The organism is Clostridium sp. TJA020 (genome assembly GCF_058310295.1).
The window spans coordinates 1-57,671 of record NZ_JBZEFC010000009.1 but is presented as its reverse complement, the minus strand read 5'-3'; the positions used below and the strand labels follow the sequence as shown (position 1 = coordinate 57,671).

60 protein-coding genes and 8 tRNA genes (1 of these 68 running past the window's edge) are annotated in these 57,671 nt (G+C 28.3%); 19 read left to right on the top strand and 49 right to left on the bottom strand.

Annotated features, from left to right (window positions below):
* On the top strand, positions 1 to 56 hold the end of the coding sequence (locus AC4FQ1_RS12180; protein WP_491149492.1) for a hypothetical protein. The gene continues 100 nt to the left of window position 1, outside the view; only the last 56 of its 156 coding nucleotides appear in the window; the start codon falls outside the window, past its left edge; the stop codon is at positions 54 to 56.
* A 43-nt stretch (positions 57 to 99) separates the two neighbouring features.
* On the opposite strand, the gene AC4FQ1_RS12175 is transcribed toward AC4FQ1_RS12180, so the two are convergent.
* From AC4FQ1_RS12175 to AC4FQ1_RS12130, 10 genes are all read right to left on the bottom strand, one after another.
* Positions 100 to 696 (bottom strand): FMN-dependent NADH-azoreductase, encoded by a 597-nt coding sequence (locus tag AC4FQ1_RS12175; RefSeq protein ID WP_491149490.1) that lies wholly within the window; start codon positions 694 to 696, stop codon positions 100 to 102.
* Between the two features lie 402 nt (positions 697 to 1,098).
* The gene (gene yfdV, locus AC4FQ1_RS12170; RefSeq protein WP_491169780.1) at positions 1,099 to 2,109 is read right to left on the bottom strand and encodes a transporter YfdV; all 1,011 of its coding nucleotides are present in this window, start codon (positions 2,107 to 2,109) and stop codon (positions 1,099 to 1,101) included.
* Positions 2,110 to 2,150: 41 nt separating this feature from the next.
* Positions 2,151 to 3,854: an oxalyl-CoA decarboxylase gene (oxc, locus tag AC4FQ1_RS12165; protein WP_491169779.1), complete on the bottom strand. Its 1,704-nt coding sequence runs from the start codon at positions 3,852 to 3,854 to the stop codon at positions 2,151 to 2,153.
* Between the two features lie 84 nt (positions 3,855 to 3,938).
* A complete protein-coding gene (gene frc, locus AC4FQ1_RS12160; protein ID WP_491169778.1) occupies positions 3,939 to 5,210 on the bottom strand; it encodes a formyl-CoA transferase in 1,272 nt (423 codons plus the stop codon).
* Positions 5,211 to 5,424: 214 nt separating this feature from the next.
* Positions 5,425 to 5,904: a 23S rRNA (pseudouridine(1915)-N(3))-methyltransferase RlmH gene (gene rlmH / locus AC4FQ1_RS12155; RefSeq protein ID WP_491169777.1), complete on the bottom strand. Its 480-nt coding sequence runs from the start codon at positions 5,902 to 5,904 to the stop codon at positions 5,425 to 5,427.
* Between the two features lie 169 nt (positions 5,905 to 6,073).
* Positions 6,074 to 6,715, bottom strand: coding sequence for a lactate utilization protein (locus AC4FQ1_RS12150; RefSeq protein WP_491169776.1), 642 nt, complete (start codon positions 6,713 to 6,715; stop codon positions 6,074 to 6,076).
* Positions 6,716 to 6,828: 113 nt separating this feature from the next.
* Entirely contained in the window at positions 6,829 to 7,326 is a 498-nt protein-coding gene (locus AC4FQ1_RS12145) for an SEC-C metal-binding domain-containing protein (RefSeq protein WP_303130626.1), read from the bottom strand.
* A 24-nt stretch (positions 7,327 to 7,350) separates the two neighbouring features.
* The gene (locus AC4FQ1_RS12140) at positions 7,351 to 8,142 is read right to left on the bottom strand and encodes an MBL fold metallo-hydrolase (protein ID WP_491169775.1); all 792 of its coding nucleotides are present in this window, start codon (positions 8,140 to 8,142) and stop codon (positions 7,351 to 7,353) included.
* 19 nt (positions 8,143 to 8,161) lie between these two features.
* On the bottom strand, positions 8,162 to 9,427 hold the full coding sequence (gene murA, locus AC4FQ1_RS12135) for a UDP-N-acetylglucosamine 1-carboxyvinyltransferase (protein WP_303130624.1): 1,266 nt from the start codon (positions 9,425 to 9,427) through the stop codon (positions 8,162 to 8,164).
* A gap of 218 nt (positions 9,428 to 9,645) precedes the next feature.
* Positions 9,646 to 9,804: a DUF1540 domain-containing protein gene (locus tag AC4FQ1_RS12130; protein ID WP_303130623.1), complete on the bottom strand. Its 159-nt coding sequence runs from the start codon at positions 9,802 to 9,804 to the stop codon at positions 9,646 to 9,648.
* Positions 9,805 to 9,953: 149 nt separating this feature from the next.
* Between AC4FQ1_RS12130 and AC4FQ1_RS12125 the strand changes: the two genes are divergently transcribed.
* The 5 genes from AC4FQ1_RS12125 (at position 9,954) to AC4FQ1_RS12105 (ending at position 13,817) form a co-directional block, all read left to right on the top strand.
* Complete coding sequence (locus AC4FQ1_RS12125) at positions 9,954 to 10,496, top strand: hypothetical protein (protein ID WP_303130622.1); 543 nt, start codon at positions 9,954 to 9,956, stop codon at positions 10,494 to 10,496.
* Positions 10,497 to 10,686: 190 nt separating this feature from the next.
* Complete coding sequence (locus AC4FQ1_RS12120; RefSeq protein WP_303130621.1) at positions 10,687 to 11,145, top strand: dUTP diphosphatase; 459 nt, start codon at positions 10,687 to 10,689, stop codon at positions 11,143 to 11,145.
* 83 nt (positions 11,146 to 11,228) lie between these two features.
* Positions 11,229 to 11,660 (top strand): DMT family transporter, encoded by a 432-nt coding sequence (locus tag AC4FQ1_RS12115; protein WP_303130619.1) that lies wholly within the window; start codon positions 11,229 to 11,231, stop codon positions 11,658 to 11,660.
* A 24-nt stretch (positions 11,661 to 11,684) separates the two neighbouring features.
* Positions 11,685 to 12,509 carry an MBL fold metallo-hydrolase gene (locus AC4FQ1_RS12110; protein ID WP_491169774.1) on the top strand — a complete coding sequence of 275 codons (825 nt, stop codon included), beginning with the start codon at positions 11,685 to 11,687 and terminating at the stop codon, positions 12,507 to 12,509.
* 108 nt (positions 12,510 to 12,617) lie between these two features.
* Positions 12,618 to 13,817, top strand: a complete 1,200-nt coding sequence (locus AC4FQ1_RS12105; RefSeq protein ID WP_491149461.1) for a S8 family serine peptidase — start codon at positions 12,618 to 12,620, stop codon at positions 13,815 to 13,817.
* Here AC4FQ1_RS12105 and AC4FQ1_RS12100 read toward each other — a convergent pair whose 3' ends face one another.
* Entirely contained in the window at positions 13,818 to 15,017 is a 1,200-nt protein-coding gene (locus tag AC4FQ1_RS12100; RefSeq protein ID WP_491169773.1) for a peptidoglycan DD-metalloendopeptidase family protein, read from the bottom strand.
* A gap of 182 nt (positions 15,018 to 15,199) precedes the next feature.
* Here AC4FQ1_RS12100 and AC4FQ1_RS12095 point away from each other — a divergent pair, with 182 nt between their 5' ends.
* Both AC4FQ1_RS12095 and AC4FQ1_RS12090 read left to right on the top strand, forming a co-directional pair.
* A complete protein-coding gene (locus AC4FQ1_RS12095) occupies positions 15,200 to 16,207 on the top strand; it encodes a DnaD domain protein (RefSeq protein ID WP_303130614.1) in 1,008 nt (335 codons plus the stop codon).
* Positions 16,200 to 17,177 (top strand): ATP-binding protein, encoded by a 978-nt coding sequence (locus AC4FQ1_RS12090; protein WP_303130612.1) that lies wholly within the window; start codon positions 16,200 to 16,202, stop codon positions 17,175 to 17,177. The genes AC4FQ1_RS12095 and AC4FQ1_RS12090 overlap by 8 nt, the downstream gene beginning before the upstream one ends.
* Positions 17,178 to 17,207: 30 nt before the next feature.
* Here AC4FQ1_RS12090 and feoB read toward each other — a convergent pair whose 3' ends face one another.
* The 11 genes from feoB to AC4FQ1_RS12035 all read right to left on the bottom strand — a co-directional run bounded on the left by feoB (position 17,208) and on the right by AC4FQ1_RS12035 (position 21,278).
* The gene (feoB, locus tag AC4FQ1_RS12085; RefSeq protein WP_491149459.1) at positions 17,208 to 19,334 is read right to left on the bottom strand and encodes a ferrous iron transport protein B; all 2,127 of its coding nucleotides are present in this window, start codon (positions 19,332 to 19,334) and stop codon (positions 17,208 to 17,210) included.
* A gap of 12 nt (positions 19,335 to 19,346) precedes the next feature.
* Positions 19,347 to 19,574 carry a FeoA family protein gene (locus AC4FQ1_RS12080; protein ID WP_303130610.1) on the bottom strand — a complete coding sequence of 76 codons (228 nt, stop codon included), beginning with the start codon at positions 19,572 to 19,574 and terminating at the stop codon, positions 19,347 to 19,349.
* A 134-nt stretch (positions 19,575 to 19,708) separates the two neighbouring features.
* A tRNA-Asp gene (locus tag AC4FQ1_RS12075) sits at positions 19,709 to 19,785 on the bottom strand.
* An 11-nt stretch (positions 19,786 to 19,796) separates the two neighbouring features.
* A tRNA-Val gene (locus AC4FQ1_RS12070) sits at positions 19,797 to 19,872 on the bottom strand.
* A 23-nt stretch (positions 19,873 to 19,895) separates the two neighbouring features.
* A tRNA-Glu gene (locus tag AC4FQ1_RS12065) sits at positions 19,896 to 19,970 on the bottom strand.
* A 44-nt stretch (positions 19,971 to 20,014) separates the two neighbouring features.
* Positions 20,015 to 20,091 (bottom strand) — tRNA-Asp (locus AC4FQ1_RS12060).
* Positions 20,092 to 20,174: 83 nt separating this feature from the next.
* Positions 20,175 to 20,250: transfer RNA gene (locus AC4FQ1_RS12055), tRNA-Thr, on the bottom strand.
* A gap of 29 nt (positions 20,251 to 20,279) precedes the next feature.
* A tRNA-Asp gene (locus AC4FQ1_RS12050) sits at positions 20,280 to 20,356 on the bottom strand.
* Positions 20,357 to 20,370: 14 nt separating this feature from the next.
* Positions 20,371 to 20,446: transfer RNA gene (locus AC4FQ1_RS12045), tRNA-Val, on the bottom strand.
* Between the two features lie 9 nt (positions 20,447 to 20,455).
* Positions 20,456 to 20,530, bottom strand: a tRNA-Glu gene (locus AC4FQ1_RS12040).
* Positions 20,531 to 20,669: 139 nt separating this feature from the next.
* Positions 20,670 to 21,278 (bottom strand): hypothetical protein, encoded by a 609-nt coding sequence (locus AC4FQ1_RS12035; protein WP_491169772.1) that lies wholly within the window; start codon positions 21,276 to 21,278, stop codon positions 20,670 to 20,672.
* A gap of 92 nt (positions 21,279 to 21,370) precedes the next feature.
* Here AC4FQ1_RS12035 and AC4FQ1_RS12030 point away from each other — a divergent pair, with 92 nt between their 5' ends.
* Positions 21,371 to 22,615, top strand: a complete 1,245-nt coding sequence (locus AC4FQ1_RS12030; protein ID WP_491169771.1) for a BaiN/RdsA family NAD(P)/FAD-dependent oxidoreductase — start codon at positions 21,371 to 21,373, stop codon at positions 22,613 to 22,615.
* A 28-nt stretch (positions 22,616 to 22,643) separates the two neighbouring features.
* Here the strand turns inward: AC4FQ1_RS12030 and AC4FQ1_RS12025 are convergent, their stop codons facing one another.
* The 15 genes from AC4FQ1_RS12025 to AC4FQ1_RS11955 form a co-directional block, all read right to left on the bottom strand.
* Entirely contained in the window at positions 22,644 to 23,405 is a 762-nt protein-coding gene (locus AC4FQ1_RS12025) for an acyl-[acyl-carrier-protein] thioesterase (protein WP_303129430.1), read from the bottom strand.
* Between the two features lie 224 nt (positions 23,406 to 23,629).
* Complete coding sequence (locus tag AC4FQ1_RS12020; protein WP_303129429.1) at positions 23,630 to 23,824, bottom strand: DUF1858 domain-containing protein; 195 nt, start codon at positions 23,822 to 23,824, stop codon at positions 23,630 to 23,632.
* 92 nt (positions 23,825 to 23,916) lie between these two features.
* The gene (locus AC4FQ1_RS12015; RefSeq protein WP_491169770.1) at positions 23,917 to 25,203 is read right to left on the bottom strand and encodes an adenylosuccinate synthase; all 1,287 of its coding nucleotides are present in this window, start codon (positions 25,201 to 25,203) and stop codon (positions 23,917 to 23,919) included.
* Between the two features lie 418 nt (positions 25,204 to 25,621).
* On the bottom strand, positions 25,622 to 26,422 hold the full coding sequence (proC, locus tag AC4FQ1_RS12010; protein ID WP_303129427.1) for a pyrroline-5-carboxylate reductase: 801 nt from the start codon (positions 26,420 to 26,422) through the stop codon (positions 25,622 to 25,624).
* Between the two features lie 77 nt (positions 26,423 to 26,499).
* Positions 26,500 to 27,834 (bottom strand): replicative DNA helicase, encoded by a 1,335-nt coding sequence (locus AC4FQ1_RS12005; protein WP_303129426.1) that lies wholly within the window; start codon positions 27,832 to 27,834, stop codon positions 26,500 to 26,502.
* Positions 27,835 to 27,929: 95 nt separating this feature from the next.
* On the bottom strand, positions 27,930 to 29,825 hold the full coding sequence (lonC, locus tag AC4FQ1_RS12000) for a Lon family ATP-dependent protease (protein ID WP_303129425.1): 1,896 nt from the start codon (positions 29,823 to 29,825) through the stop codon (positions 27,930 to 27,932).
* A 14-nt stretch (positions 29,826 to 29,839) separates the two neighbouring features.
* Positions 29,840 to 30,286: a 50S ribosomal protein L9 gene (gene rplI, locus AC4FQ1_RS11995; protein ID WP_303129424.1), complete on the bottom strand. Its 447-nt coding sequence runs from the start codon at positions 30,284 to 30,286 to the stop codon at positions 29,840 to 29,842.
* A 1-nt stretch (position 30,287) separates the two neighbouring features.
* Positions 30,288 to 32,231: a DHH family phosphoesterase gene (locus tag AC4FQ1_RS11990; RefSeq protein ID WP_303129423.1), complete on the bottom strand. Its 1,944-nt coding sequence runs from the start codon at positions 32,229 to 32,231 to the stop codon at positions 30,288 to 30,290.
* A 21-nt stretch (positions 32,232 to 32,252) separates the two neighbouring features.
* On the bottom strand, positions 32,253 to 32,573 hold the full coding sequence (locus tag AC4FQ1_RS11985; protein WP_303129422.1) for a MazG-like family protein: 321 nt from the start codon (positions 32,571 to 32,573) through the stop codon (positions 32,253 to 32,255).
* Positions 32,574 to 32,706: 133 nt separating this feature from the next.
* The gene (gene rpsR / locus AC4FQ1_RS11980) at positions 32,707 to 32,952 is read right to left on the bottom strand and encodes a 30S ribosomal protein S18 (RefSeq protein ID WP_024614038.1); all 246 of its coding nucleotides are present in this window, start codon (positions 32,950 to 32,952) and stop codon (positions 32,707 to 32,709) included.
* Positions 32,953 to 32,980: 28 nt separating this feature from the next.
* On the bottom strand, positions 32,981 to 33,421 hold the full coding sequence (locus AC4FQ1_RS11975; RefSeq protein WP_491149449.1) for a single-stranded DNA-binding protein: 441 nt from the start codon (positions 33,419 to 33,421) through the stop codon (positions 32,981 to 32,983).
* A 16-nt stretch (positions 33,422 to 33,437) separates the two neighbouring features.
* Positions 33,438 to 33,725 carry a 30S ribosomal protein S6 gene (rpsF, locus tag AC4FQ1_RS11970; RefSeq protein WP_024614036.1) on the bottom strand — a complete coding sequence of 96 codons (288 nt, stop codon included), beginning with the start codon at positions 33,723 to 33,725 and terminating at the stop codon, positions 33,438 to 33,440.
* A 101-nt stretch (positions 33,726 to 33,826) separates the two neighbouring features.
* On the bottom strand, positions 33,827 to 34,021 hold the full coding sequence (locus AC4FQ1_RS11965) for a DUF951 domain-containing protein (protein WP_303129420.1): 195 nt from the start codon (positions 34,019 to 34,021) through the stop codon (positions 33,827 to 33,829).
* 37 nt (positions 34,022 to 34,058) lie between these two features.
* A complete protein-coding gene (locus tag AC4FQ1_RS11960) occupies positions 34,059 to 34,931 on the bottom strand; it encodes a mechanosensitive ion channel family protein (RefSeq protein ID WP_303129419.1) in 873 nt (290 codons plus the stop codon).
* 25 nt (positions 34,932 to 34,956) lie between these two features.
* A complete protein-coding gene (locus tag AC4FQ1_RS11955; RefSeq protein WP_303129418.1) occupies positions 34,957 to 35,190 on the bottom strand; it encodes a putative Se/S carrier protein in 234 nt (77 codons plus the stop codon).
* Between the two features lie 154 nt (positions 35,191 to 35,344).
* On the opposite strand from AC4FQ1_RS11955, the gene AC4FQ1_RS11950 reads away from it, so the two are divergent.
* Genes AC4FQ1_RS11950 through yyaC form a run of 3 tightly spaced genes read left to right on the top strand, consistent with a single transcriptional unit; the run spans position 35,345 to position 37,795 of the window.
* Positions 35,345 to 35,983, top strand: a complete 639-nt coding sequence (locus AC4FQ1_RS11950) for a LysE family translocator (protein ID WP_303129417.1) — start codon at positions 35,345 to 35,347, stop codon at positions 35,981 to 35,983.
* A 16-nt stretch (positions 35,984 to 35,999) separates the two neighbouring features.
* Positions 36,000 to 37,151, top strand: coding sequence for an aminotransferase class V-fold PLP-dependent enzyme (locus AC4FQ1_RS11945; RefSeq protein WP_303129416.1), 1,152 nt, complete (start codon positions 36,000 to 36,002; stop codon positions 37,149 to 37,151).
* A 56-nt stretch (positions 37,152 to 37,207) separates the two neighbouring features.
* Complete coding sequence (yyaC, locus tag AC4FQ1_RS11940) at positions 37,208 to 37,795, top strand: spore protease YyaC (RefSeq protein WP_491149446.1); 588 nt, start codon at positions 37,208 to 37,210, stop codon at positions 37,793 to 37,795.
* Positions 37,796 to 37,839: 44 nt separating this feature from the next.
* On the opposite strand, the gene AC4FQ1_RS11935 is transcribed toward yyaC, so the two are convergent.
* From AC4FQ1_RS11935 to rpmH, 12 genes are all read right to left on the bottom strand, one after another.
* Complete coding sequence (locus tag AC4FQ1_RS11935; RefSeq protein ID WP_303129414.1) at positions 37,840 to 38,340, bottom strand: DUF4446 family protein; 501 nt, start codon at positions 38,338 to 38,340, stop codon at positions 37,840 to 37,842.
* A 58-nt stretch (positions 38,341 to 38,398) separates the two neighbouring features.
* On the bottom strand, positions 38,399 to 39,259 hold the full coding sequence (locus tag AC4FQ1_RS11930; protein WP_491149444.1) for a ParB/RepB/Spo0J family partition protein: 861 nt from the start codon (positions 39,257 to 39,259) through the stop codon (positions 38,399 to 38,401).
* Complete coding sequence (locus AC4FQ1_RS11925; RefSeq protein ID WP_491169769.1) at positions 39,260 to 40,042, bottom strand: ParA family protein; 783 nt, start codon at positions 40,040 to 40,042, stop codon at positions 39,260 to 39,262.
* Between the two features lie 204 nt (positions 40,043 to 40,246).
* Positions 40,247 to 41,029, bottom strand: a complete 783-nt coding sequence (gene noc / locus AC4FQ1_RS11920) for a nucleoid occlusion protein (RefSeq protein ID WP_491169768.1) — start codon at positions 41,027 to 41,029, stop codon at positions 40,247 to 40,249.
* A gap of 136 nt (positions 41,030 to 41,165) precedes the next feature.
* A complete protein-coding gene (rsmG, locus tag AC4FQ1_RS11915; protein WP_303129410.1) occupies positions 41,166 to 41,885 on the bottom strand; it encodes a 16S rRNA (guanine(527)-N(7))-methyltransferase RsmG in 720 nt (239 codons plus the stop codon).
* 19 nt (positions 41,886 to 41,904) lie between these two features.
* Positions 41,905 to 43,797, bottom strand: a complete 1,893-nt coding sequence (gene mnmG, locus AC4FQ1_RS11910) for a tRNA uridine-5-carboxymethylaminomethyl(34) synthesis enzyme MnmG (protein ID WP_491169767.1) — start codon at positions 43,795 to 43,797, stop codon at positions 41,905 to 41,907.
* A gap of 10 nt (positions 43,798 to 43,807) precedes the next feature.
* Entirely contained in the window at positions 43,808 to 45,187 is a 1,380-nt protein-coding gene (gene mnmE, locus AC4FQ1_RS11905; RefSeq protein ID WP_491169766.1) for a tRNA uridine-5-carboxymethylaminomethyl(34) synthesis GTPase MnmE, read from the bottom strand.
* A 256-nt stretch (positions 45,188 to 45,443) separates the two neighbouring features.
* Positions 45,444 to 46,073: an RNA-binding cell elongation regulator Jag/EloR gene (jag, locus tag AC4FQ1_RS11900; RefSeq protein WP_303129402.1), complete on the bottom strand. Its 630-nt coding sequence runs from the start codon at positions 46,071 to 46,073 to the stop codon at positions 45,444 to 45,446.
* Between the two features lie 49 nt (positions 46,074 to 46,122).
* Positions 46,123 to 46,893, bottom strand: a complete 771-nt coding sequence (gene yidC, locus AC4FQ1_RS11895) for a membrane protein insertase YidC (RefSeq protein WP_491149435.1) — start codon at positions 46,891 to 46,893, stop codon at positions 46,123 to 46,125.
* Between the two features lie 20 nt (positions 46,894 to 46,913).
* A complete protein-coding gene (gene yidD / locus AC4FQ1_RS11890; RefSeq protein ID WP_303129400.1) occupies positions 46,914 to 47,123 on the bottom strand; it encodes a membrane protein insertion efficiency factor YidD in 210 nt (69 codons plus the stop codon).
* Positions 47,095 to 47,469 carry a ribonuclease P protein component gene (rnpA, locus tag AC4FQ1_RS11885; RefSeq protein ID WP_303129398.1) on the bottom strand — a complete coding sequence of 125 codons (375 nt, stop codon included), beginning with the start codon at positions 47,467 to 47,469 and terminating at the stop codon, positions 47,095 to 47,097. Before rnpA ends, yidD begins: the two co-directional genes overlap by 29 nt.
* A 60-nt stretch (positions 47,470 to 47,529) precedes the next feature.
* Positions 47,530 to 47,664 carry a 50S ribosomal protein L34 gene (gene rpmH / locus AC4FQ1_RS11880; protein ID WP_024614019.1) on the bottom strand — a complete coding sequence of 45 codons (135 nt, stop codon included), beginning with the start codon at positions 47,662 to 47,664 and terminating at the stop codon, positions 47,530 to 47,532.
* A 536-nt stretch (positions 47,665 to 48,200) separates the two neighbouring features.
* On the opposite strand from rpmH, the gene dnaA reads away from it, so the two are divergent.
* From dnaA to gyrA, 7 genes are all read left to right on the top strand, one after another.
* A complete protein-coding gene (gene dnaA / locus AC4FQ1_RS11875; protein ID WP_303129395.1) occupies positions 48,201 to 49,559 on the top strand; it encodes a chromosomal replication initiator protein DnaA in 1,359 nt (452 codons plus the stop codon).
* 274 nt (positions 49,560 to 49,833) lie between these two features.
* Positions 49,834 to 50,934, top strand: a complete 1,101-nt coding sequence (gene dnaN / locus AC4FQ1_RS11870; RefSeq protein WP_491169765.1) for a DNA polymerase III subunit beta — start codon at positions 49,834 to 49,836, stop codon at positions 50,932 to 50,934.
* Positions 50,935 to 50,992: 58 nt separating this feature from the next.
* On the top strand, positions 50,993 to 51,199 hold the full coding sequence (yaaA, locus tag AC4FQ1_RS11865) for a S4 domain-containing protein YaaA (RefSeq protein ID WP_491169764.1): 207 nt from the start codon (positions 50,993 to 50,995) through the stop codon (positions 51,197 to 51,199).
* Positions 51,200 to 51,287: 88 nt separating this feature from the next.
* A complete protein-coding gene (gene recF, locus AC4FQ1_RS11860; protein WP_303129391.1) occupies positions 51,288 to 52,373 on the top strand; it encodes a DNA replication/repair protein RecF in 1,086 nt (361 codons plus the stop codon).
* Positions 52,374 to 52,388: 15 nt separating this feature from the next.
* Positions 52,389 to 52,649 (top strand): extracellular matrix regulator RemB, encoded by a 261-nt coding sequence (gene remB, locus AC4FQ1_RS11855; protein WP_024614014.1) that lies wholly within the window; start codon positions 52,389 to 52,391, stop codon positions 52,647 to 52,649.
* Positions 52,650 to 52,701: 52 nt separating this feature from the next.
* Positions 52,702 to 54,612, top strand: coding sequence for a DNA topoisomerase (ATP-hydrolyzing) subunit B (gene gyrB / locus AC4FQ1_RS11850; RefSeq protein WP_303129388.1), 1,911 nt, complete (start codon positions 52,702 to 52,704; stop codon positions 54,610 to 54,612).
* A 22-nt stretch (positions 54,613 to 54,634) separates the two neighbouring features.
* The gene (gene gyrA / locus AC4FQ1_RS11845) at positions 54,635 to 57,169 is read left to right on the top strand and encodes a DNA gyrase subunit A (protein ID WP_491169763.1); all 2,535 of its coding nucleotides are present in this window, start codon (positions 54,635 to 54,637) and stop codon (positions 57,167 to 57,169) included.
* Positions 57,170 to 57,671 lie beyond the last annotated feature (502 nt).

The following is a 57,671-nucleotide window of genomic DNA, read 5'->3' as shown; positions in this document are numbered from 1 at the left end:
CTAAAGAACCTGGCATAAACGAAAGTGGTATAGACGCTAAAAAGAATGGATTCTAAACAAAAAATAGTATCTCTAAAGAGATACTATTTTTATAATTAATTAAAAGCTTTTAGCTACCTCTCTTGCTTTATTTTTACCTTCTAATATTTTTTCTTCAATATCAATTCCTAAAACATCAAGATTTTCCATAGCTATTGTTTGAATATCTTTTATTCCAAGAAATCCAAGTATTGTTCTTAAATATCTATCTCCCATTTCATATGGTGAATTAAAATACTCCCCACCTCTTGAAACTATATGTATAGCCTTTTTATTTTTTAACAATCCTATTGGTCCCTCTTCAGTATACTTAAATGTAATTCCAGAAACACTAATATAGTCTATATACGCCTTTAATATAGCAGGTATACTTAAATTCCACATTGGAGCTGCAATTACATATTTATCAGCATCTTTAAATTGATAAGAATATTTTAATAAAGACTCTTTTTCTTTATTTTCATCCTTTACTCCAAATAATTTTTCTAAATCTTTTAATTGTAAGAATTCTATATTTTCTTTATACAAATCTAATGTGATTATTTCATCATTTGGATTGTTATTTTTATATTCTTCTATAAAATAATCAGATACTTTAAAGGTTCTTGATTCTCCCTCTGGTTTATTATTTGCTTTAATATATAAGACTTTACTCAATTTATTACCTCCCTTTTTATATAAATGTACTCATATATAAATATTCTCATTCTTTATAATTTTTATTATTACAAACTTTAATTACTATATAAAATTTCTTTAAAGTTGAAATAAATTCTTATCTAAATTTTTTATAAAGTAAAAGGATTTTAAATAATTTAAGATAAAATTATTTAAAATCCTTTCCTTAACACTTGTGTTAAATAATTATTACGCAAATTTAGTCATATAAACTAATTGCTTTTTCATAAAATCTTTATATTGCTATTTATTTATATAACTTAACTTTTGTAAAACTCATTCTACTTATAAGTACCCAGTAAAAATTAATACTTTATAAATCTTTTTTATTATATTATATTTCTCTTTTATAATATTTAATAGAAAAAGATTTTTGCTCATTTAAAAGCTCATTGTTGAAACCATATTTGTTATCCAAATCCAGAATGGTGCAGCAATTATAAACAATAGTACACTTACAGCTAATGAAGATGTACCAGTACGAACATATGTCTGATAACGGCTACTAATAATAATACCTGAAAATGCAGGTGGTAAAGCTCCAGCAAGTACAAGCATTTGAAGATGAGTTGGATCTAATTTTACAAGTAATCCTACAATTAATAAAAGCCCTGGCATAAGTATTAATTTAACAAAAGTATTATAAATAATCTCCTTATCAAACTCAAACTTTAATCCTGATAAAGTTAAACCTGCAGCAAATACAGCAACACCAGAGTTTGCCTTAGCTATAAGTTCAAAGTTAGGATAAAGTATTGGTGGAAATTCAATTCCTAGTAAAACAATAATAACAGCTAATATAGGTGCCCATGCAACTGGTTGCTTTAAAGCACTAATAATGGGATTTTTTTCAAGATTCTTTAAATCTCTCTCAAACACATCAAATTCTTTTTTTATTCCTGTTTCACAACTAATATCAGCAGTATCTTGTACAACTTCTTTATTTACGCCAGGATTAAGTAATGCTAAACCTATAGGTATAGTAATGGCATTAACTACAATTGATACAATTGCAACAACTAATCCTGTATCTGCTGTTGTTCCAAATATAGGTTCCAAAACAGCAAAGCCTAAGAATCCAATTGTTGGAGAACCAGCAATCAATGCACATATTGCAGCCTCTGCTTTAGTGTGTTTAAAAAATTTATAACACCCATAAAATGACCACATAAAAACTCCTACAATAACAACTATACTTACAATGGTTAATTTAATATCTACAAATAACATGTGTCTGTTTGCTTTTACTATTGATGCAAATAAAGCTGCAGGTAGTGCGTAATTAAGAACTAATTTATTAAATATTCTAGCATTTTCTGGAGTAAAAGCTTTTCTTTTTCCAGAATAGAATCCTAAAAACATAATTACAAAAATCGGAACTATGTCTTTCATAATAATGTCCCACATACTATCAACTCCCTTTAATTAAAATATTAATTTCCAACTTTATTTTTAGGATTTAAGGATGAAATATGACCACTCTCTGTTCCTACTTTTGGATCTATTACACAGTTAATTAAAGTTGGTTTTGATGAATTTATTCCATCTTTAATTGCATTTTTTAATTCTTCAGGTGTTGTAACATTGTGAGAAACTCCACCAAAAGCTTCTATTAATTTATCATATCTTGCTGAAGCCATTAGTGTTGTTGGAGAAGGATCTGATCCACCACTTAAATTAACATGATCTCCACGATATATTCCACCATTATTAAATACTACAATTGTAACAGGAAGCTTGTATTCACATATAGTACTAATTTCCATACCACTAAAACCAAAAGCACTATCTCCTTCTATTGCAAGTACTCTCTTACCACTTGTAACAGCAGCACCTATTGCAAAACCCATTCCAATTCCCATAACTCCCCAAGTTCCACAATCTAAACGTCTACGAGGATAATACATATTTACAACATTTCTTGTATCATCTAATGTATTTGCACCTTCATTAACAAGATATATGTCCTTATTATCATCAACAACTTCTTTAACAACTTTAAGAGCATTGAAGAAATTCATTGGATTTGTTTCTGTATTTAATTTAGTTGACATCTTTTCTACATTAACTTTCTTATGTTCTTCAATATCATTTACCCAGGATTGCTCAGCTTTAACTGTAGTATCTGATAACCCCTTCACCATAAGTTTCATACTAGAAACTATATCACCAACTACTGGTGCTTCAATTTTGCGATTACTATCTATTTCTTTTGGATCTATTTCAAGTTGTATAAACTTAACATCTGGATTCCAATGCTTTCCTTTACCATGCTGTAATAGCCAATTTAAACGAGCTCCTAATAATACAACAACATCAGCATTTTTTAGAACAAATGAACGAGCTGCTGCTGCACATTGTGAATGATCATCTGGAAGTAGTCCCTTTGCCATAGACATTGGTAAAAAAGGAATTCCTGTTTTTTCTATAAATTCTTTAATATCATTATCTGCCTGTGAATAAGCAGCACCTTTTCCTAAAATAATTAATGGTTTTTTTGCTTCAGAAAGTAATTTTAAAGCTTTATCAATTGAATCAATTGAAGGAATAACCTTAGGTGAAATATCCTCAACAGTAAAAAGTGTCTTATCAGCTTCGACCTTATCCATTACAGTTGATAATAATTTAGTTGTTACATCTAAATAAACTCCACCAGGTCTTCCTGATGTAGCAGCACGAATAGCTCTAGCCAAACCAATACCTATATCTTCAGGTTTATTAATTCTATATGCTTTTTTTACAAAAGGTTTTGCTATATTCATTTGATCTAATTCCTCATAATCTCCTTGTTGCAAATCAATAATAGACCTATCACTAGATCCACTAATTTGAATCATTGGAAATCCATTAACAGTTGCATTAGCAAGTGCGGTTAATCCATTTAAAAATCCTGGAGCTGAAACAGTTAAACAAATTCCAGGTTTTTTTGTTAAATATCCAGTTATAGCTGCAGCATTTCCTGCTGATTGCTCATGTCTAAAACCTATATAACGAATTCCTTCTTTTTGAGCATGTCTTGCAAGGTCAGTTACAGGTATACCTACTACTCCATATATAGTATTAATTCCATTCTTTTTAAAAGCTTCAACAAGAATATGCATTCCATCTGTTAAATTATTATTTTGATTAATATCCATAATTACCTCCTAAATATGAAATTTAATACTTACGATAAATAATTTTGCGGTAATTGTATACAATTACCACAAAACTAAAATTATCTATTTACATATAACGTGTTTATCACGTAACATAGATATCTCTTGTTCAGAGTATCCAATATCTTTTAAAATTTCATCTGTATGTTCTCCAAGAAGAGGAGCTTTTTTAATTTCAGGAGTATAGCTTGAGAATTTTGGTGGACAACCTATTGTCAAGAATTTTCCACGTCCAGGTTGTTCTACCTCTACAAGTGTTCCACATTTACGAAGTGATTCATCTTTTTCTATTTCAGCCATACTTAATACTGGACCACATGGAACACCAAATTTACTTAACTCTTTTATAACTTCAAATTTATCTTTATTTATTGTATATTTTTCAATTTCTTTATAGATTTCTTGTTTAACCAAATTACGAGCTGCAGGAGTATTAAATTTTGGATCTGTAATCCATTCTGGTTTTCCAAGACCTTCGCAAGCCTTAGCAAATGCCTTGTCCTCATTTTGTAAAACAATATAAACATATGCATTGGAATCTTTTTCCCAACCTTTACACTTATAACACCAACCAAGCACTTGTCCACCTTCTGCATTACCATAACGAGGTACTGTATCTCCTATTTTATCTTCAGGATATCCAGGGAAGTGTTTTAGTGTTCCTGTATGTTCTAAAATTAATTGATCACGAAGTTTTACTCTACATAAGTTTAACACGGCTTCTTGCATTGATTGGTATACAAAACAGCCTTCACCTGTTTTTTCTCTTTGCATCAATGCTGCAAGCAGCCCTATTACCAAATGCATTCCTGTATTACTATCTCCAAGTGCAGCTCCTGATTGAGTTGGAATATTACATTCTCCATTCCACCATCCAGTTGTAGCTGCAGCTCCACCGGCACATTGTGCAACTGGTTCAAAAGCCTTAACGTTTGCATAAGGTGAATCAGGATTAAATCCTTTTATAGAACCATATATAAGACGAGGATTTAATTTATGGACTTCTTCCCAAGAGAAGCCTAATTTATCTGCAGCTCCTGGATGTAAATTCTCAACAAAAATATCTGCATCTTTTAAAAGTTTTTTTAAAATCTCTTTCCCTTCTGGAGTTTTAATATCTAGTTCTATTGAACGCTTGTTACTATTAAGTTGTAAAAAATATAATCCGTCTAAATCAGGTAAATCAAGCAACTCACTACGCGTTGGATCTCCAGTTCCAGGACGTTCAATTTTAATTACATCAGCTCCTAACCAAGCTAATAACTGAGTACAAGCTGGACCTGATTGTACTTGAGTCCAGTCAATAACCTTAATACCATTTAATGGTGCTATCATAATAATTTCCTCCTTTTTATTCTTTAAGTTAAAAAGTATTTAATTATTTAGATAAAAAAAAGTTTAATGACTTTCTTTTACTTATAAGTTAATCTTACATCAAAAATTCAAGTATTTAGCATATAAAAGGGAAAGTTTAGAGTTATTTAAACTTTATCATAAAATAAAAATATTATTTACTAAAAATATATATTTATGAACTAAAAAACCGCACCTATTTATGGTACGGTTCATTGTTCATTATTCTAAAAGCTCTATATACTTGTTCTAAAAGCATAACTCTAAATAGCTGATGTGGGAAAGTCATCTTAGAGAAACATAACTTATAATCTGCTCTTCTTCTCACTTCATCAGAAAGACCAAGGCTTCCACCAACTATAAATACTATATTTGAATTACCAGTAACTCCACACTTTTCTATAAAACTCGAAAACTGCTCTGATGTAATTTCTTTACCTTGTAAATCCATAGCTACAACGTAGGAATTATCCTTTATTTTTGCAAGTATTAATCTACCTTCTTTCTCCTTTATTTGAATTTCCTCTTTCTCTGATGCATTATCAGGAGTTTTTTCATCCGGAAGTTCTATTATATCAAGTCTGCAGTATCTTCCTAACCTTTTTGAATATTCATCAATAGCTTGTTTTAAATATTTTTCTTTTAATTTACCTACGGTAACTAATGTTATGTTCATTTTTCCTCCTAAACTAGACATTTTTGAAATTATGTAATAATGTTTTAACCAAAATCATATATTTATAATAGTTAAATGCACTAGTTATTTTAATTTTATTTTGAAAGTATCTCCTTGCGTTCAAAAAATTAAGTATAGTTATACTTTATTAACTAGTGCATATGTTTTTTTAATATCCTAAGTTTTCATTTAAAAATATTATGTGTATTCTCTCTTTTCTATTTTGTCTTTTTATTAAAGTATACTCATTGCATATTCTATCTTTACTTTTACAATCCATGCAATATCCAACCTTTGAACATGGTGTTTCTTTATTTAATCTTTTTGCATTTATTGGTGCAGCACATTCTCTATTTCTTTTTATTGCTTCTTCAACATTCTTTACTATTTTATTTACTCCACAAATAACTATAACCTTTTCTGGTCCATAAAGCATTGCTGCAACTCTATTTCCATTTCCATCTACATTATAAAGTTCCCCATTTTCAGTAACAGCATTACTACTTGTAAAATATGCATCAGCAAAAAATGATTCCTTAAACATATTTACAACTTCTTCTCTTGTAATATCTTCTTTATACCTATCTAAAAACTTATATCTTCCGCTCCTTAAATATTCCATTACACCAGTTTCAAAAAGAGTCATAGAACCTCCACATGAAACTAAGGAATTTTCACTTACTATATCTTCTATAATTCTTATAAGTTCTTCTCTATCTTTTGCATAGTATCCGTTCATATTATTTTTATTTATAGCTTGTACAGTTCTGGTTATCTTTTGTTCATTTGCCCATATAACATTTTTATCCATAATACAAAACCTCCTAAATATTTATATAAAAATAAAAAAAAATAAATTTAATATAACTTGTTCTAAATATTAAGAAAAGCTCATAAAATCTTATGAGCTTTTAAATGTCTAAATTATTTTCCACAACATTTCTTATATTTTTTTCCGCTTCCACATGGACATGGATCGTTTCTGCCTATCTTTTCTTCATTTCTTACTGTCTTTGAATCATTATATGCTTTTTTAATTTCTTTTCTCTTTTCTTCTGAAAAAATTCCATCCCATTGTGGTAAATTAAATAAATAATCAGCTTTTGCATCTAACATATTAAAATATAATTTCTCAAAATCTATATCTAATACTAATTCAGTGTTTCCATCTATAGTTTCTAAATCATATGGAACTTTTAAACTATCATTTATTCCATCAACAAATCCCATTACGAATTCTTCAGTTGTATTTTGTTCTTTAGCTAAATTATTTATTGTTGTTTTTTTAACTTCTTTGTGGTTTGATAATAAATCTTTATAAATATTTGTTTCTATCTTACCATACTCTTCCCAAAAAGCTTTTTCACCTTTTGTTTTTACATATTCAACAACCATGTCAGTCCAATTTTTGTATAAACTCATCTCATTCTCCCTCTTTCCTTCTTATTATAAGTTAATTAATGAGCTAGGTTCATGTCTACTAGCCATTGAAATTTTAACATCCAAACCTTCTTCAATACCTTTTTCGGCTAAAGAAGTTAAAACTGTCTGATAAGCTAAGTCTGGATGATTATTTGTACCACTTAAGTGACCTAATATTATTTTTTTATCATTACCATGCTTTATAATTTCAGCAATGGCTTCTCCACAATCATCATTTGATAAATGTCCTATTTCACTTAATATCCTTCTCTTAAGATTGTAAGGATAAGGACCAAATTTAAGCATACTAACATCATGATTGCATTCTAAAAGTATAATATTAGAATCTTTTATATTATCTCTTATTTCTTCAGTAAATGTACCAAAATCAGTTGCAATACTTATTAAATTATCTTTTGACTTTATTGTATATCCAACTGGAGAAATAGCATCATGAGGTATTACAAATGATTTAATCTCTAAATCATTTATAATTACCATACTTCTTCTGTCCATTATTTTTATATTGTGTTCTTTTATTTTGCCAATAGATCCTTTCATGGCTTCCCATGTTTTATCATTTGCATATATAGGTATATCATATTTCCTTGATAAAACTCCCACACCTTTAATATGATCTGAATGTTCATGTGTCACAAAAATACCATTTATATCTTTTGGATTTTGATCTATCCTTGCTAGTGCTTCATCAATCTTCTTGCCTGGCATTCCAGCATCAACTAATATTCTAGTATTATCGTTACCTACAAAAATACTATTTCCACTACTCCCACTATAAAGCGAACAAAATTTCATTATATATCTTCGCCCCCAATTATTCTGCTACATCAACTCTTACTATTTCAGCACCTAAACTTCTGAACTTATCTTCAATGTGAGGGTATCCTCTATCTATATGCTCTATACTTGTTATTTCAGTTGAACCATCTGCTATAAGACCAGCTATAACCATTGCGGCTCCAGCCCTTAAGTCAGTTGCCTTAACAACCGCTCCAGTAAGTTTTTCAACTCCATCTATTATAGCAACTCTTCCTTCAACCTTTATATTAGCACCCATTTTCTTAAGTTCATCAATATGTTTATGTCTACTTTCCCATATTGATTCAGTTATTAAACTTCTTCCTGGCACTATACTTAATAAAGTTGACATTGGTTGTTGTATATCTGTTGGGAAACCTGGATATGGAGCTGTCTTAACATTTACTCCTTTTAACTTTCCAGAACATGTAACTCTTACAGAATCATCACCTTCTTCAACTTTAGCACCCATTTCATTAAGTTTAGCTGTTATTGATTCTAAGTGTTTTGGTATAACATTTTTTATAGTTACATCTCCTTTAGTAGCAGCTGCAGCTATCATAAATGTACCAGCTTCTATCTGATCTGGTATTACGCTATATGCACAACCTTTGAACTTTTCTACACCTTGAATTCTTATAATATCAGTACCAGCACCCTTAATATTTGCTCCCATTGAGTTTAAGAAGTTAGCAACATCAACTACATGTGGTTCCTTAGCAACATTTTCTAAAGTAGTAACTCCTTCTGCTCCTGTAGCAGCTATCATAACATTTATAGTTGCTCCAACAGAAACAACATCAAAGAAAATATTTGTTCCTACTAATCTATCAGCTTTAACCTTTACAGCACCATGTTCTATAGTAACATCTGCACCTAGAGCTTCAAAGCCTTTAATATGTTGATCTATAGGTCTAACACCTATAGGACATCCCCCTGGAAGTTCAACTCTTGCTTCTTTAAATCTTGCTAAAAGTGCTCCAATAAAATAATATGATGCTCTCATTCTTCTTACATCTTCAGTACAAGCATCATAATTATTAACCTCTGTGCTATCTATTTCTAATGTATTATTATCAATTTTTCTAACTTTACAACCTAAGCTTACAAGTATTCTTTCTAAACAATGTACGTCCTCAATATCTGGTATGTTATCTATAACACACTTTGATTCACTAGCAATTACTGCTGCTGGTAATATTGCGACTGCTGCATTTTTAGCTCCATTTATATCAACTGACCCTACTAAAGGTCTTCCTCCATTTATAACTAACTTTTCCATCCAATTCACCCTTATTTTTAGATTCTATATACTTAAAATTCCCAAAATTATATTATTTATCAAAAAAATATCTATTAGACATTATAATCCTATTATCAATTTTTATAGTTCGTTTATCATTATAACACAAAGTTGCATTATTGAAATATTTTTTTGACAAAAAATAAGATAGATAAAAGCTTTGTGGGCTTTTATCTATCTCTAAATGGTTATTTTTGTTATTTAACTTCAAAAGAGTTACAATCTGTACATTCAGTTGTAGTTGCTTTATGAGAATGTTTTCCTACCATAATTGTGTCTAATGTACAATAATTATCTTCTTTGCAATGATATTTACATTCATTAACTACACATTTAATACTTGAATTGTGATCCATAAAAAATCCCTCCTAAACTTAAGTTACATAAGTAGTATGTGATAAAACCTTTTATTTATTCCTTTTAGTTTTTTTCTTTAAAGTATTATGTTATAATTTATAGAAAAGTTTGGTTATTAAATCAAAGAGTATATTAGGCGAGGTAAAATATGAGATACTATATTGTTGCATTATTTGATGATTCTTCATATGAATTTATAAACCCTATTCAAAAAACCTTATCAAAAAAGTTTAGAGCAAACAGAAATTCACCTGCTCCATATATAGCACTAGAAATATTAGATAATCCTAATATTGAAAAATTAACACCAGTAATAGAAAAGGTTTTAAAACCTTACAAGAAATTTAAAATAGAACTTTCTGATGAATTTGCTATAAATGAAAATTTAAAGACTATAAATATAAATTTAAATGGAGTTGGATATATCAAAAAAATCGAAAGATGTCTAAAAGATACATTAAAACTTCATGGATTTAATGTTAGAGAAGAAAATATAGATAAATTATCTGTTTCCTTAGCTAACTTAAATTATCTTCCAAAAGATAATAAGAAAAATTCTTTTGATTTAAAATCTACCATAAATAAAAATTTAGAAAATCAAACACTAAAAATAGATAAATTTGAATTATGGAAAGTTCCACATAATAAAAAAGAATTAAAAATAAAAGATTTTGATTTAAAAACATTTTAAATTATTTTTTAATTAAGACTTCATTTAAAATAAATGAAGTTTATTTTTTTAATTTTATTTCTAAATTTTATGAAATTTTATAAATTTTCAAAAAAGTTTTATTTGTATTCGTTTACTGACCTTTTCATCTACTGAAAGTTTTTGTAAAATAAATAAAGATAATTGCTTTAAGAGCAGGGAGGATTCGTTGATGTTTGTTTCCAATTTATTTAAAATTCAAAAAAAACTTGATAATAAAATAACTATTAATCCAGATTTAGATGATTATAAAATTAAATCTCGTAAAAATTTAGAGTTACATATTAAGATTAGTGACCTTGCAAATGAAACTGATTGCTTTAACTATTCTAAAAATATAAACTCTCATCTTGATAAGAAAAAGATTTTTAATAAGTATTTAATTTGTTTACAACAAGTATTATCAATAGGAATTACTAATGAATATGACAACGTAACTGAAATTTCTATGCAACCTACAGAATATTGTTTAAGTGATCAATTTCTTAATCTCTATATAGATATAAATGATTTAATCATATCACGTTCAGAAGATCATTTTGAAACTTTATTCGAAGATTTACTAAGTCTTGGAAATTCTCTTGGATTTTCAGAAGATGAAATAACAGAAGGATTTAAACAATTTAATTAATCATTTGGCTATAAGATTTTCTTATAGCTTTTTTTTATTATAATTTTTACTTAATTGGTAAAACTAACTTTGAGGTGATTCAATTGTTAGGAATAATTTATGCAATAGTATCTGGAATTTCAATGAGCCTTCAAGGAGTTTTTAATACAAAGCTTGGAGAGAAGATAGGTACTTGGGAAACTAATGTATTAGTTCAATTAATAGGTTTAATACTTACAGTCATTATAACTGCATTTGCTGGTAAAGGTAATTTTAAAGAACTTAATAACGCAAACAAACTATATCTTTTAGGTGGAGTCCTTGGAGTAGTAATAATATTTACTGTTATGATGAGTATAGGTTCTCTTGGAACTACTTATGCTATAGGAGTAATATTAATATCTCAAATTATTGCTGCTGCAATAATTGATTACTTTGGATTATTTGGTACTGAAAAACTTAATTTTACCTTAAAAGATTTTTTAGGTGTTGCAATTATGATTATAGGTATTATAGTATTTAAGTGGAAAAGATAACTAACACTTAAGGAGATAATACTTATGAATTTATTTAAAAACATTCATTTTTTATCTAAGTTAACTTACACAAATATGAGAGAATATTTTAATGATAGAGATAAATCTGCAAATGATCCAATCCATGAAGATTCAATACACTGGTACGGTCATGCTACAACAATACTAAATTTAGGTGGAAAATTAATTTTAACAGATCCTGTTATTTCAAATAGATTAGGATATTTTAAAAGAGTTATAGAAAAACCATTTGATATTACTGAATTAAAATTTGATTATATTCTTTTATCACATGGTCATATGGATCATATGCATTTTCCATCATTAAGGCAACTTAAAAAGTTAAATAAAGATGCAACTGTTATAGTTCCTAAAGGCTATAAAAGGATTTTATCAAAGCTAGGATATAAAAATGTTCACTTATTAAGATCTGGTAATACATTTGAAGATGATTTTATTAAAGTGAAATCTATTCAAGCTAATCATGATGGTCGTAGATTTTATATTGGCATAGACGATGAGAGTAACTCCTATATTATTGAAGGTAACAATAAGAAAGTTTTCTTTGCAGGAGATACAGCTTACACCGAAGCATTTAAAGATATAGAATGTGATGTTGCACTTATGCCAGTAGGTTGTTATAAACCCGCTAGATTTGAATATATGCATTGTAATCCTGAGCAAAGTTATAAAATGTTTAAAATGATGAAAAGTAAAATAATGATTCCTATTCATTATAAAACATTTAAAATATCATTAGAAGACTTTGATGAAACTCATGATACATTAGTTAACTTTAAAGATAACACCGTCAAAATTATAAATGTCGGAGAAACATATAAGCTATAGTCTTACTATAGCTTATTTTTTATAATTTTTATATTAAATAAAATATTATTAACAATTATTGTATCAAATTTATACTATGATATTGTAATAATATTTTAGGAGAACTCTATGTTTAGTTTTAAAAATAAACTTGATTATAATCTAAACATCGCATTAAAAAATAATTCTTATAAAAAATATAGAGTCCTTGTAAAGTGTAAAAACTTATTTTCATCTATAGTAAAGAAAATATCTCACTTTAAAGGTGCTTTAATTTATTCACTAGATTATTGTAATATAGTTGTTGCTAATTTAAATAAATACGAAATAAAAAAATTAATTGAATATCCAGAAGTAGAAAGTATATTTCTTGATGACTACTTATTTTTATGTGGAATAAGTGTCACTTCAGCAAATAACTGTAATTTATACGACACTAATAAATCAAAATATTCAGGAAAGAATATAAACATAGGCTTAGTAGATAGTGGTGTTTTTCCTCACCCTGATCTTCTAAGCCCTAATAATAAAATAGAATATTTTTTTGATCTTATAAATGAATTTAAATATCCTTATGATGATAACGGACATGGAACTGCAATAGCAGGATTAATGTGTTCTAGTGGTTTAAATTCTAATAATCTATATAAAGGCATATCACCATCAAGTAATATAATTTGTTATAAAGCCTTTGACAAATTAGGTAAAGGATATGCTTCTGACGTACTTTATAGTATCGAATGCTTAATAAAATTATCAGAAGAAAAAAATATAAGAATTCTTTGTTTACCTTTTGAACTTTTAAATTTAAATTATTATATAATTGATGCCTTTAAATGTGTATTTAATGTTGCAATAAAACATAATTTAATACCAATCGTTCCAAGTGGAAGTGTAAATTATGAAAAAGATATGATTAAAGGAATAGCAACATTAAATAATTGTATAACTGTAGGTGGGGTAAATAGTTCAAAACCAGTCACACCTTATTTATATTCATCAAAAGGTCCGTACAATAAAATTATTAAACCTAATTGTGTTGCATCCTGTACTAATATAGCATCATTAAATAGTAATACTTCATATGTTTCCGAAAGAAATGGTATTAAGGTATATCCAAGTAAGCTAAATTCTAACTATAAAACATTTAGTGGAACATCTTTAGCAGTTGCATTTGTTTGCTCTGTATGTGCATTAATATTAGAGAGTAATCCATCTTATACATTTAATGATGTTTTATCTATAATAAAGTTAGCTTGCGATAAAAAGGATTTACCTAAAGATATTGTTGGTAATGGAATTTTATCTTTTAATAATATATTAAAATAATTAATCTATATAATCTTCAGGATTTACAGGGTTTCCATTTGCTCTTAATTCAAAATGTAAGTGTGGCCCTGTACTTCTTCCAGTACTTCCAACCTTTCCAACAACATCACCTTTCTTAATTTTTTCTCCTTCCTTCACATCTATCTTACTCATATGCGCATATCTTGTCTCAAGTCCATTTTCATGTTCTAGAATAACAATGTTTCCATAACCATTCCTCTCAAAGAATGTATTTTTAACAACACCATCAAATGCAGCTACTACAGGTTCTCCAGTATTTCCTGCTATATCAATTCCATTATGATTTTTACCCCATCTCTTACCAAAGCTAGATGTTATGACATCTCCTCTAGTAGGTCTCATTAAAAATGGAGTATTACCATTTAAAGGATTTTTTGTCCCTTTGCATATAACTTTACTTTTACTTTCTACTATTGTATTTTCAGAAATAACTTCACTATTCTTCTTTTCATTATTTATATATATTGTTTCTATGTATTGTTCCTTTCTCCCTCCTTCCCCCTTGCTTTTTACATAACTTTCTCCTAAAAACAAATCATCAGTTCTTTCAATCTTAACTGATGGCTCTACATCTACTATTAATTTATCCCTTAACGTTAATTCAACTTTTAATAATTCTTTTTCATTTCTTTCTATAATAGAATTTGCTAAATCTTCACTTCTATCTAATTTTGATAAATTAACCTTTTCATCTTTTAAATTTATATTACCTTTTATATTTATGTTATTAATTTTTTTATTATCTATTTTATTTTTAGTAATATATATATTACTAACCTCTCTTAAAACATCTTCTAATTGATTTTCATCAATAACATATCCTAACTTTACACCATCTATACTTAATAACTTTAATGTTACTTCATTATTCAGTGAATTTATAATACTACTCATAAATTCATCATAGTTCGTAAGCTGAACATCTTCATAAATTCTTTTAAAAGATAATCTTTTCTTATCTATTTTTTCTTCTTTTGATAATTTATCATTTATACTCACTAATATTTTATTGTAATCTTCTTTAATTCTTTCTTTATTATTTCCATAACCAATTACAGCATTTCCTAAATATACTTCAAAGCCTTTTGCTCTATAATCTAAAAAGTTGTTTATTAATAATGCTCCTGATATTAATATAAATAGTAATAGTACAAATTTCTTAATATTTCTCGAGCTCATAAAAATCTCCTTTTCTATAGTTTTTTAACACATCAATTAACTTTCCCAATTGATAAAATTTTTATTCATATTAAAGATTTTCCTTAAGTTGTTATATAATGTTCCCTTTGTTATAATTAGTTTACGTAAATGAAATAATATAATTTAACTATTAAATTTAATTTGAAAGGTAGAGAATCTAAATGAGCACTTTTATGCTTAAAAATAAACCTTTAGATTTTACCCCTGTTAGCAATGTCTTTCTAGAAAAATACATGCCAAAAGCTCGTGGTGAATTTGTTAAGGTTTATTTGTTAATGTTAAAATATAACGTAAGTGGTGAACTTGGAGTTAATTCTTCAATTTTAGCTTCAACATTAAACTTACTAGAATCTGACATAATGAATGCATTAAACTACTGGAATGATGAAGGTGTTTTAAAACTTGTTCCAATAGATAAAATGAATAATTTTAATATAGAATTTATTGACCTTAAAGAAGAAGATGTAGAGTTCAATAAAGATAGTATAAATATATTAGAAGCCCTAAACAGTTCAGAAACACACGATATGCTTAAAGACATAGAAAAAATATTATCAAGACCTCTTTCAAGCAAAGAAATGGAAATATATCTTGGTTGGCAAAAGGATTTTTCATTCCCATCTGAATTAATACTATTACTAATAGAATATTGTTCTTCAAAAGGAAAAACTAATTTCAGATATATAGAGAAGGTTGCTGAAGCTTGGAATGATATGGGCATAAAGACGATAGAAGATGCTCAATCTCAAATTAAACAAACAGAAGATAAGTGGACTAAAATAAGAAGAATTTTATCTTATCTTGGGATGAAATCATCTGAAGTTATGAAACCACAAGAAGAAATGCTTGAAAAATGGATATTTACTTATAAATTTCAAATGCCTTTAATAGAAAAAGCTTGTGATATATGCTTTGAAAGGTTAAATAGGGCAGACTTTAAGTACATAGATGGAATATTAGGTAATTGGCATAAAAATGATATAAAAACTATAGAAGATGTTGCATTAAAAGATAAAAATCATAATAAGTCAAATAAGAACTTTAATAATAATTTCAATTCTAATAATCAAAACAAGCCAAAAGCTATCAGATTTAATGATTTTAAACAAAGAGAGTATGATTATGACTCCTTAGAGAAAAAACTGTTAGGATGGGATAAAGATGATTAAGGGATATCAATCTGAATTAATGGAAGTATATCAAAAAATTCGAAATGAAGAAACTCATAACTTAAAAAAACGTAGAGCTGAAATTAAAGCACTACATCCTGAAATAATTGACTTAGATAATGAAATTCATAAACTTTCATTAAAATTATCTATGACAATTTTAAAGAGTAACGCTACTGAAGATCAAATTCAAGAAATTAAAGATAATATTATTGATATAAGAGCTAAAAAATGTGAAAAGCTTGTTCAATATGGATATGATCCTGAATACTTAAATATGCATTATAGATGTAATAAATGTCAAGATACAGGTTATGTAGGAATAGAAAAATGTGATTGTTATAGAGAAAAACTAACTAAACTATATTACAAAGATTCAGAACTTGAAGAAATACTTAAAGATAACAACTTTAGTAACTTTAATATTGAGCTCTTTTCATCATCAAAAGATAGTTATGAAAAATTTTCTCCTAGAACTAATATGAGAAATAATCTAGAATTCATAATGAAAGACTTTATTCCAAACTTCAGTAATAGTTCTGATAACTTATTGTTTTATGGAACTCCAGGTAGCGGAAAAACCTTTCTTTCATATTGTATAGCTAAAGAACTTTTAGATCGAGGATTCTTAGTTATTTATAAAACTTCTGATGAATTAATAAAAGCATTAAAAGAAGTAAGATTTAATAATAATACTTATATGGAAAAACTTCTTATAGACTGTGATCTTCTTATTATAGATGATTTAGGTTCAGAACAACTTAATGATTTTGTTGCTACAGAATTATTTAATTTAATAAATAAAAAACTGCTTAAAAAGAAAAAGATGATTATATCAACTAACTTCACATTAGCTGAACTTTCAAGACATTATAGCGAAAGAATATCATCAAGACTTTTAGGAAACTTTAAATTACAAAAGTTTTATTCTGAAGATATAAGAATAAAATTAAATTTATCAAAGAGATAAAAAGTGGAGCATTTATAAATACTCCACTTTTTATACAATCAATCTCCAAATTTGTGTTGTACAAAAACATATAAATATACCAGCAACAGTTGGTATTAAAAAACTTATAATAGTCCACTTAATACTATTTGTTTCCTTTTTTATAGTTAAAAGCGTTGTTCCACATGGATAATGCATTAAACATAATATCATAACATTAATAGCCGTAAGTATTGTCCAGCCATTTGCTATTAACAAGTCTTTAAGCTCATATAAACTTTCTAGTTCAAGCATTGTTGTCGCTCTTAAATAACTCATTATTATAATTGGCATAACTATTTCATTAGCTGGTAAGCCTAGTATAAATGCCATTAAAATATATCCATCTACACCTATACTATTAGCAAAAGGTGCTAAAAAATCAGCACATACTGTTAAAAGCGAACTATCTCCAACATTAATATTAGAAAATACCCATATAACAACACCAGCTGGTGCTGCAACAACTACCGCTCTTCCTAGTACATATAATGTTCTATCCAATATTGATCTAACTATTATTTTACCTGCTTGAGGTTTTCTGTATGGAGGAAGTTCTAATATAAAGTTTGATGGAACTCCCTTAAGTATAGTCTTAGATAAAATTTTAGATACTAGAAAAGTCATAAGAACTCCAAAAATAATAACAACAGTAACAGTAATTGCTGATACTAAATTTCCACTAATTCCTACTGATATTCCTCCCATGAATATAGTAGCTATAGATATAAGCATTGGAAATCTGCCATTACAAGGCATAAATACATTAGTTAAAATTGCTATTAATCTTTCTCTAGGAGAATTTATTATTTTACATCCTATTACACCAGCTGCATTACATCCAAGACCCATGCACATAGTTAAAGCTTGTTTTCCGCATGAACAGCATTTTTTAAAGCACTTATCTAAATTAAAAGCAATTCTTGGTAAGTATCCTAAGTCTTCTAAAAGAGTAAACATAGGAAAAAATATAGCCATAGGTGGAAGCATTACCGAAACTACCCATGCTAATGTTACATATACACCATCTATTAAAATTCCAGAAATCCAATTTGGTACAGATGTATTTAAAAATAAATCTCTTAAATACTCTTCACCATATCCGAATAAATTTGCAAGCATAGAAGATGGATAATTAGCTAATGTTATTGTTATCCACAAAACAACAAGCAATGTAATTATCATTATAGGTATTCCAGTTATTTTAGAAACTAATACTTTATCAATTTTTCTTTGAAAATTATTATATTTATTCGTTACTTTTACAACTTTATTACAAAGATTTTCAGCCTTACCTATAAGAGTTTTTATTATTTTATCCCCTATAATCTTATCTCTATTTTCCTCTAGTATCTCATTAACTTTTAATGAAATTATATCCAAATTCTTTTCATTAAAGTTATATATATTGTATATAGAATTTTTTATACTGCTATCTCCCTCTAATAATCTTAAAGCTATCCATCTACCTTCTTTTTCTGTAATTTCATTATTAGCTTCCATTAGAACATTTTTTAAAACTTTAATATTTTTTTCTATATAATTATCATATTTTATTAAGCATTTTTCATTTTCTTCTCTTGACACTTCAATAAGTATAGCTTCCTTTAATTCTTCTATACCTACTCCTTTTGTTGCAGCTGTTTCTATGACTGATGTTTCTATTTCTTTTGATAATAATTTAGTATTTATATTTATACCCTTTTTCTTAGCCTCATCTATTAAATTAACACATAAAATTACTCTTTTACTTATTTCTGAGATCTGAAAAAATAAATTTAAGTTTCTCTCTAAAGAAGTTGCATCAGCTATTACAACAACTAAATCAGGTTTATTAAAACATATATAATCCCTTGCAATTTCCTCTTCTTCTGAATTAGATAATAGTGAATAAGTTCCTGGTAAATCAACTACCTTAATAATTTTATTTTTAAATTCATAATATCCTTCCGCATTACTTACTGTTTTTCCTGGCCAATTACCAGTATGCTGATTTAATCCAGTTAATGCATTAAAAACCGTACTTTTTCCCACATTTGGATTTCCAGCTAATGCAATTACAAAATTCTCTTTAGTATTATTTTTATAATTATTTAAAGATAATATATTTATTCCAGTTGAGTTTTTATTTAGTCCCAATTTAATCCTCTCCTAAAATTGATTAACTACACTAATCTTTTCACTATCCTCTTCTCTTATTGCAATTACAGTCCCTCTTATTAAATATGCTCTTGGATCTTTAAATGGACTCTCGTATAAAACTTCTATTAAAGTCCCTTCTACTATTCCCATATCAAAAAACCTTCTTCTAAGATCTCCATCTACTTCTATATCAATTACCTTCACAATAGACCCTAACTCAACTTCATTTAATTTCATTATTAACCTCCTTTTCGTGTTAATTTTTATAATTTCTTATTAATAGATTATGAAAATAATTATATGTCGTGATTGATAATATAAAGAATAAAAAAATAAAAAAAAGAAGTAAGATAAAATCTTACTTCTAACTTTGGCGACTCAGAAGGGGTTCGAACCCTCGACCTCTGGCGTGACAGGCCAGCACTCTAACCAGCTGAGCTACTGAGCCAAATAAAAAAATGGTGGGCACAACAGGGATCGAACCTGTGACCCCCTGCTTGTAAGGCAGGTGCTCTCCCGGCTGAGCTATGCGCCCATTTTTATATAAAAAAAAAGAAATGGTGACTCCTAGGGGAATCGAACCCCTGTTACCACCGTGAAAGGGTGGTGTCTTAACCGCTTGACCAAGGAGCCATATTAAATTTTAAAAAATAATTTTTCAAATAATAATTTTAAAGTGGCGACTCAGAAGGGGTTCGAACCCTCGACCTCTGGCGTGACAGGCCAGCACTCTAACCAGCTGAGCTACTGAGCCGCATTAAAATTATGTGGTGGGCACAACAGGGATCGAACCTGTGACCCCCTNCTTAACCGCTTGACCAAGGAGCCATATTAAATTGGAGCTGATGATCGGACTTGAACCGATAACCTGCTGATTACAAGTCAGCTGCTCTGCCAATTGAGCCACATCAGCATATTATAAAAAATTATTAATTTTAAAAATGGCGACTCAGAAGGGGTTCGAACCCTCGACCTCTGGCGTGACAGGCCAGCACTCTAACCAGCTGAGCTACTGAGCCGCATTAAAATTATGTGGTGGGCACAACAGGGATCGAACCTGTGACCCCCTGCTTGTAAGGCAGGTGCTCTCCCAGCTGAGCTATGCGCCCACATAAAAATGGTGACTCCTAGGGGAATCGAACCCCTGTTACCACCGTGAAAGGGTGGTGTCTTAACCGCTTGACCAAGGAGCCATGTTAAAACTTTTTATAATCTGCGCTTATTCGTTACTTGGCGCTAATCACATAGACTATATTACATAAAATCAATTTAAGTGTCAACACTTTTTTAAATAATTTTTTATTTTTTTTATTTTTTATATTTAATAATTCATTATTCTAGCAATTTAAATTCTTTTTTATTATTTGGTTTATTCTTTAAAACACCCGGATTTTCAAGGTTTTCCATAGCTAAAGTATATTTTGATATTAATTTTTCTCTTTCATCAACTTCTTTCTTTATTTTACTAATTTCTCTATTACATAATTCTTTAAATTCAGCTTTTTCTATAGTACTAATCTTTAAACTATAATCTTTTCTACTAAATTTTTTCCCAATTGCTTCAACTTTTATAGGAAATTTATTATTAACTAGCATAAGTAATTTTTTTTCCCAAACATTACGTTTATTTATTGAATAAGTATCTAATAATATTATTAGTTCATCTAATTTTTCCTTACACTCAATTTCTATTCCATCTAATAAAGCTTTATATAAAAATACTGAAATTCCCCTTTGAAGTCTTATTTTTAAAAGTTCCTTATTAGAAAATAAAAATTCATCTATTTTATTTTCAGTTAATATTTCTACATCTTTATTATAAAATTCTTTAATTCCTTCAGTATTTGGATATAATACTAAAACTTTATCATAATTTATTCTTCTTACACTAAATTGCTTATTATAATCCTCTGAATACTTATCTTTTACAATAACTTTCATAATACACACCTCTATTTTTAATATTCCATTCTTTAATCAAAATTATTACTATGGTAGAATTATTTAAAAGATTTATTAAGGAGCGTTTTAAAATGATATATCACGATTTAATAATTGTTGGCGGTGGTGCTTCAGGACTTATGTCTGCAATACTAGCTAAAGATCTTGGTTTAGATGTTGCTATAGTCGAAGGAACTGATAGAGTTGGTAAGAAAATTTTAACTACCGGAAATGGTAGATGTAATATTTCAAATTCTTCTATATGTTATCCATTTAAAAATTATCATAGTTCAAATGATAATTTCTTTATTGATGCATTAAATAGTTTTTCTATAGAAGATACTAAGAATTTCTTTTTATCTATAGGACTTCCAATCGTTCAACTTGAAAATAGCAAACTTTATCCACAATCCTTACAAGCATCTTCAGTTGTAGATATTTTTAGGTTAGCTCTTGAAGATAGAAACATACCTGTATACACAAATTGTAAAGTTAAAACTATCCACAAGAAAAAAACTTTTAAATTATCCACAAGTAATGATGAATTTCCTAATTTTAATTGTTCAAAACTTTTACTTTGCTGTGGTGGAAAATCTGCTGTTAAAACTGGTTCAGATGGATCAGGGCATAAACTATCTGAAATCCTAGGACACTCAATAACTCCTACAATGCCTGGCATAGTACAATTAAAACTTGATTATCCTCGACTTAAAGGATTGTCAGGAATAAAATTTGAAGGTAAAGTATCTTTAATATCTAACAATAAAATTATTAGAGAAGAATTCGGAGAAATATTATTCACAGATTACGGAATTTCTGGTCCACCAATACTTCAAATTTCATCCACAGTTTCTCGTGAATTAAAAAAACATAACGATGTGTGGATAAACTTAGATATGATGCCTGAAAAATCTTTAGATGATGTTAGTAATTTTATATATGGACATCTTGCTATGTTCTCTCATAGAAGTATATCTGATTCTTTAATTGGAGTAGTTAATAAAAAACTTATACCTATTTTACTTAAAGATATAGGAATTATCGATATTCATATTCCTTGTTGTGATATGGATTGGAGTTATCAAAATACTTTAATTGAAAGACTTAAAAATTGGTCATTTAAATGTATAGGAACTAAAGAATTCCAAAATGCACAGGTAACAGTAGGTGGTGTAAATACTAAAGAAGTTAATCCAAAAACCTTAGAATCTAAGTTAGTTGAAAATCTATACTTTGCAGGTGAAATCTTAGATGTAGATGGTGATTGTGGTGGTTTTAATCTTCAATGGGCATGGAGTTCAGCATTTTTAGTAGTTAATTCAATTGCAAAAAAATAGACTGCTTTTGCAGTCTATTTTTAAAATTTTATATTGATTTTCTCCAATGAGCTTCTAATAACGTAAGTTCTTGACCATCTTTATCCATAATTTTATGAAGTGTTATTAATTCATTATTTTCTTTTATAACTTCTGCTGATACATGAATTCTATTTCCATAAGTTGTTTCTTTTTCAAATACTACTTTTAATTTATCTATTTCATAATCCTTAACAACATCTATTGGAACTGATTCTATAGCCCATTCAATGTATTTTACATTATTAACATGAGTATTAGAATCTATATCACTATACCTTATTTGAAATTCTTTATAATGATCTTCTTTATCTATTCTTCTTATTTTTCCCATATCTATGGCTTTTTCCATATCTCCTAATTCACCATAAAATTTATATTGCTCTTTAAGTATTCTAGCGGGTCTTCTCTTTTCTATATTTATTAAGAAAAATAGTGCTGTCGCCTCTGCTAAAAGTTCTCCATCTTCATTTTTTATTAAATATTTTCTAAATGCATAAAACTTCTTAAATCCTAATGGAACTGTTGTTACATTTATTTTCTGTCTATATTTTGGATATTTATAAATATTTATATCATATTTATAAAATACCCAAGTACATCCATGTGATAATTGAAAATCTATTGAATCTCCTACTGCTTCTGCATGAATATTACCAATATCACAGAAAAAATCTACCATAGATGCAAGTTTACATCTTAATTTATAATCTGAATCTCTATACATTACTTCATATTGTTTTGTATATTCTTTAATACATTTATTAGTCATTATTCTCACACCTCAAAGTATTATTTATTATAATCCTACATTAAATTAATTAAACTTTCTATCTTCCATGTACTTATTAATTTAGTTTTTACAAATTATTAATTATATTAAGTTTGCAAATATAATATTAACTAATAACATGTTAAAACTATTTTTTACAAACTTCTAACAAAAACATATATGTAAAGTAAAAAGCAGATAGCCTAGGCTATCTGCTAAATTTATTAATATTCTACTTTATTATTTAAAGCTTCTAATAAAGCTTCTAAGTTTAATCCATGAACTTCAGCTGCTTCTTCTAAAGTTTCAGCTTGTGCTGATGGACATCCAACACAACCCATTCCAAACGCCATTAAAACTTCTGCTCTTGTTGGGTCCTTTTTTATTATTTCACCGATTGTCATATCTTTAGTTATCATAAATTCACCTCTTTAATAATTTTAGTACATAAATATCATCTATAAAAAATTATATTTTATACATTTATTAAAGTCAAGTTCTTCAGTCGGAATTAAATTTCTTTAACTCTCATTGTTTGGTCTCTCTTTGGACCAACTGAAACTATAGATACTCTTGTATCTGTAAATTCCTCTATTCTTTCAATATACTTCTTAGCATTCTCTGGAAGTTCTTCGTAGCTTCTTGCATCTGCAACACTATCATCCCATCCATCGAACTCTTCATATACTGGCTCACAATTTGCAAGATCTTCTAAGCTAGCTGGGAAGTAATCAATAACTTCTCCATTAAACTTATATCCTGTACAAACCTTTATTTTATCAAGTCCTGCTAATGTATCTATTTTTGTTACTGCAAGTGAAGTTAATCCACTTACTCTAACTGATGTTTTAAGTATAACTAAATCTAACCATCCACATCTTCTTGATCTACCAGTAGTAACTCCATATTCATGTCCTTTTTCTCTTATCCAATCACCAATTTCATCATTTAATTCTGTTGGAAATGGTCCTTTACCAACTCTTGTTGTATAAGCCTTAGCTATACCAACTGAATTAGTTATCATATTTGGTCCTATTCCTGAACCACTAGCTACACCACCAGCAGTTGTATTTGATGATGTTACATATGGATATGTTCCATAGTCAATATCAAGAAGCATACCTTGAGCACCTTCAAATAATACATCTTTGTTAGCCTTGATTGAATCATAAACTTGAACTGATGTATCTTTTACAAATGGTCTTAACTTTTTAGCAAGCTCTTTATATTCATTGAATATTTCTTCAAAGCTTAAAGGTTCTCCACCTAAAACTTTTGTTATGTATGCATTTTTAGCTTCTACATTTTCTCTTAATTTTTCTTCAAATACATTCTCATGCATAAGATCACAAACTCTTATTCCTGATCTTTCATATTTATCTGTATAACATGGTCCGATACCTTTTCCTGTTGTTCCGATATCATTTTTTCCTCTAGCTTTTTCTTTTAATTTATCTAATACTTTGTGATATGGCATTATAAGTTGTGCTCTATCACTTATCATTAATTTTTCTGGTGTTACCTTAACTCCAACACCTTCTAAATATTCTATTTCTTCAAATAATGCCTTTGGATCAACAACTACACCATTTCCAATAACATTAACCTTATCATCATATAGTATTCCTGAAGGTATTAAGTGAAGCTTATATTCTTTATCTCCAACAACTACAGTATGACCTGCATTATTTCCTCCTTGGAATCTAACGACAACATCTGCCTCTTCTGCAAGGTAATCTGTCATTTTACCTTTTCCTTCATCTCCCCATTGGGCTCCTACTACTATAAATGCTGACATATTATTTGCCTCCTTTGGATTATAAGTCTTCTTAGACCTATTATTCACTAACTTTATTATTTACATTAATTAAATAAATTAATATAAATTATTGAGATTTTTATAATCTCCATGAATATAGTAACAAACTGGAAGTTGTAAATCAACATATTATCGAATATTTTTCTATAAATTTAATAAATAATTCGTATAGAATTAAAAATAACAGAAAAAAACCTTAGACCTGTGGAATCTAAGGTTTTTTTCTCTTAACTTAATAATTAAGAGGAGTTTTTCGCGTTAATGTTTTTTTATGTGTGTTCTGTGTGTCCAGTATATAACCAATTCAAAATTCTTACGCTTTCTAATTGATATTGATTATCACTAACTATAGTATATATTCTATTTTTTACTTTGTCAACATATAAAAATAAATTTATTACATATTTTTTGATTTATCTGCGCATTTATCCATAGCTCCTATTATAGAATTTCTAAAACCAAGCTTTTCAAGTTCACATACTGCTTCTATAGTTGTACCTTTTGGTGAACATACCATATCCTTTAATTCTCCAGGGTGTTTACCTGTTTCTAATACCATCTTTGCTGAACCTAGTACACTTTGAGCTGCCATTTTGTATGCCTTACTTCTTGGAATACCAAGTTTTACAGCTTCATCAGCCATAGCCTCTATAAACATAAATACATATGCTGGTGATGATCCACAAAGTGCTATAAATCCATGAAAATCCTCTTCTGAAAGTATTTCATATTTACCAAATGAATTAAACATATTACAAACATATTCTAATTCTTCATCATTAATATTTGAATTAGGACATATAGCAGACATTCCTTCTCCTACTAAAGCAGGTGTATTTGGCATAGTTTTTATTATTTTATAATCTTCTCCTATCATTTCATGTAAATCTTCTAAATCTATTCCAGCTGCAATACTTATTATTATTTTGTCTTTAGTTATATGTTCTTTTATTTTACTAATAACATCTTTATACATGTAAGGTTTTACTGCAAGAATTAATACATCAGCAAATTCAACAACTTCTTCATTATGTACTGTTGCATTAACTCTATATTGCTTCTCTAATCTTTCTTTTGATTCTTCACTTCTAGTTGAAACTATAATATCTTCATTATTAGAAAATCCTTTGCTTATTAATCCTCCAAGCATTGAGCTTCCCATGTTACCACAACCTATAAATCCTATTTTTTTACTCATAATCAATCCTCCAATTTTAATTTATTATAAAGAAAACTCACCTGATACGGTGAGCTTTTCATAGTAGTTGTAAATAATTATTCTGTATGTATAGTATCTAAATTTCCAAATTTACTAAATTGACCAAGCCAAGCTAATTTAACAGTTCCAACAGGACCATTTCTTTGCTTTGCTATTATACATTCCCCTACATTTTTATCTTCAGTTTCCTTATTATAATATTCATCCCTATATAAAAACATAACAAGGTCAGCATCTTGTTCTATTGAACCAGATTCTCTAAGGTCAGATAGCATCGGTCTATGATCTGCTCTTTGTTCTGGTGCACGAGATAACTGAGATAATGCTATAACTGGACATTCCATTTCCTTTGCTAATGCTTTTATAGATCTAGATATTTCTGATACTTCTTGTTGTCTACTCTCTGATGAAGATCCTGACATAAGTTGAAGATAATCTATAAGAATTAAATCTATACCATACTCTATCTTTAATCTCCTACATTTTGATCTCATTTCCATTACAGAAACCCCTGCAGTGTCATCTATATATATCTTTGCTTTAGACAATGGTCCTGTAGCTCTTGCTATATTCTCCCAATCTTTATCATCTAAAGCACCTGTTCTAAGCTTTAACATATCAACATTTGCTTCTGAACATAAAAGCTTATATGCCAATTGTTCTTTAGACATTTCTAAAGAAAATATAACTACACTTTTACCTTCTCTAAGTGCTGCATATTCTGCAATATTTAGTGCAAATGTTGTTTTACCCATTGATGGTCTTGCAGCTATAAGAACCATATCACCTTTTTGGAATCCTGAAGTTTTCGCATCCAAATCTACAAATCCAGATCCTACTCCTGTTATTTCACCCTTATTATTAAATAATCTCTCTATTTCAATAAATCCTCTTTCAAGAACTTGATTTAAAGGTTCAAAATCACTTGTAGTTCTTTTTTCTGCTATATCAAATATTCTTTTTTCTGCTGCATCTAATACATCTTCAACTTCTCCTTGTTTATTATAACTTTCTTCAATAATAGAAGTTGAAGCTTTTATAAGCTTTCTAAGCGTTGATTTTTCTTGAACTATCTTTATATAAGAAGAAAGGTTAGCTGTAGTTGGTACAGATGATGTTATTTCTGTTACATATGTAACACCGCCAGCTCTTTCTAACATATCGTTAGCTTTTAACTCCTCAAGTACAGTAACTAAATCTACAGCCATATCCTTTTTAAACATATCAAGTATGCTTTTAAATAAAACTTTATGACTGTCTCTATAAAAATCATTTTCTTCTAGTCCTTCAGCAGCCTGAGCTATTGCACTTCTATCAATAATCATAGAACCAATTACTGATTGTTCCGCTTCTATACTTTGTGGCAATGTTTTATTAACTGTTGTTTCCATGCTTATACCTCCTTCCAAATTTTAATTTTATCATATAATCTATATAATAAAAATAATAAAATAAAGTAAAGAAGATTAAAATCTTCTTTACTTTATTATTCAAAAACTAAATTCATTACATCTTCAATAGTTTTTGCAGTTTTAACTTCTATATCAGTTAATCCTTGTGGAATATCATTTTTATTATCTTCTGGCACAATAGCTAATTTTATTCCTTTTCTTCTTGCACCATATATTTTTTCAAATATTCCTCCAACAGGCTTAACCTTTCCTCTTAATGATATTTCCCCGGTAATAGCAACATCTTGTCTTAAAGGTTTATTTAATAAAGCACTTATTATACAAACTGTTATTGCTGCACCTGCTGATGGACCATCTATTTTTCCTCCACCAACTACATTGACATGAATATCATAATCTTTTATGTCTTTATCAGTAAGTTTTCTTATTACTGAAGCTGCATTATATACTGAATCTTTAGCCATACTTCCTGCAGTCTCATTAAATCTTACAGTTCCTGCACCCTTTTTCTTTGCTTCAAAAACTGATGCTTCTATTTCTAGTGTTGAACCTATAAATCCACTTACTCCTAAACCATATATATGACCAACTTCATATTCAGTATGATTTTCTACTATTTCAAACGGAGTATATCTTCCTATTGATACTACTTCCTCTACATCTTTTAAAGTTATTTTTAACTTTTTAGGCTTATTCTTTCTCTTGTATAATGCAAATCCATAAGCATCAGTAAGTATATTTACAGCTTTTCTTCCCTCTATAGTAAATCTGCTTATATACTCTGGAACCTCTTTTTCTAATGAAACCCCAAGCTTTTTAGCAGCATTTCTTACTATATCTTGAATATCTTTAACTCCAAGTGGCTCAAAATAAACCTCTGTACATCTTGATCTAAGAGCAGGATTTATTTCTCCAGGTTCTCTTGTTGTTGCACCAATTAAAACGAAATCCGCTGGAGCTCCCTTTTCAAATAAGTATTTTATATATTTAGGAGTTTTTTCATCATCTGGATCATAATATGATGATGAAAATTCAACTCTCTTATCTTCTAATACTTTTAAAAGTTTATTTTGAAGAATATTATCAAGTTCTCCTATTTCATCTATAAATAATACTCCTCCATGAGCCTCTGTTACTAAACCTGGCTTTGGTTCAGGTACTCCAATATCCGCTAAATCCCTCTTACTTCCTTGATATATAGGATCGTGTACTGAACCTAGTAAAGGATTTGTTATTTCTCTTGGATCCCATCTTAAAGTTGTTCCATCTACTTCAACAAATTTAGATTTATCATCAAAAGGTGTAAATTCTAAATCTTTAGCAGCATTAAGTGCTATTCTAGCTGCTGTAGTCTTACCAACTCCTGGTGGTCCATAAAGAATTATATGTTGTGGATACGGAGATGATAATTTTGATATTAATGATTTTATAGCTCTCTCTTGACCTACTATTTCATCTAACTTTTCAGGTCTTAAAAAGCTCATTATATTTTTACTTGTTACTCTATCATCTAATTCTTTAAGTTCTTCATATTTTTTCTTTGTTTTTTGGTTTTCACTGCCCTTTTCTTTTTTAATAATGGAAAGTCTCATTTCATCTATATACTTTTCTTGCTTTTCCATTATAGCCTTCTCTACTTTTGATTCTATTTGATTTTGAACATATCTTTTAGCTATCTCTTCTGAAATCCACACAACAGCATCTTCAATAACTTCATCTACTTTATCTTCTGGTGGTACTACTTCAATTCCAGCACCATCTGAAGCTATCATATTTAATGCATATGCTCTCTCAGCTATATTCTTTGATCCAACATAATCTTTAAGTTTAAATCTTACTGTTCTAGCTCTTATAGCACCTTCATCTAATACATTTTTTAATATGTCAAATAGAACATTTATTTGAGAGTCTTGTGATAAATCACCATTTATTATATCTTGCAGGAAACCAATTTCCTCGCGTAATTTCAAAATACTATTCCTCCTTAAGCTTGTGGAACAATAATAACCTTCATTTTTGTTGATACTTCTGGATATAATTTAACTTCTATATCATATCCTCCAGCTACCTTTATTGTTTCCATAACAATCTTTTTCTTATCAATCTCAACTTTATAATTTTCTTTTATCTTTGTAGCTACATCTTTACTTGTTATAGCTCCAAATAACTTACCATTATCTCCTGTTTTAGCAGTTATTTTTATTTCTTTTCCTTTTAATTCTCCTGCTAATTTTTGAGCTGCTTCAAGTTCTGCAAGCTTTTGCTTTCTTTCATTTTCTTTCTTATTATTTAAGATGTGTAAATTATTATTTGTAGCTTCTTCTGCAAGCTTCTTTGGAAATAAGAAATTTCTTGCATATCCATCTGATGTATTTACAACATCACCTTTTTTTCCTAAACTTTTAACATCCTTTAATAAAATTACTTTCATGTTATTCACCCACCCTTAAGTATTTTGTAATTGCCTCATTTAATTCAATTAAGGCATCATCTATTGTTTTATTTGGCATCTTAGTACCAGCCATATTCATATGACCTCCACCACCTAAAGCTTCTAAAACTATTTGAACATTTATATCACCAATAGATCTAGCACTAATATAAGTGTGGCCATCAATATTTGCTAAAACAAAACTAGCTAAAACGCCTGATATATTTAACAAATCATCTGCTGATTTTGCAATCATTACTGTATCCTTAACATTTGCAGGACATACTGATATAGCAATATTATCTTCTATCTTTGCTGATTTAATTATATCAGCTATTTGTATAAAATCTTCTAAATTATCAGTAAACATCTTTTTAACTTCTGTAGTTTCAGCCCCCATTTTTCTAAGAAATGATGCTGCATCAAAGGTTCTTACTCCTGTTTTAAAAGCAAATCCCTTTGTATCCATATAAATACCTGCTAAAAGACCTTCGGCTTCTAATTTATTTAAAGTTACATTTTCAATCATATATTGTATAATTTCTGTTACCATTTCACATGTTGATGATGCATAAACTTCTATATAATTTAGTAAAGTATCTCCTATTATATCTGCACTTCTTCTATGATGATCTATTATAACTTTTCTTTTTGAATTTTCTATAAGATCTAAATTATCAACATAGTTTCTATTGTGTACATCTACAATTATCAGTAATGATTCATCAGTTACTTCTTTCTTAGCTTCTTCTGATGTTTCAAATAGATTAGCATACTTTCCATCTACTTGCAATTGTTTCAAATAATATTCTACTGCATCTTTATTGCTATCATCTAATATTATATTACATGATTTACCAAGTTGTCTTACAGCACTTGCCATACCTACAGCAGCACCTAAACAATCCATATCAAAATTTTTATGTCCTAATATAAATATCTTATTACTTTCATATATAAGTTCTTTTAATGCATGAGAAACAACTCTAGCTCTAACTTTAGTCCTCTTTTCTATCTCCTTGCTATTTCCCCCAAATATTTTTACACTATCTGGACTCTTTACAACAACTTGATCTCCACCTCTTCCTAAAGCTAACTCTTTTCCTATAGAAGCATACTTATAGTTTTCCAATGGTGATATACCACCTCTTCCAACTCCCACACTTAATGTTACTTCTATTTTATTTCCTTTATTTATATTAGATATTTTATCTAATATATTAAAATTATTACTTATTTCCTCATCAATATATTTATCCTGAATTGATAGTATATATTTATTAGTCTGATATTTCTTTATCATAGCTTCAAGTTTATGAGCATAGCTACTTAATTCTCTATCAATTTCTGCAATAACTAAAGGCTTATCTGACTCAATTGTTGAATCTAAAACTTCAGTAAAATTGTCTACTTCTATTAATACTACGCTTTCTCTTGTTGCATCTAATCCTATAAGCTCACTTATATCATTAAAATAAATTAAATATAATTGTTTATCTTTTCTAAATATCTTCTTACTATAAACATCATAAAGTTTACTATTTAATTTTAGTTTTTGATGCAATCCTTTATCAGAATCTAATATATCACTTAACTTTAATCCTCTTGCTATACCAAGTATATTTTCTCCTAGAAAACTTCTTCGATCATCTAACTCATTAAATACATTATTATGCCATTCTATAATACCCTTATCGTCTATTAAAGCTATTGGTAATATTGTATTTTCTACAGTATCCTTAACAGCTTCATTTATTTCTTTAGTAAATTGATTTATATCCTCTTCCTTCTTCCAATAATTATTTAACTGATAAAAATTATCTATAAAATATATTATTGCTATCAATAATCCAATTTGACTATATCCTAATAAAAAGAATATTACAGAAGATAAAATTAATCCTACGGGCTTTATGAGTTTTTTCAATAATTTATCTATATTCATAAAACTCCTCCTATTTAATTATTAGTCTCTTCTGTTTGAAATATACTCCTTAAGTTTACTCAAGCTCTTTCCTTCTTTTTCAACTTCATCTTCTGATCTTATCCCAAAATCAAGCTTCTTTTTCATCTCATGATCTATCTCAGGTAGAGAATATCCTAGTTTTTCTCCTAACACATATAAGATTATTATAGCTCCTGCTATACATTCAACAATAGCTTCTTCAGCTACATTACTACCTCTAGTTAATAATGTATAAAAATCACCTATAACCCTTATTAATTGAGCCTTTAGATTATCTATGATTTTTACATTTCTCATAATATTTAAATCTCTCTTTCTCACAAATACCCCTCCCACAAATACCCTGTATGTATATTTTAATTTTTTTCTATTACTAATGCAAGAAGCTGATAATTTTTTGCAAAAAATAAGAGTACTACAGAAATACAAATTCTGTAGTACTCTTTAATTACTACTATTCAGTTGTGAATGGTAATAATGCTATGTTTCTTGATCTCTTGATTGCAGTAGTTAATTGTCTTTGGTGCTTAGCACATGTTCCTGAAATTCTTCTTGGAAGTATCTTTCCTCTTTCAGTTACATACTTTCTTAACTTAGCTACATCTTTGTAATCTATTGATTCAGCTTTTTCTACACAAAAAGCACAAACTTTTCTCTTAGATCTTCTCATTCTACCAGATCTTCTGTTGTTTTCTCTCATCACTTAAACCTCCTTACCTTGAAAATCTCTAAAATGGCATATCTCCGTCATCAACAGGAGTCATGTCATCATCGAAACCACCAAACGGATCGTTTGCTGGCTTTGAATAATCAGAATTATTTCCGCCAAAATCATTATTAAATGATCCAGCGCTGTTGCCACTCTTACCACCAACAAATTCAAAGCTTTCTACAACTACATCAGTAGTGTATCTCTTTGAACCGTCTTGTGCATCGTAACTACCAGTTCTGATGTTTCCAGTAATTGCGATTTGGCTACCTTTTGTAAGATATTGTGCTATTGTCTCAGCTTGCTTTCCAAATGCTACGCAATTGATAAAGTCAGCCTCATCTCTCTTGAATTGTCTTGTAACTGCAACTGAAAATCTAGTAACTGCATTACCACTTCCTGCTGCAAATCTTAATTCAGGATCTTTTGTAAGTCTACCTAAAAGTATAACTTTGTTCATTACAATATCACCTCTCTTACGCTTCCTTACTTACTACGATGTGTCTTATAAGACCATCAGTAATTCTGAATACTCTTTCTAATTCTCTTGGTAATTCTGGGTTTGCTGTAAATTCTACTAATGTGTAGTATCCTTCGCTAACTTTTGAGATTTCGTAAGCAAGCTTTCTCTTACCCCAAACATCAACGTTTTCTACAGTTCCTCCACCATTTTCGATTACACCTTTAAACTTTTCGATGTTAGCTTTAACTACCTCTTCGTCAAGTGATGGGTGTTGTATGAATATAGTTTCGTACTTTCTCATCATTTTCACCTCCTCCCCTCGGACTAACGGCTGTGCTTTGCACAGCAGGGATTACAATTTATAATTCTATCATTATAATTTTACTTTTTCAAGAACTTTTGTTAATTTTCTGCCTTATGAACTATTTTTTTTGCACCTTTTTGGAATTTACTTCTTGGTATCATGATAATTCTTCCACAACCGACACATTTTATCTTTATATCTGCACCAATTCTTGTTATTTCAAAATTTTTTTCTCCACAAGGATGCTGTTTTTTCATTTCAACTATATCGCCTAAATTAAAATTTTCTACCAATTATATTCCTCCATTCTATAAATTTAAAAATTTATTATTACTCATTTTTAACTATTATTTCTGTTTTATTATAAGGAATCTCTATTTTTGCCTTATCTAACGCTTCTTTTATTTCTTTTCTAAGCTCTCTTTCCATAGCCCATTGCTTCATTGGTTTACTAAAACCAACGACTCTTATATTAACTCCTGATGCTCCAAGTGCAGTTACTCCCCATATATCAATAGGATTTGGAACATCATCTTTATACTTTTCTTGAAACTTATCACAAGTTTCTCTTATTACACTTAGCGCATTATCAATATCTTGCTCATAAGCTATTGATACATCGACAATAAACCTAATATTATTTCTTGAATGATTTGTAACTTCTTTTATTGTTCCATTAGGTATTAAATGCAAGTCACCATTAAAATCCTTTAATATAGTTGTTCTTATTCCTATACTATCTATTATTCCCTCAAAATTTCCTATAGTAACATAATCCCCTACTCCATATTGATCCTCAAACAATATAAAAAATCCATTTATTATATCTTGTACTAAGCTTTGTGCACCAAAACCTAATGCAAAACCACCAATACTAGCTACAGTTAATGATACTCCCTTAAATATATCTGATAATATTATCGCAAGTCCTATAAAATACACTGCATATTTTAATATACTATGCATTACAGCACCAACAGTAATTGCTTTTTGAGGATTAATTGATAATCTAGAATTTTGATTATTAACTTGTCTATCAACAAATTTTTTTATTGCTCTATTTCCTATCTTTATACATATAAACATTAAAAATACTACAATAATAATTTTAATACCTTTTGATACTACATAATCTAATGTTTCAATAGCAACCTTATAAAATTTTTCTGTCCAAACAGATGAATCAAAAAGAAAATTTTTCATCTCTCCACTCTCCCTAAAGTTTTAATTACATTTCTTTATATCCATCTTCATCTTTACAATATACATTTTTATATTCAAAATTTTCACTTTTTACCTGTTCAATATTTATTCCATCCTCAAATCTAACACAAATCCCACAACTTTGAGTTATTAAAGTAGGTGTTGGCATTATCCTAAAATTATAGCCCTTTTCCTTTAAATATTTTTCTCCAGCCATTGCATCATGTGTATTCTTAAATACTACTATATAATATTTCATAATTCTCTCCTTCTAAAATGTATTCTAACTATATTATATATATTTTAAAAATTTTATAAAGAAATATAATACTCTTTTTATTCAAATTTAATGAATTGTATTAATATTTGTTTTATAATAAAATACATAACTTTATGTATAGAAGGAGATTGTTATGATGCCTATTATAAAAGCGCCTTTTATAGGTTTTTTATCGGGACTTTTTGCATCTATACCTATTGGCCCTGCTGGGCTAGAGGCCGTAAACAGATCATTAAGCAAAGGCTTTTGGAGTGGATTTAAAGTATCTATGGGTGCATTAGTTGCTGATTATACATATTTACTAGTAATAAATTTAGGATTATTTAGTATGGTAAATAACAACAAATTTTCTAAAGGTTTATTTTGGATTATTTCTGGAATAGTATTAATTATATTTGCTAAATTTTCAAAAAAAAATAAAACTTCTGCTAATAAAGTTTCAACTAAATTTGTAAATTCAAATAAATCAAAAGGGTTCATGTCTGGATTTATAATTACACTTATTAATCCATTAACTTTTTCTTTTTGGATAGCTTTTAGTGGAACTGTTGCAGCAGTTTGGAAAAGTTATGGTTATTTATTTTTTTGTATATCTTTATTATTTATGATTATTGGAAGCATGTCCTGGTTAATTGTATTAAATATTCTAGCTTCAAAAGGACTTAAATTATTAAAAAAAGATATTAATAAAACAGCATCAAATTTATTGACTTATGTTTTGTATATTATCGGTATTATTTTTGTTATTTATGGAATATATGTAATATTATAGAAGAAGGTGTAAGAATATGAAAGTTTATTTAGACAATGCTAGCACAACCTTTCCTAAACCTAAGGTTGTGAGCGATTCAATTTATAATTACTTAGTAAATATAGGTGGAAATGCTAACAGGTCAAATCATTCAAATGCATTAGAAAGCAATAGAGAAATATTCTTAGCAAGAGAAAGAATAGCCAAATTTTTTAACTATGATAAATTTGAAAATGTAGTTTTTACAAATAACATAACTATGTCTTTAAACATCCTTATAAAAGGAATATTACGTAAAGGTGATCATGTAATAACTTCATCATTAGAACATAATTCTGTAATCAGACCTATAATTTCATGTAAAGAAAAACTTGATGTTGAAGTTGATTTTGTTAAGGCAAGCTTCGATGGTTTTATAAATCCTAAAGATATAGAAAATTTAATAAAAAAAAATACAAAGCTAGTAATAATTACACATGCTTCTAATGTAATTGGTACTATTCAACCAATTAAAGAAATCGGAGAAATATGCAAAAAAAATAATATATTCTTCATAATAGATACAGCTCAATCGGCAGGAACAGTACCTATTGATTTTTATGATATAGGAGCTAATGCATTAGCTTTTACTGGTCATAAAAGTTTATTTGGACCACAAGGGATAGGTGGATTTATCATAGATGATAAATTAAATGAAATATGTACACCATTGTTAGAAGGTGGTACTGGAAGCTTATCTCATGAAATACATCAACCTAATTTTATGCCTGATAAATTTGAATGTGGCACTTTAAATATTCCTGGGATAGTTGGTCTATCTAACGGAATAGAATTTATAAATAACGTTGGAATAGAAAATATAAAAAACAAAAATAAAAAATTATATAAAAAATTAATTAAATCAATAAGTTCAATGGAAAGGTATAAAGTTTATGGAGATATTAGTGGAGAAAATTCAACTACTTCAATATCTTTTAATTTAGATGGAGTTGAAACATCAGAACTATCATTTTACTTAGAATCAAATGGTATAAGTAATAGATCTGGACTTCATTGTGCACCTATGTGTCATAAAACTATAGGCACTTTTCCAGAAGGAACTGTAAGACTCAGCATTTCCTATTTCAATACAGATGAAGAAATAGATTACACAATATCTATTTTAGAAAAAGCTCATAAAGAATTATAAAATGTAAGAATAAAAAGCCTCATCTTTGGAAATAATTTCAAAAAAGGAGGCTTTTTATGTTAAATAAAATTTCAGTAGATAGCACAATAAATAATTCTTTTATTGATATTGGAGAATATCTTTACTATAAATTAAAATCAGAATTTGATAAAAATAGACCTATAGTTTTTTTATGTATAGGGTCTGATAGGTCAACTGGTGATTCACTTGGTCCTTTAGTTGGTCATAATTTAAAAAATGTAAGAGATAACTCAAAAAATATATATGTATATGGTTCATTAAATTATCCAATTCATTGTCAAAACTTACAGGATACATTAAATAAAATATATACTAATTTTAATGATCCATTTATAGTTGGAATTGATGCTGCATTAGGTGAATTTCAAAATGTAGGTAAAGTATTAATAAATAATTCTCCACTTTTACCTGGATTAGCGTTAGAAAAAGATTTAACTCCAGTTGGTGAATTAAGTATAATAGGTGTTGTTAATATAAATAGTAAGTCTCAATTTATGGTACTTCAAAATACACGTTTAAATACAGTTTTTAACTTAGCTGAAGCCATCTCAAAGGGAATATTATACTCTATAAATAAATTAATAGAGTATAATTCACCTTCTCTTTTTTCAAATAAAATATAAATAAAAATGTACTTTATGATTAAATCGTAAAGTACATTTTTATTTTATTTACTATTCATAGCTTCCTTTAATACATGAGCTTCTTCTTCTGATAACTCATATCTTGATATACCTTTATCAACTGGCTTAGCATATGTTGTACTATCATGTCTTCCATACAAACCAGTTAATATTATACCATCATTATATCCATCTAATATAGCTATTGAGAAACTTAAGTCACTTCCAACATCTTCAAAAGCTTTATATCTCATTATACCAACTTTTTGTACGCATCCTTGCATTTCAACTTTTAAAGCTTCACATGATGATGCAGCAGCATTTGCAGCATTAGTTGCTTCTTCAACACTATCTAATTTATTATTTATAAGTTCTTCTAAATTTTTAGTAGTAGTTCCCCTCATTAATCTTCTAAATTTTCCTTCCAACTTACTCATTGATCTCCATAACACAATAACTAAGATAAGAAGTAATAAAATTATTATTCCCATTCCTATTAATATGTAAGGTAAATAGTTTTCTAATGATGCTATTAAATTTTCCACTTTTTCTTCCGTCCTTCCTTTAAAAGTGTTTCACGTGAAACATGTTTCACGTGAAACATTACATATTTAATAATTCTAAAATTCTATTCAAATCATCATCTGAATAATATTCTATTTCTATTTTTCCTTTTTTATTTTTTGAATTTATATTTACCTTCGTTCCGAAATAATCTTGAAGTCTATTTTGAATATCATTTATATAAGGATTTTGTTCTATTTCCTTTTTAATTTCATTTTTCTTTTTAAATAAATCTTTAATTAACTTTTCTACATCTCTTACTGAAAGATTCTCATCAATTATTCTTTGAGCAATTTCATATTGCAAATCCTTATTTTCTATAGATAATAGTGCTCTTCCATGACCTTCAGAAATAACACTTTCAATAAGATACTGTTGAACTCTTTCATCTAGGTTTATAAGCCTCATTGTATTTGATATTGCAACTCTAGATTTTCCAATTCTTTTACTTAATTCTTGCTGAGTTAATTTAAAATCTTCTATTAACTTTCTATATGCTAAAGCCTCTTCAATTGGATTTAAATCTTGCCTCTGAATATTTTCTATTAATGAAACTTCTAATATTTCTTTCTCACTTAAATCCATTACTATTGCTGGAACCTCTTTAATGCCTAAAATTTTAGATGCTCTCCATCTTCTTTCTCCAGCTATTATAGTATATTTAGTTCCATCTTTCTTTAGTATTAATGGTTGAATTATTCCATGGTTTTTTATAGATTCAGCTAACTCTGCTATATTATCACTATCAAAAAATTTTCTTGGTTGATCTGCGTTGTTTACTATTTTATTTAATGGTATAAGTGTACTGGAATTCTTTTTTTCTTTCTCTTTTGATTTAGATTCAACCTCATCTGGAATCAAAGCTCCTAATCCTTTTCCTAAACCAAACTTCTTACTCATCTATTTATCACCCTTCACCATATTCTGTCTCTTTAAAAATTCTTTTGTTAATTCAGAATAAGCGTCTGCACCTTTACATTTTTCATCATAAAGCATTATTGGTAATCCAAAGCTTGGTGACTCTGCCAATCTAATATTTCTAGGTATCTTATTTTCATAAACTACATCACCAAAGAAATTCTTAACCTCATTAAATACTTCATTACTTAATTTTGTTCTGTAATCATACATAGTCATAATTACTCCCTCAATTTTTAAATTAGGGTTTAATGACTTATTTATAAGTTTTACTGTATTTATAAGTTGTCCAACTCCTTCTAATGCATAAAACTCACATTGAATTGGAATTAAAACTGAATCACAACATGTTAATGCATTTATTGTTAATACGCCTAGTGATGGTGGACAATCAATAAACACAAAATCAAATTCTTCTCTAACTTCATTTATTTTATTTAAAAGTATTCTTTCTCTATCATCTTTTCCTATAACTTCTACCTCTGCCCCTGCAAGTTCCATTGTTGATGGTGCTATATATAAGTTTGAAATAAGATCACTATGTATAATAACATCCTTCAAACTTGTATCAGATGTTATAACATCATACATTGATGTCTCAAGCCCTCTTTTATCTATTCCTAACCCGCTAGTTGTATTACCTTGAGGATCTATATCAATTGTTAACACCTTATAACCAGACATGGCAAGATATGCTGCTAAATTAATATTCGTGGTTGTCTTTCCAACACCACCTTTTTGATTAAATATGCAAATTGTCTTCATTCGCAGTTAGCCCTAATCAATCTTAGAGCCTTGCACCCCCTCTCTCTTCATAATATATTATATATTTTTTTATATCATATTAAAAGATAAAACTAGTATCTTAATACATTCTTCAGCTTTTATTTATTTTGCTAATAAATGTAAATTTAAAAATAAATAAATCGCTAAAGTTTTTAAAACTTTAGCGATTTATTTTACAGTTATTTACTTCTTTTGTTTTGGAATTCTTACATTTATTTCTATATATTCTTCAGAATCATTAACATTATATTTAGCAGGTATACTAAATTTATCAAATACTTGTTTTATAGTATTTACATATAATTTTGCTGGAAATATAGCTTTAATTTTTTTCTTAGATTTTCCACTCAATTCTTTTCCTGCAATTTTTAAAAGCTCCTTATTTATAAGTTCTTCAGTTTGTCTTACATTTAAACTTCCCTTTATAACTTTTTTTAATATACTTAATTGAAGCTTCTCATCTTGAACAGAAAGTAATGCTCTTGCATGTCTTTCTGTTAAATTATTAATAACACATAATTCTCTAACCTTATTACTAAGCCTTAATATTCTTAACTTATTAGCTATAGTAGACTGCTTTTTACCCATACGTCTAGCTAATTGCTCCTGAGTAAATTTATGATCATTAATTAAATTGTAATAAGCCTCTGCTTCTTCTATAAAATTTAAATCTTCTCTTTGTAAGTTTTCAAGAAGTGCTATTTCTGCTGATTCCATATCATTAATATCTATTACATTACAAGGAACTTCTTTAAGATCAGCAAGCTGTGCCGCTCTCCATCTTCTCTCTCCTGCCACTAACTCATAGAATTCACCCCTTTTTCTAACAGTTATTGGCTGAATTATTCCATGTGTCCTTATAGATTGTGATAATTCATTTAAAGCATTTTCATCAAAGTATTTTCTTGGTTGATATGTATTGGGAATTATATCCTTAATATCAATCTTTAATATCTCATTATTCATATTGGCTCTACCCATCCCTTATAAAATTACAGTAATATTCAAATATATATTAAATTCGCTATATTACATTTATTTCCTCTTTTTATGATTTTATTTTGTATTAAGCTTTTTTATAATATATATTTATTATAATAATCTATTTTATTGGTTTTTTAGCTACGGTTCCTGCTTTTCTAGGGTATGTTTTTGGACATTGTTTTATCTTTTCAACAACTACTATATTATGATTTAAATCTGTTCCTTCAATAATAGTTTCATCAACTCTTAAAAGTTTTCCACCTAATGTATCTAATGCTTTTTCACTATTAGCTAACTCTTCTTCTATAGCAGGACCTTTTAAAGCTACAAAATATCCAGATACTTTTACATAAGGTAAACAAAATTCTGATAATACAGCCATATTAGCAACAGCTCTTGATGTAGCAACATCAAATTTTTCTCTTAATTCTTTTTTTCTTGCTCCATCTTCTGCTCTTGAATGAATAGTTATTACATTTTTTAACCCTAACTCTTTAATAACTAAATTTAAGAAATTTATTCTTTTGTTTAATGAATCTAATAAAGTAACTTCTATATCTTCTCTCAATATAGCTATTGGCATTCCAGGAAAACCTGCTCCTGTTCCAACATCTATTATAGTCTTAGCATTTTTAAGTTCATCACTCTTAAATGCTTTGATACAATCTATAAAATGTTTTTTTATAAATTCTTCATCTTCTGTTATTGCAGTAAGGTTTATTTTTTGATTCCACTCTTGTACTAATCTCATATATTTAATAAATCTATCATACATTTGTTCATCAAATTGTATATTAACCTCATCAGCTGCCGTTTTCATAATATTATAAAAATCCATATTTTCCTCCTTTATGAATCTAGATATCTTGCTTTTCTTTCTTACCATAATGATATTCTAAATATATTAGCAACACAGATATATCTGCTGGTGATACTCCTGATATTCTTGATGCTTGACCTATACTCATAGGTTTTATATCATTTAATTTTTGTATAGCCTCTGTTCTTAATCCCTTTACATCCATATAATCTATGTCTTTAGGTAATAATTTCTTTTCAAATTTCTTAAATTGTTCTACCTGTTCCAATTGATTTGTTATATAACCTTCATATTTTGCCATAATATTTATTTGTTCACCAACATTATCTGGATATTCTGGTCTTTCAGGGTCTAACTCTACTGCCATAAAATAATCAAGCTCTGGTCTCTTTATAAGTTCATAAAAACTTATAGGTTTTTTAAGCTCTGTACTTCCTAATTTAACTAATATATTATTATTTTCTACCTTATTAGTTATTTGAAGATTTCTTAATCTTTCAAGCTCTGACTCTATATTATTTTTTCTTTCTAAAAATTTATTATATCTTTCTTCTGTTACAAGACCTACATTATGTCCAATTTCAGTTAATCTAAAATCTGCATTATCTTGTCTTAAAAGTAATCTATATTCAGCTCTTGATGTCATCATTCTGTAAGGTTCATTAGTACCTTTTGTAACTAAATCATCTACTAATACACCTATATATGCATCTGAACGAGTTAATATCATTGGATTTTCGCCCTTTATCTTTAATGCAGCATTAATACCAGCAACTATACCTTGTGCAGCTGCTTCTTCATATCCTGAACTACCATTTAATTGTCCAGCTCCATAAAGACCTTCTATATTTTTAAATTCAAGTGTTGGCTTTAATTGCATTGGATTTATTGAGTCATATTCAATAGCATATGCTGATCTCATTACCTCTGCATTTTCTAAACCTTCTATTGTTCTTAACATTTTAATTTGTACATCCTCTGGAAGTGATGATGAAAATCCTCCGATATATAATTCATCTGTATCATCACCTTCTGGCTCTACAAAAATTTGATGTCTTCCCTTATCTGGAAATCTCATTACCTTATCCTCTACTGATGGGCAATATCTTGGTCCTATTCCTTTTATTGATCCATTATATATAGGAGATCTTCCTATATTATTATTTATAACCTTATGTGTATCTTCATTTGTATAAGTTAAATAACATGAAACTTGCTCTCTATCTATGTTTTCACTCATAAATGAAAACGGAACTATTTTTTCATCACCTTTTTGTTCTATCATCTTTGAAAAATCTACTGATCTTCTATTTACTCTTGGTGGAGTACCAGTTTTGAATCTTCTAAGTTCTATTCCTAAATCTAATAATGTTTGAGATAAATCATTTGCTGGTAATAATCCATTTGGTCCACTGTTATAACTTACTTCACCAATTATTATTTTAGCCTTTAAATATGTTCCTGTAGCTAATATAACTGCCTTACATCCAAATATTGCTCCATTTTTAGAAACAGCCCCTTTAATTTTTCCATTTTCAACAATTAAATCAACTATTTCTACTTGTCTTACATAAAGATTTTCCTGACTTTCTAAGACTCTTTTCATTCTTTGTTGATATTTCATTTTATCTGCTTGTGCTCTTAATGAATGAACAGCAGGACCTTTTGATGTATTAAGCATTCTTGATTGTATATAGGTGTTATCAATATTAACTCCCATTTCTCCACCTAATGCATCAACTTCTCTAACTAAATGTCCCTTAGCAGTTCCTCCTATATTAGGATTACAAGGCATCATTCCAATTGCTTCTAAGTTAATTGTGCATATTAATGTCTTTAATCCCATTCTTGCAGATGCAAGAGCTGCTTCACAACCTGCGTGACCAGCCCCTACAACTACAACATCATAATCTTCAGCATTGTATCTCATATTTTTCCTCCTATTTACCTACACAGAATTCACTAAATATCTTATTAACTAAATCTTCCTCAAGCTCTGATCCTGTAATTTCTCCTAATGCTCTCAATCCTGATGTTACATATATTGAAATAAGATCTAAAAACTCATTCATTTTTAATCTATTCTGTGCATTTTCACAATTTTCTAAAGCTCTATATAACGCTTGTTTATGTCTACTATTAGTTATTATTAAACTCTCATTATCAACTTCTCCATTAAAGAATAAATCCTTTATCTTATTTTTTAAATCCTCTAATCCAAAGCCTGTCATAGCTGATATTTCAATGAAATTATCTAAATGTTTTAATTCATCTAAATCTATCTTACGCTCTAAATCAACCTTATTTAATAAAACTATTACCTTCTTATTTTTTATTGACTCTATAATCTCTCTATCTTCTTCTTCTAATGGTCTTGAAGTATCAAGCATTAATATTACTAAATCTGCTTCTTCTAGCTTCTCTTTTGATCTTTCAACGCCGATTCTTTCAACAACGTCTTCAGTTTCCCTAATTCCTGCTGTATCAGTTATTTTTACAGGTATACCACCAAGATTTATATATTCTTCAATTACATCTCTTGTAGTCCCTGGAATATCAGTAACTATAGCTCTCTTTTCTTGAAGTAATGCATTCATAAGTGATGATTTACCAACATTAGGCTTACCTATTATTGTTACTTTAAGACCTTCTCTTATAATCTTACCTTCATTAGCTCCATTTATTAATTTCTTCATCTCTAATATAGCAATTTCTAAGCTCTCTGAAACTCTTATTGGAACAGTTTCATCTGGTTCTTCATCATCTTCTGTAAAATCTACATCATACTCAATAAGTGCAAGAACATCTAAAAGATATTTTCTAAGCCTATTTATTTCCCTGGAAAGTAATCCTTCACTTTGCATAACAGCCGACTTCATAGCTAAATCTGTTTTAGCAGTTATTATATCCATAACAGCTTCAGCCTGACTTAAATCTATTCTTCCATTTAAAAATGCTCTCTTTGTAAATTCACCCGGTTCTGCAATTCTAGCTCCACTCTTTATTACTTCCTCAAGTACCCTGTTAGTTGAGACAACACCACCATGACAATTTATCTCAACAACATCTTCAGCTGTGAAACTTCTAGGACCTTTCATATAGCTTATTATAACTTCATCTATAACTTCACCACTTGAAATATCAATAATATTACCATACTTCATAGTGTAAGTTTTCATAGTATTTATATCAAATTTATTTTTACCTTGAAATATTTTTCCAACAATTTCTAATGACTTACTTCCTGAAACTCTTATTATAGCAATTCCACCCTCACCTTGTGCAGTTGCTATTCCACATATAGTATCAAATTCTTTCATTATATAATCCTCCTTAAAAGAGCGTTCTTTTGTTTAATATAACCGAATTAAGACTAATATCAATTTTACAGAAATCTAATTAATAAGTCAAAGCTATATATTGTATCTTTTGGATTATTAATATATAAAAAAAGACATATAAATTTGCAAATTTATATGTCTTTTTTATATAATATAGCCTTATATGTTTTATAATAATCCATATTTAATTATTTATATAATACTTTTAATAAAAATAGTGCCAATAAAATTGGCACTATTTTTCATTATTTAATGCTATTACAACTCTTCTAAAAGGTTCTTCACCTTCACTATGTGTAGAAATTCTATCATCACCTTGTAATGCAGCATGTATTATTCTTCTTTCATAAGGATTCATTGGTTCTAATTTTAAAATCCTTTTACTTTTCTTAACTTTGTTAGCTGATTTTAAAGCAACTCTTTTTAAAGTTTCTTCCCTTTTAGCTCTGTAATTTTCAGTATCAAGTATAACCTTTTTATAAGGAAAATCATGACCTTTGTTAATCACTAAAGATATTAAATACTGAAGAGAATCTAACGTTTCCCCCCTATATCCAATTATTATTCCCATCTTAGGACCAGTAAGATCAACTTTTACAGTATCATTTTCTTCACTTATTCTTATCTCAGCTAAAACTCCCATTGAATCTAACACACTTCTAACAAAGTTTCTAGCTTCTTCTATATAATCCCTTTTTAATGTTACTTTAACCTTAGCAGGCTTTACCCCTATAAGGTTTAAAAAACCTTTAGAACCTTCCTCTATTACTTCTATAGTAACTTTGTCTTCAGTAACATTTAATTGTTTTAAAGCAGAATTTATTGCTTCTTCAACATTTCTTCCATCAACTTCAACAAATTTCATATACCCTATTCACCAACTCTCATACGATACTAAATAATATTAAAGAATATTACTTCTTTTTCTTTTTCTTATCATATTCTTTAGGCATAGCAAACTTAGTTTTATTTTCTACTCTTAATGCCTCTTCAGCTTCTTGTTTCTTCTTTGTTTCCATAACTGGTTTAACATTTAAGAAATAAGTTTGAACTAATTGATATATTCCACCTATAACCCAGTATATAACAAGAATTGCAGGGAAATTAAGTGACATAAATCCCATCATTAACGCCATACCAATATTCATTGGCATCATGTTCATACCTGATGACTCTGCAGCTGGGTTTGCTTTTGTCATTAAATATGATGGTATAAATGTACTAAGTGCCGCAAGTATTGGTAATATATAATAAGGATCTTTTCCTGCAAGGTCTGGTAACCAAAGGAAAGATACTCCATTTATCCCTTGTACTCCATACATAAATGTGTAATAAAGAGCCATTAATATAGGAAGTGGAATCAACATAGGTAAACATCCACCAGTCATACTAATATTATTTTCTTTATATACCTTCATCATTTCCATATTAGCCTTTTGAGGGTCATTTTTATACTTTTCTTGGATTTTCTTAATTACAGGTTGAAACTCCTGCATCTTTCTTGTTGATTTAACTGATTTTATACTAAATGGTAAAACAAGTGTTTTTATTATTACCGTTAATAATATAACCGCTAAAACATAAGCCCATCCTGGATCCGTTATACCAACATTTATAATTAATTGATGCAACTTATCAAAGATGATAGTAAAAAACTTAATTATCGGTTGAAACAAAGTCATCATAAATTTTTTCCTCCCATACTCTATTTAACAGGGTCATATCCACCTTTACTTAAAGGATTACACCTTAAAATTCTCCAAATAGCCATAAAACTACCTTTCAAAGTCCCATACTTTTGGATTGCATCTATAGCATATTGTGAACATGTAGGAGTATACCTACAACATGAATTTTTTAAAGGTGATACATTTCTCCTATAAAACCTAATCAGAATTAGAATTATCTTCTTCATTATATAGGCCTGCTTTCTTAAATAAATTTTTCATAGCTCTTTCAACTTCATGAAAGCTTTTATCTTTCATATTTGTTCTTGCAATAAATATAAAATCAAACCCCTTTTTTATAGAAGCTTCATTTAATCTATAAGATTCAACTATTAATCTTTTGCTCCTACTTCTAACTACGCTATTTCCAACTTTTTTACTAACAGACACTCCGATTTTATTATAAAGACTTCCATCTATATTTCTGTTTCTTCTATTATTATAAGTATATAATACCAAAAGATTATTAGCTATAGATTTACCTCTTCTATATACTATTCTAAATTCATTATTCTTTTTTAATCTGTATATCATGGGTATTTAATACTCCTTTTTTTCCTACATTGTAGAAAAAAGGCCACTAAAATGCGGCCCTTATGCTGTTAATTTTTTTCTACCTTTTTGTCTTCTTTTTCTTAGAATGTTTCTACCTGATGCAGTTTTCATTCTCTTTCTGAAGCCATGTTCTTTTTTTCTTTGTCTTTTTTTAGGTTGGTATGTCATGAACATTACACTACACTCCCTTCAATAAAAAATTTATATAGCAAAATAACTATACTTATCATATTTTAGATTTACCTTATCATTATATATATATCCATTTATTATGTCAAGAATATAGCTAATTGTTGATAATTAAGGATAGTATATTTTAAAAATTGTGGATAACTTATTGAATCCCCCTATTTACTTATGGTATCATAATTAATATATTGTGAATAACTTGTTATTAAATGGAACTTATCCACAACTGTGGATATATCTGTTGATAACTTGTTCTTTTTTTCTCAAAATTTTTAAATTAATCTAATTTTTTTATTATTTTATGCGATTTTGAGTTAAATTAAACTGTTAAATATTTAATAAATTACATATGTTAATAACTTTAATTTTTATATTTAAATCAACATAATTATCAACATGTGAATATCTTTATATACATATATTTTTATAAATCTTATTTTGTTAATAAATTGTTGATATGTTGTTATTATTGTATTGTATTTATAAAAAAATAAAATAAAAATTTTTATGGAGGATCGGAAATGGATGCAGAGCTGAAAGAATTGTGGGAAAAAACATTGAATATCATAAAAAGCGAATTAAGCGAAGTTAGCTTTAATACATGGATTAAAAGCTGCGAACCTATTTCTATGTCTTCTGATACTATTAAAATTAGTGTTCCTAATGCATTCACTCAAGAAATACTTGAAAAAAGATATAAGGATTTAGTAGCCAATTCAATAAAAGCAATTTGTTCTAAACTTTATACAATTCAATTTTTAATAGCTTCTGAAGTTCAGGGTAATGAAGAAGAAAATAAAAAACAAAAAAGAAGCTTAAATAATGATAAAAAAATAATAGTAAATGATGAGATGAATACAAACCTTAACCCTAAATATACTTTTGATTCTTTCGTAATAGGTAATAGTAATAGATTTGCTCATGCAGCTTCACTTGCAGTTGCTGAATCTCCAGCCAAAGCATATAATCCATTATTTATATATGGAGGCGTTGGACTTGGAAAAACTCACTTAATGCATGCTATTGGTCATTATGTTTTACAAAATAATAAAAATGCAAAAGTTGTTTATGTTTCATCAGAAAAGTTTACTAACGAATTAATAAATGCTATTAAGGACGATAAAAATGAAGACTTTAGAAATAAATATAGAAATGTAGATGTACTTTTAATTGATGATATTCAATTTATAGCTGGAAAAGAACGAACTCAAGAAGAATTTTTCCATACATTTAATGCATTACATGATGCAAACAAACAAATAATCTTATCATCAGATAGACCACCAAAAGAAATTCCTACATTAGAGGATAGATTACGTTCTAGATTTGAATGGGGACTTATCGCTGATATTCAAGTTCCTGATTTTGAAACTAGAATGGCAATATTAAAGAAAAAAGCTGATGTAGAAAAATTAAATGTAGCAAATGAAGTAATGGTATATATAGCTACAAAAATAAAATCAAATATTAGAGAATTAGAAGGTGCTTTAATTAGAATTGTAGCATACTCATCTTTAACAAATAGAGAAATAACAGTAGATTTAGCATCTGAAGCTCTTAAAGATATTATTTCTAAAAAACAAAGTAAACACATTACTATAGAAATAATTCAAGATGTAGTAGCTAACTATTTCAATTTAAGAGTTGAAGATTTAAAGTCTCAAAGAAGAACTCGTAATGTCTCTTACCCAAGACAAATTGCAATGTATTTAAGTAGAAAACTAACAGATATGTCTTTGCCTAAAATAGGTGAAGAATTTGGTGGTAGAGATCATACTACCGTTATTCATGCTTATGAAAAAATATCTGATAACTTAAATAGAGATGAAAGTTTACAACATACAATTGATGATATTACAAAAAAACTAACACAAGGTTAATTTTTATATTCTTATCAACAATTGTTTATAATAACTTTATAATAACATGTGGATAACTATTTAAATAAAATAAATTGTTGATAACTGTGGATAAGATGTATAAAAAGTTACTGACTTATCCACAATATTTTTTTATATAATGTTGTTGATTTTACTGGCTTTAGAATACTTATCAACATATCCACATGCCCTACTACTATTATTACTATATAAATTATATTTATCTAACTAAACTAAACTAAACTTACCTGTGTATAAATAAGGAGGATATTTAATGATCTTTATATGTGAAAAACAAAAGTTACAAGAAGGAATATCAATAGTACAAAAAGCTATTACAGGAAAATCAACTATGTCTGTATTAGAAGGTATATACATAAATGCTAATAAAAAAGGATTAACATTAATTGGTTCAGATATGGATGTTAGTATAGAAACTAAAGTTGAAGCAGATGTAATAAGTGAAGGTAGTATTGTAATAGATGCAAGAATATTTGGTGAAATAATACGTAAATTACCAAATTCAGATATAAAAATAGAAACTATGGAAAATGATACTGTTCAAATAACATGTGAAAAATCAGTATTCAATGTAGTTTATATGAATTCAGATGAATTTCCAGAACTACCAAAGCTAAATGAAAATATGCAAATTGAAGTTCCACAAAATATATTAAAAAATATGATTAAATGTACATCATTTGCAACTGCTCAAGATGAAACTAGACCAATACTTCAAGGAATATTGTTCGAAGTTAAAGAGAGAACATTAAATCTAGTTGCTTTAGATGGATATAGATTAGCTATAAGAAGTGAATATTTAGATAGTGATTTTGATATAGAAATTGTAATTCCTGGCAAAACTTTAAATGAAGTATCAAAAATATTAGAAGATGTTAATGATTTAGTACAAATAACATTTACAAATAATCATATTTTATTTAATTTAAACAAAACAAGAATAATTTCAAGACTTTTAGAAGGAAAATTTGTTAATTATAAGTCATTACTTCCTGAAGAACATAAGTTGTTAGTTACTGTTAAAAAACAAGATCTTCAAAATGGAATAGAAAGAGCATCTTTAATGGCTAAAGATGGAAATAATAATCTTATTAAATTAGATGTTCAAGATGATGCATTAGTTATAACTTCAAATTCTCAATTGGGAAAAGTAAGAGAAGAAGTTTTCATAAATCTGCAAGGAGAAAAAATTCAAATTGCATTTAACTCAAGATATTTAATTGATGTTTTAAAGAATTTTGAAGATGAAGAAGTTGTAATGGAAATGACTTCAAGTGTAAGTCCTTGTATTATAAAAGCAAAAGATGCTGATAATTATAAATATCTAGTATTACCTGTTAGATTAATAAGATAAAAAAGGAGGAAAACCAATGCATAAATATTCAAATTATATGCATTGGTTATGAATAAAAATGCAAGAAATTAAAATAAATACAGAATTCATAAAATTAGATGCTTTTTTAAAATGGGCTGGTATTGCATCATTAGGATCAGAAGCTAAAATATATATAATGGATGAAATGGTTAAGGTAAATGGTGAAGTTTGTACTCAAAGAGGAAAAAAAATAAGAATTAACGATATAGTTGAGTTTGATGGGGAAAGCTATAAGGTAATATAGCTTTATTTAGAGGACTATATTAGTTACATTCTCATAAACATAAGCTTTTATTATTTTAATATGATATAATTAATATGGGTGTTTATAAATGTATGTAAAAAAGCTTAAATTAATAAATTATAGAAATTATGAAAATTTAGAAATAGATTTAGGAAGACACGTTAATGTTTTTATGGGCGATAATGCACAAGGTAAGACGAACATATTAGAAGCTATATATTATTGTGGTTTTGCTAAATCACATAGGACTTCACGTGATAAGGACCTTATAAATTGGAATAGTGAAGTTGCATTTCTAAGTGTAAGTGTTGGCAAAAATCGATTAGATAAAAAAATAGATATTAACATCCTAAAAGACGGTAAAAAAATCATAAAGGTAAATTCTGTAAAAATAAATAAAATAGGAGAATTATTTGGTAATTTTAATGTTGTTATGTTTTCTCCGGAAGACCTAAAAATTATAAAAGATTCTCCAGGAATAAGAAGAAAATTTATAGATATGGAATTATGTCAATTAGACTCTAAGTATTATTATAATTTAGTTCAATACAATAAAGTAATGAATGAAAGAAATATAATTCTAAAAAATAGAAATCTTGATTTAGAGATGTTAGATATATATGATCTTCAGTTATCAAATTTTGGAGCTTATATAATTGAGCAGAGATTATCTTATTTAAAGTCTTTAAACGAATATTCCAAAGAGATACATAAGGATATTACATCAGGAAAAGAAGATGTTGAATTTAAATATAATTCTACAATAAAAAATTTAGATAATATTCAAAATGATTTTTATGAAACATTAAAAAAGAATAGAAAAAGAGATATGGATAAGGGGATAACTGGCAATGGGCCTCATAGAGATGATTTTTCTGTTTATATAAACAATGTTGATACAAAAAGCTTTGGATCCCAAGGTCAACAGAGAACGGCAGTTCTTACTATGAAGTTTGCATCCTTGAGGATTATAAAAGAGAAAACTGGTGAATATCCAGTACTTTTATTAGATGATGTGTTATCAGAGTTAGATTTCAATAGAAAAAGGTATGTTCTAAGTTCTATTAAAGATATACAAACAATAATAACATGTACTGGAATAGAAGATTTGAATAATTACTTAAATGGTGATTCAAAGCTATTTAAAGTTAAAGAGGGAATAGTCTCAAAATAGAAGGAGGAATTCTGAATGTTTTTACACTTAGGTGAGAATGTTGTAGTGCCTATAAAAGATGTTATTGGAATTTTTGATTTACAAACAACAATGTATAGTTCTGATACAATTCAATTTTTAAGAATGGCAGAAGAAGATGGATTTGTGGAAAGAATAACAAAAGATAAGCCAAAATCATTTGTTATAGCAGAGGTTGATAAGAAAAGTAAAATATACTTATCCCCTATTTCTTCATCAACACTAACTAAAAGAACAGATTTAGATTATAATCCATAGATCAAAGATGCCTTCGCCTATAGGATTCAAAATAAAATTTTAGGAGGAATCTATGTTGGAACAAAAAAAACAAAGTTATGATGAAAATCAAATACAGGTTCTTGAAGGATTAGAAGCAGTAAGAAAAAGACCTGGTATGTACATAGGTAGCACTAGTTCAAGAGGACTTCATCATTTAGTTTATGAAATAGTAGATAATAGTATAGATGAAGCTTTAGCAGGATATTGTAAAAATATAAAAGTTATTATAAATGAAGATAATTCAATAACAGTTGAAGATGATGGTAGAGGTATGCCAGTTGGTATGCATCCAAAGATGGGTAAACCAACTGTTGAAGTTATAATGACAGTACTTCATGCTGGTGGTAAATTTGGTGGAGGTGGATACAAAGTATCTGGTGGACTTCACGGAGTTGGGGCATCAGTAGTTAATGCACTTTCAGAAGAATGTTCAGTAACAGTAAGAAGAGAAGGTAAGATGTGGAAACAATCTTATGAAAGAGGTGCTGTTGTTAGTGATCTTGATATAGTTGGAACAAGTGAAGACACTGGAACAACAGTATATTTTAAACCTGATTCTGAAATATTTGACGATTTAACATATGATTTTGAAATTCTTGCACAAAGATTAAGAGAACTTGCATTTTTAAATAAAGGAATAAATATAACGTTAATAGATAAAAGATATGATAAAGAACAAAATTATCATTATGAAGGCGGTATAAAATCATTCGTTGAATATTTAAATAGAAATAAGCAAGTTCTTCATGAAGAACCTATATATGTTGAAGGTCTAAAAGACGATGTTATGGTCGAAGTTTCTCTTCAATATAATGATGGATATAACGAGAATATATTCACATTTGCTAATAATATAGACACAATAGAAGGTGGTACTCACTTAGTTGGGTTTAAAACTGCTTTAACTAGAGTGTTTAATGATTATGCTAAAAGATTCGGTCATTTAAAAGAAAATGATAAAAACCTTTCAGGTGATGATATAAGAGAAGGTTTAACAGCAGTAATATCAGTAAAAATTGGAGAACCACAATTTGAAGGACAAACAAAAACTAAGTTAGGAAATAGCGAAGTTAGAGGAATTGTAGATTCAATAGTTGGTGAAGGGGTTGGAACCTTCTTAGAAGAAAATCCTAATATATCTAAAATTATAATAGATAAAGCTTTAATGGCTGCAAGGGCAAGAGATGCAGCGAGAAAGGCTAGAGAACTTACAAGAAAATCAGTTCTTGAAAGATCAGCGCTTCCAGGTAAGCTTGCTGATTGCTCATCAAAAGATCCAATGGAATGTGAAATATATATAGTCGAAGGTGATTCAGCCGGTGGTTCAGCAAAACAAGGAAGGGATAGAAAATTCCAAGCTATTTTACCATTAAGAGGTAAAATAATGAATGTTGAGAAGCAAAGGTTAGATAAAATTCTAAATTCAGATACTATAAGATCAATGGTAACTGCATTTGGAGCTGGAATAGGAAAAGATTTCGATATATCAAAAATAAGATATAATAGAATAATAATAATGACAGATGCCGATGTTGACGGAGCTCACATAAGAACATTATTATTAACATTCTTCTATAGATATATGAGGGAATTAATAGATGGAGGTCATGTATATATTGCACAACCACCATTATATAAAGTATCAAAATCTAAGAAGGATTATTATGCCTATTCAGACAAAGAACTTGATAATATCTTAGAAGAAATTGGTGGAAAAGATAATTCAACAAATATTCAAAGATATAAAGGTCTTGGAGAAATGAATGCAAGCCAACTTTGGGAAACAACAATGGATCCAGAACAAAGAATATTATTAAAGGCAACTGTAGAAGATGCTATGGCTGCTGATGAAATATTTACAATACTTATGGGCGAAAAAGTTGAACCAAGAAGAGAATTCATTCAAGAAAATGCTAAACAAGTAAGTAATTTAGATATTTAGTACTAAATACGAGGTGAAGTACATGAGTTTTAATGAGGGAAGAGTTATACCCGTAGATATAAAAAACGAAATGAAAAAGTGTTATATAGACTATGCTATGAGTGTTATAGTTGGTCGTGCACTTCCAGATGTTAGAGACGGGTTAAAACCAGTTCATAGAAGAATATTATTTTCAATGCATGAATTAGGATTAGCCCCAGAAAAGGGTTATAGAAAATGTGCAAGAATAGTAGGGGAAGTTTTGGGTAAGTATCATCCACATGGTGATTCATCAGTTTATGATGCTTTAGTTAGAATGGCTCAAGATTTCTCAATGAGGTATATGCTAGTTGATGGTCATGGTAACTTTGGTTCTGTAGATGGAGATAGTGCAGCTGCGATGAGATATACAGAAGCAAAGATGAATAAAATAGCATCTCAGATGATTAGAGATATAAGTAAAGATACAGTAGATTTTATTCCAAATTTTGATGGGGAAGAGAAAGAGCCATCAGTATTACCTTCAAGATTTCCAAATCTTTTAGTTAATGGGTCATCAGGTATAGCTGTTGGTATGGCAACTAATATACCTCCTCATAATTTAGGAGAAGTTATAGATGGTACTATAATGCTTATAGATAACCCAGAATTATCTGTACTTGATTTAATGACTGTTATAAAAGGTCCAGATTTTCCAACTGGTGCTACTATAATGGGTAAATCAGGAATAAGATCAGCTTATGAAACAGGTAAGGGTAAAGTAATAGTTAGAGCTAAGGCTGAAATTGAAGAAGAGAACAATAGAAATAAAATAATTGTTACAGAGATACCGTATCAAGTAAATAAAGCTAAGCTTATAGAGAATATAGCAGAATTAGTAAAAGACAAGAGAATAAATGGAATATCAGATTTAAGAGATGAATCAGATAGAGAAGGTATGAGAATTGTTATAGAACTAAAGAGGGATGCAAATCCTAATGTAGTTTTAAATCTTCTTTATAAGCATACAAAAATGCAAGATACATTTGGGGTAACAATGCTTGCATTAGTTGATAATCAACCACAAATACTAAATTTAAAGCAAATACTTAAACATTATATAGAATTCCAAAAAGAAGTTATAACTAGAAGAACTTTATTTGAATTAAATAAAGCAGAAGCTAGAGCACATATTTTAGAAGGATTGAGAATAGCTTTAGATCACATTGATGAAGTTATAAGTATAATAAGAAATTCTAAGACATCAGAAATAGCTAAAAATACACTTATGGAAAGATTTAATCTTTCAGAGAAGCAAAGTCAAGCTATATTGGAAATGAGACTAAGAAGACTTACTGGTCTTGAAAGAGACAAAATTGAAGATGAGTACAATGCACTTATGAAAGAAATAGAGTACTTAAAATCAATTTTAGAAAGTGAAGAAAAACTTCTTTCAGTAATAAAAGATGAGTTATTAGAAATAAAGAATAAATATAGTGATGAAAGAAGAACAGAAATAGAAGCAAATGTTAATGAAATAGATGTAGAAGATTTAATTCAAGAGAGAGAAATAGTAATAACATTAACTCATTCAGGATATATTAAGAGAATTACTTCTGACGTCTATTCAGCACAAAAAAGAGGTGGAAAGGGAATCCAGGCAATGTCTACTAAAGAAGATGATTTTGTAGAACATGTAATGGTTACTTCAACACATGCTGACATATTATTCTTTACAAATAGAGGAAGAGTATATAAGTTAAGGGGATATCAAATACCAGAGGCTGGTAGAGCTGCAAAAGGAACAAATTTAATAAATCTTATTCAAATAGAGTCAGATGAAAGAATAGAAACTGTACTTACTGTAAATGATGTTTATGAAGATGGATATCTGTTTATGGGAACTAAAAATGGTATAGTTAAGAAAACAAGTCTTTCAGAATTTAAGAATTTAAGAAAGAGTGGACTTATAGCTATTAACTTAAGAGAAGGAGATGAACTTCTTAAAGTTAAAATGACTAGAGGAGATGCTAACATAATAATGGTTACTCAAAATGGTTTAGCAATTAAGTTTAATGAAAAAGATGTTAGACCAATGGGAAGAACAGCTTCAGGGGTTAAAGCTATAACATTAAATAATGATGATGTAGCAGTATGCATGGATATAGCAGTAGATGAGGAAGATTTATTAGTAGTTAGTGAAAATGGATTTGGTAAGAGAACACCTATAACTGAATATAAGGTTCAAAATAGAGGTGGAAAAGGCCTTATGACATATAAAATAACAGATAAAACAGGAAAAGTAGTTGGAGCCACAGTATGTAGAGGTGAAGATGAATTAATGTTAATAAACACTAGTGGTGTTGCTATAAGAATTAATATAGAAGATGTATCTGTTACGGGAAGAAGTACTATGGGCGTTAAGCTTATGAGAACATTAGAAGAAGAACAAGTAGTTGCAATAACAAAAATTAGTAATGATGGTTCAGAAGATTTAGATGAAGAAGTGCAATCAGAATTAGAAATAGATGTTATTGAATCCGAAGTTAATAGTGATTCATTGGATGAATTATTAAAAATAGATAATAAGGATAAATAATAATACTAATAAATAATAGTTATAGAAGGCTAAATGAATTTTTAAATTTCATTTAGCCTTTTTTTACATAAATTAAAAGGAATTATTACTTTAAAACTTAATATTTAAGGTGTTATACATGTAATCTCATCCTAGTGTATCATTAATAGAAATAAAGAGAAATATATAGAAAAATAAAGAAAAATAAAAATAATTTCATGAAAAATAATATTATTAATTATATGTATGTTAGTATGTATGATATTATAAATCTCGTCGCTGATGACATATCGAAACAACCCAAAAAACTTCGAAAAAAGATTTTTAAAAAGTTGTTGACATAACATGAAATTAGTGATATGATTTAATAGTCGCTTGAGGGCGGCGGAATAAAATGGTCTTTGAAAATTGAACAGAATATAGAAATACATTTAGAACCAGCAATTCTTTTTACAAGTAAGTTTTAAGAGCGAGATTAAACTTTTTATTGAGAGTTTGATCCTGGCTCAGGACGAACGCTGGC

Excerpts from the sequence above, each read along its gene's own strand:
- AC4FQ1_RS11975 (WP_491149449.1), bottom strand. The coding sequence starts at position 33,421 with ATGAACAAAGTTATACTTTTAGGTAGACTTACAAAAGATCCTGAATTA.
- recF (WP_303129391.1), top strand. The coding sequence starts at position 51,288 with ATGTATGTAAAAAAGCTTAAATTAATAAATTATAGAAATTATGAAAAT.
- AC4FQ1_RS12140 (WP_491169775.1), bottom strand. The coding sequence starts at position 8,142 with ATGAAATTTTGTTCGCTTTATAGTGGGAGTAGTGGAAATAGTATTTTT.
- yyaC (WP_491149446.1), top strand. The coding sequence starts at position 37,208 with ATGTTAAATAAAATTTCAGTAGATAGCACAATAAATAATTCTTTTATT.
- rlmH (WP_491169777.1), bottom strand. The coding sequence starts at position 5,904 with ATGAACATAACATTAGTTACCGTAGGTAAATTAAAAGAAAAATATTTA.
- AC4FQ1_RS12125 (WP_303130622.1), top strand. The coding sequence starts at position 9,954 with ATGAGATACTATATTGTTGCATTATTTGATGATTCTTCATATGAATTT.
- remB (WP_024614014.1), top strand. The coding sequence starts at position 52,389 with ATGTTTTTACACTTAGGTGAGAATGTTGTAGTGCCTATAAAAGATGTT.
- AC4FQ1_RS12020 (WP_303129429.1), bottom strand. The coding sequence starts at position 23,824 with ATGATAACTAAAGATATGACAATCGGTGAAATAATAAAAAAGGACCCA.
- AC4FQ1_RS11930 (WP_491149444.1), bottom strand. The coding sequence starts at position 39,259 with ATGAGTAAGAAGTTTGGTTTAGGAAAAGGATTAGGAGCTTTGATTCCA.
- rnpA (WP_303129398.1), bottom strand. The coding sequence starts at position 47,469 with ATGATATACAGATTAAAAAAGAATAATGAATTTAGAATAGTATATAGA.
- AC4FQ1_RS12080 (WP_303130610.1), bottom strand. The coding sequence starts at position 19,574 with ATGAAATTAAATGAAGTTGAGTTAGGGTCTATTGTGAAGGTAATTGAT.
- AC4FQ1_RS11955 (WP_303129418.1), bottom strand. The coding sequence starts at position 35,190 with ATGAAATATTATATAGTAGTATTTAAGAATACACATGATGCAATGGCT.
- oxc (WP_491169779.1), bottom strand. The coding sequence starts at position 3,854 with ATGGATATTAATCAAAATAATAATTTAACAGATGGAATGCATATTCTT.
- AC4FQ1_RS12090 (WP_303130612.1), top strand. The coding sequence starts at position 16,200 with ATGATTAAGGGATATCAATCTGAATTAATGGAAGTATATCAAAAAATT.
- AC4FQ1_RS12030 (WP_491169771.1), top strand. The coding sequence starts at position 21,371 with ATGATATATCACGATTTAATAATTGTTGGCGGTGGTGCTTCAGGACTT.
- AC4FQ1_RS12145 (WP_303130626.1), bottom strand. The coding sequence starts at position 7,326 with ATGAGTTTATACAAAAATTGGACTGACATGGTTGTTGAATATGTAAAA.
- noc (WP_491169768.1), bottom strand. The coding sequence starts at position 41,029 with ATGAATAATGAGATATTAAAGATTGATATTAAGGATATAATTCCCAAT.
- AC4FQ1_RS12150 (WP_491169776.1), bottom strand. The coding sequence starts at position 6,715 with ATGGATAAAAATGTTATATGGGCAAATGAACAAAAGATAACCAGAACT.
- yfdV (WP_491169780.1), bottom strand. The coding sequence starts at position 2,109 with ATGAAAGACATAGTTCCGATTTTTGTAATTATGTTTTTAGGATTCTAT.
- rpsR (WP_024614038.1), bottom strand. The coding sequence starts at position 32,952 with ATGAGAGAAAACAACAGAAGATCTGGTAGAATGAGAAGATCTAAGAGA.
- rsmG (WP_303129410.1), bottom strand. The coding sequence starts at position 41,885 with ATGGATTTTTATAATATTATGAAAACGGCAGCTGATGAGGTTAATATA.
- AC4FQ1_RS11950 (WP_303129417.1), top strand. The coding sequence starts at position 35,345 with ATGATGCCTATTATAAAAGCGCCTTTTATAGGTTTTTTATCGGGACTT.
- frc (WP_491169778.1), bottom strand. The coding sequence starts at position 5,210 with ATGATAGCACCATTAAATGGTATTAAGGTTATTGACTGGACTCAAGTA.
- AC4FQ1_RS11945 (WP_303129416.1), top strand. The coding sequence starts at position 36,000 with ATGAAAGTTTATTTAGACAATGCTAGCACAACCTTTCCTAAACCTAAG.
- yidD (WP_303129400.1), bottom strand. The coding sequence starts at position 47,123 with ATGAAGAAGATAATTCTAATTCTGATTAGGTTTTATAGGAGAAATGTA.
- AC4FQ1_RS12005 (WP_303129426.1), bottom strand. The coding sequence starts at position 27,834 with ATGGAAACAACAGTTAATAAAACATTGCCACAAAGTATAGAAGCGGAA.
- rpmH (WP_024614019.1), bottom strand. The coding sequence starts at position 47,664 with ATGTTCATGACATACCAACCTAAAAAAAGACAAAGAAAAAAAGAACAT.
- yidC (WP_491149435.1), bottom strand. The coding sequence starts at position 46,893 with ATGATGACTTTGTTTCAACCGATAATTAAGTTTTTTACTATCATCTTT.
- yaaA (WP_491169764.1), top strand. The coding sequence starts at position 50,993 with ATGCAAGAAATTAAAATAAATACAGAATTCATAAAATTAGATGCTTTT.
- AC4FQ1_RS12120 (WP_303130621.1), top strand. The coding sequence starts at position 10,687 with ATGTTTGTTTCCAATTTATTTAAAATTCAAAAAAAACTTGATAATAAA.
- AC4FQ1_RS11960 (WP_303129419.1), bottom strand. The coding sequence starts at position 34,931 with ATGAAAAATTTTCTTTTTGATTCATCTGTTTGGACAGAAAAATTTTAT.
- AC4FQ1_RS12025 (WP_303129430.1), bottom strand. The coding sequence starts at position 23,405 with ATGACTAATAAATGTATTAAAGAATATACAAAACAATATGAAGTAATG.
- proC (WP_303129427.1), bottom strand. The coding sequence starts at position 26,422 with ATGAGTAAAAAAATAGGATTTATAGGTTGTGGTAACATGGGAAGCTCA.
- dnaA (WP_303129395.1), top strand. The coding sequence starts at position 48,201 with ATGGATGCAGAGCTGAAAGAATTGTGGGAAAAAACATTGAATATCATA.
- dnaN (WP_491169765.1), top strand. The coding sequence starts at position 49,834 with ATGATCTTTATATGTGAAAAACAAAAGTTACAAGAAGGAATATCAATA.
- AC4FQ1_RS11925 (WP_491169769.1), bottom strand. The coding sequence starts at position 40,042 with ATGAAGACAATTTGCATATTTAATCAAAAAGGTGGTGTTGGAAAGACA.
- AC4FQ1_RS12035 (WP_491169772.1), bottom strand. The coding sequence starts at position 21,278 with ATGAAAGTTATTGTAAAAGATAAGTATTCAGAGGATTATAATAAGCAA.
- AC4FQ1_RS11990 (WP_303129423.1), bottom strand. The coding sequence starts at position 32,231 with ATGAATATAGATAAATTATTGAAAAAACTCATAAAGCCCGTAGGATTA.
- rplI (WP_303129424.1), bottom strand. The coding sequence starts at position 30,286 with ATGAAAGTAATTTTATTAAAGGATGTTAAAAGTTTAGGAAAAAAAGGT.
- mnmG (WP_491169767.1), bottom strand. The coding sequence starts at position 43,797 with ATGAGATACAATGCTGAAGATTATGATGTTGTAGTTGTAGGGGCTGGT.
- AC4FQ1_RS12110 (WP_491169774.1), top strand. The coding sequence starts at position 11,685 with ATGAATTTATTTAAAAACATTCATTTTTTATCTAAGTTAACTTACACA.
- gyrB (WP_303129388.1), top strand. The coding sequence starts at position 52,702 with ATGTTGGAACAAAAAAAACAAAGTTATGATGAAAATCAAATACAGGTT.
- AC4FQ1_RS12015 (WP_491169770.1), bottom strand. The coding sequence starts at position 25,203 with ATGTCAGCATTTATAGTAGTAGGAGCCCAATGGGGAGATGAAGGAAAA.
- murA (WP_303130624.1), bottom strand. The coding sequence starts at position 9,427 with ATGGAAAAGTTAGTTATAAATGGAGGAAGACCTTTAGTAGGGTCAGTT.
- AC4FQ1_RS12095 (WP_303130614.1), top strand. The coding sequence starts at position 15,200 with ATGAGCACTTTTATGCTTAAAAATAAACCTTTAGATTTTACCCCTGTT.
- AC4FQ1_RS12130 (WP_303130623.1), bottom strand. The coding sequence starts at position 9,804 with ATGGATCACAATTCAAGTATTAAATGTGTAGTTAATGAATGTAAATAT.
- rpsF (WP_024614036.1), bottom strand. The coding sequence starts at position 33,725 with ATGAGAAAGTACGAAACTATATTCATACAACACCCATCACTTGACGAA.
- gyrA (WP_491169763.1), top strand. The coding sequence starts at position 54,635 with ATGAGTTTTAATGAGGGAAGAGTTATACCCGTAGATATAAAAAACGAA.
- AC4FQ1_RS12100 (WP_491169773.1), bottom strand. The coding sequence starts at position 15,017 with ATGAGCTCGAGAAATATTAAGAAATTTGTACTATTACTATTTATATTA.
- jag (WP_303129402.1), bottom strand. The coding sequence starts at position 46,073 with ATGAAATTTGTTGAAGTTGATGGAAGAAATGTTGAAGAAGCAATAAAT.
- mnmE (WP_491169766.1), bottom strand. The coding sequence starts at position 45,187 with ATGAAAGAATTTGATACTATATGTGGAATAGCAACTGCACAAGGTGAG.
- AC4FQ1_RS12105 (WP_491149461.1), top strand. The coding sequence starts at position 12,618 with ATGTTTAGTTTTAAAAATAAACTTGATTATAATCTAAACATCGCATTA.